This is a genomic window from Vibrio sp. 1151_11, from assembly GCF_029478525.1.
Lineage (GTDB): Bacteria > Pseudomonadota > Gammaproteobacteria > Enterobacterales > Vibrionaceae > Vibrio > Vibrio anguillarum.
On record NZ_SHMN01000002.1, the window covers coordinates 1 to 57671 of the forward strand.

Below are 57671 nucleotides of genomic sequence, written 5' to 3' on the forward strand. Positions count from 1 at the left end.
AGCAATACATTTCGCCAATACTGTCGGAATTTAGTCAGCTCTATCCCGATGTGATCCCTTATCTATATTTGAACGATAACTTATCCAACTTGGCCGAGTCCGGCTTGGATATCGTTATCCGATACGGAGAGCTGGCCGACAGTAATCTTATCTCTCGTAAACTGGCGTCCAGTCGCCGAGTGCTTTGCGCTTCTCCTCAGTACTTGGCAAAGAAAGGCACGCCGATCACGCCACAAGATCTCGCTCAGCACGATTGTTTAGCCATGGTCCGCAGCAATGAAGAATTGAAAACCTGGCACTTTCAAGATGAAGATCAGCACAACGTCATTACTGTCGTGCCAAAGCGTTTTTCTGATGATGGCGAAGTGATTCGTCAATGGGCGTTAGATGGTGCTGGCATTGCGTTGAAATCGATTCTCGATGTGCAGGAAGACATCAAACAGCAGCGTTTAGTGACAGTGCTTAATGGTTACATGAAGAACTTCAATACATCGACCTCTTCAGCAGGTGCTGATTTGAATGTAATTTACCTAAGTAGAAAGTATCAACCGAGGCGAGTTCGTTTGTTTCTCGAGTTCTTGATTGAGCGCCTGTGTACCGTATTCGAAGATCAAATTCTGTAGGGGCTATACTCTAAAATGTTCGATTCAATCTAGATTTAGATACAAAAAAAGACGTCCTAGGACGTCTTTTTTCTTGAATTTGGCTCCCCCTGCAAGACTTGAACTTGCGACATACGGATTAACAGTCCGCCGTTCTACCGACTGAACTAAGGGGGAATTGCTTTGAGCGGTGCGAATGGTAGCGAGTGGGGTGTTCAGTGTCAACCTTTCCAGCCGAAGAAAAAGTAAAAATATTTCCCTGAAAATACTTTACTTTTCTGTACCCCTTATCGGCATTAGGCTAGGTTTAGTTATCCACCAAAATTGTGGATAAGTATGTTGATGAATCCTGAGCAATTCGTTTTATCAATGATTACTGAGTTATTGCTTTACTCACTCATTGAGTTTGTTTTATTCATAACACTATGTTTTGTATTTTATTTTTCGATTTATCAACTGAAATTATCAAACAACAATGAAAATGAATGAAGATAGGAAAAATGGAATGATTTTAAAAATTTGGGGAAAACAAGTGGATTATTTTTGAAAGTTAGGAGTGGTTTTTTACGAATCAGGCCGAAGATGGTAGCAAACGTATGGAGAAGAAACTAGCATTTTTTCAAAACAGGGGTGATTTACGACGCAACTATTTTGAACAATTACTTGCAACAAAACATGGCTAACAGCGAGAATGCCTATTCAGTTATAGAGGACAACGGCATTATGAGCAAAACGTTTGAATTGGTATCGGGCTATCAACCCTCAGGCGATCAACCTACGGCGATCAAGCAATTGTTTGATGGGCTAGATGCAGGTCTTGCTCATCAAACCTTATTGGGTGTGACGGGTTCAGGGAAAACATTCACCTTGGCTAATGTGATCGCCAAGGCGCAGCGTCCGGTTATCTTGTTGGCACCGAATAAAACGCTCGCAGCCCAGCTGTATGGTGAGATGAAGTCATTTTTCCCCAATAATGCGGTTGAGTATTTCGTCTCTTATTACGACTACTATCAGCCAGAGGCGTATGTACCGACCACGGACACATTTATAGAAAAAGATTCCTCGATTAACTCACACATAGAACAAATGCGACTCTCCGCGACTAAAGCGCTGCTTGAGCGTAAAGATGCGATTATTGTGGCTTCTGTATCGGCGATTTACGGTTTGGGTGATCCTGATTCTTATCTGAAAATGATGCTGCATGTTCGCCGTGGTGATGTGATGGATCAGCGCGACATTATCCGCCGTTTAGCCGAGCTCCAATACACACGTAACGATATGGCGTTTGAACGTGGTCAATTTAGAGTTCGTGGAGAGGTGATCGATATCTTTCCTGCGGAATCGGATTATGCGGCCGTGCGTGTTGAAATGTTCGATGATGAGGTGGATTGCATCAGTTTGTTTGACCCATTGACGGGCGCAATGATTCAGCGAGATCTTCCTCGCTATACCATCTATCCTAAAACGCACTATGTTACGCCAAGAGAGCGTATTGTCGATGCGATAGAGCACATCAAAGAGGAGCTACGAACTCGCCAAGCTTATCTGTTGGAAAACAATAAGCTACTCGAAGAGCAGCGCATATCGCAGCGTACTCAATTTGATATTGAAATGATGAATGAGCTCGGTTTTTGTTCAGGTATTGAAAACTATTCTCGTTATCTCAGTGGGCGAAAAGAGGGAGAGCCGCCTCCGACCCTGTTTGACTATCTACCGCATGACGGTTTATTGATTATCGACGAATCACACGTAACCGTGCCGCAAATTGGCGCGATGTTCAAAGGCGATCGTTCACGCAAAGAAACGTTAGTGGAGTTTGGTTTCCGGTTGCCTTCCGCTTTAGATAACCGTCCATTAAAGTTTGAAGAGTTCGAATCACTTGCGCCGCAGACGATTTTTGTTTCTGCTACCCCGGGCAACTATGAGCTAGAAAAATCAGCCGGACAAATTGTGGATCAAGTGGTGCGCCCAACCGGATTACTGGACCCCGTGCTGGAAGTACGACCAGTTGCAACACAAGTGGATGATGTGTTGTCAGAGATCCGCATTCGCTCAGCGAAAGATGAACGTGTGCTGATCACGACATTGACTAAACGCATGGCTGAAGACTTAACTGAGTATCTTCATGAACATGGGGTTAAGGTCAGATATCTGCACTCAGATATTGATACTGTTGAGCGGGTTGAGATTATTCGCGACCTTCGCCTAGGCGAGTTTGATGTGTTAGTGGGTATTAACTTACTGCGTGAAGGTTTGGATATGCCTGAAGTCTCTCTCGTCGCAATTCTTGATGCGGATAAAGAAGGCTTTCTACGTTCAGAACGTTCATTAATTCAGACCATTGGCCGTGCGGCACGTAACATTGAAGGCAAAGCGATTCTCTATGCTGACCGCATTACTAACTCAATGAAGAAAGCGATGGATGAGACCGATCGTCGCCGTGAAAAGCAGCAAGCACATAATGAAGAACAAGGGATAACACCTCAGGCGCTGAAACGTAATGTCAAAGATATTATGGAGTTAGGTGATATTACTAAGTCCAAGCAGCAGAGGATGAGCAAACAAGTACCTTTGTCTAAGGTGGCAGAAAGCTCGCAAACTTATGAAATATTCACGCCGCTACAACTGGAAAAAGAGATCGCCAAACTAGAAGGGTTAATGTACAAACACGCACAAAACCTAGAATTTGAATTGGCTGCCGAAAAGCGTGACCAAATTGAAAAACTGCGTCAGCAGTTCATTACCAACAGTTAAAAAAATAGCCAATAGAAAAAGGTCTATTGGCTGTTATTTGTGAACACTTTATTCACTAACAACGTCAGTTGGCTAGGTGACCCCTAAGGGTCATATTGAATAGAGCACATATCGTGCCAATTAATTTTATGCAAAAAGGGCTATTAACTAACGAATTAGTGCCTTTTTGTTATTTTATTTTGCAAAATGCGAACCTTAATGCAATAGTTAAGGCAAAGTGCAAAATAATAATGGCTAGAATATGCAACCTGACTTTTCTCTACAAAAGGCTAAATATCTTTTGATGGTGGAAGATACGGCTTCCGTTGCGGCGCTGTATCGTTCATACCTCACCCCCCTTGAAATCGATATCAATATTGTTGGTACAGGTCGTGATGCGATAGAGAGTTTAGCTCACCGAGAGCCGGACCTCATATTGCTGGATCTTCGATTACCCGATATGACGGGCATGGACGTTTTACATGCTGTGAGAAATCAATACCCCAATGTGCCTGTGATATTCATGACCGCTCATGGTTCCATTGATACCGCCGTGGAAGCGATGCGTCACGGTGCCCAAGATTTCTTGATCAAACCTTGTGAAGCAGACCGCTTGCGCGTCACGGTTAACAACGCCATACGTAAAGCTAGCAAACTAAAAAATGAGGCTGGTAACCCAGGTAATCAGAACTACCAAGGTTTTATCGGCAGCAGTCAAACCATGCAATCAGTCTATCGAACCATTGACTCAGCGGCCTCCAGTAAAGCCAGTATTTTTATTACTGGCGAAAGTGGCACGGGTAAAGAGGTGTGCGCAGAAGCGATTCATGCGGCCAGTAAGCGTGGCGATAAGCCCTTCATTGCGATTAACTGCGCTGCAATTCCTAAAGATTTAATAGAAAGCGAACTCTTTGGCCACGTGAAAGGCGCATTTACCGGCGCCGCGACCGATCGCCAAGGTGCTGCCGAGTTGGCTGATGGTGGCACACTGTTTTTGGATGAACTGTGTGAAATGGATTTGGATTTGCAGACCAAGCTGTTGCGCTTTATCCAAACGGGTACATTCCAGAAAGTGGGCTCATCGAAGATGAAAAGTGTCGATGTCCGTTTTGTCTGCGCTACCAACCGCGATCCTTGGAAAGAGGTGCAAGAGGGGCGTTTTCGTGAAGATTTGTACTATCGTCTTTATGTGATCCCATTGCATTTACCACCGCTACGCGAGCGAGGCGATGACGTTATTGAAATTGCTTACTCTTTGCTCGGCTTTATGTCTAAAGAAGAAGGCAAAGGTTTTGTCCGCTTAGCGCCAGAGGTTGTGGAGCGTTTTACGCGCTATGAATGGCCGGGTAATGTGCGTCAACTGCAAAACGTGTTGCGGAATGTGGTGGTATTGAACCACGGTAACGAGATCGAACTGAGCATGCTACCCCCACCGCTAAATCAAGTCGTGGATAACAAAATTCGATTAGCAAACTTAACGACGGAAACACGCAAGGAAAATATAACCGTGCACGATATTTTTCCTTTGTGGATGACGGAAAAACAAGCTATCGAACAAGCGATAGAAGCGTGTGATGGCAATATTCCTAAAGCAGCCAGTTATTTGGACGTTAGCCCTTCAACGATCTACCGCAAGCTGCAAGCGTGGAACAGTAGAGAGAACTCATAGAGATGGAACTGATCAATAAAAACAAAATTGCGCATTTGGCTCAAGAAATTGGAGAAGAGAATGTGCCAATATTGCTCGATATTTTTCTCAGCGAGCTGAGCGCCTATACACAGAAGCTAGCTGATCAAAATCTGCCGGATAAAATCGAATATTTAAAAGACATCAGCCATGCTCTAAAAAGCAGTGCCGCCAGCTTTGGTGCGGATAAACTGTGCGCTAAAGCGGTGGATATCGATAGCAAAGGAAAGGCAAACTGCATTTTTGATGAGGCTGAAGAAGTGGCGGCGATGCGCGCTCTTATCGAAGAGACGCATCGTTGCTATTGCCACTTGATGGATTAACTGCCACTTGATGGATTAGCTTGTGAGTTGATTCTCAATGGCTTTTTGAAGTTTAACTCGGTCGTGCCGCCAGTCACGATTGGATGATGCTAGCTCTGTAGTGACACAATGCCAGTGTTCAGCCAGCTCCGGATGTGGTGTATCGCCGATCACCACATCGATTTTTCGCGCGTGGCAGGCGCGCTCACACCATTCCAATTTCTGCCGTAGCGACATGCGACCAGCAGGTCCTTGCTCGGGAGACAAGTTCTCAACAAAAATCAGCTTTGCTTTTACGTTTTGCTCAATGGCATTGCCAATTTCGGGCAGCAGTAGTGGTGGCATCACACTGGTGAGAAAGCTTCCCGGGCCAAGGATGATGCAGTCTGCTGCACTGATGGCGAGTATGGCTTCTTTGGTTGCTGGCACTTCAGGTGATAAATCTAAGCGCCTTAAATCTTCCGTCATCTCGTCCACGTTCGTTTCACCCGTGACCCAGTGACCATCCATAGAAAGTGCACTAAGATCAGAAGGATGCTCTGACATAGGTAAAATATTAACATCGACTTTGAGCATGTTGCGGATCAAGTTGATCGCGTCTAAAGGGCGCACAGATAGGTTATCTAATGCAGTCAGCATCAAATTACCGAGATTATGGCCATTGAGTTCTCCCGCACCTTTAAAGCGATATTCAAACATCATCGAACTGATGGAAGGCTCAGTGATCAACTGGTTGATACAGTTACGTGTATCGCCCCATGCAATGCCACCTTGGCAGTGGCGAATGCGCCCAGTGGAACCGCCGTTATCTGTGGTGGTTACAATCCCTGTCGCATTGGAGCCAAAATCTTTTAACGCCGCTAGCATGCGTCCAAGCCCATGTCCTCCGCCAATGGCGACGACTTTCTTTGAAGTGTATAGAGTCATCTGTTCTTCTTATTTTTTAATAATTAACTACAATTTAAATCAGCTTGTTCACAACCCATACTCATTAGGAGGTAAATTGGGTAATGGACTCTTTTTTTTTACGATAAGGGTAGAATCACTTACTAATATTAAGTATTTTACTTATCAGCTGCTGTAGAGATAGTTAATTATACTACCTCAACGGCTGCCATAGCTCCGAGCTTAACTGGCTAAGTCTCATTTTTGTGAGATAGGGTGGTTAAGCCAGTGGTCTAATACCACAAGGGCATAATTGGAAATGATTATGCCTCCCGTATTTGGAAAGGTGTTCCGTGGCGCAACAGTTCGAAGATAGATTCCAACGTAAATTTTATTATTTACGTTTATCTGTTACAGATGTCTGTAACTTTAAATGCACATATTGCCTGCCTGATGGTTATCAACCTTCGGGGCAGAAAAACTCGTCTTTTTTAACCCTTCCTGAAATACAACGCGTCGTGCGAGCGTTTGCCGACTGTGGTACGTCGAAAGTACGCATCACAGGGGGGGAGCCGACTTTGCGTAAAGACTTTAACGACATTATTGCTTGTGTGGCGAATACCGCTGGTATAGAGAAAGTGGCGACCACCACCAACGGTTACCGTATGGCCAAACAAGTACAAGGTTGGCAATCGGCTGGGTTAACGCATATCAATGTCAGTGTCGATAGTCTTGATCCAAGAATGTTCCACCAAATCACGGGTGAAAACAAATTTACGCAAGTGATGGCGGGGATTGATCGCGCTTTTGAAGTCGGTTACCAGCAAGTTAAAGTCAACGTTGTGCTGTTAAAAGACCTTAATCATCAGCAGTTACCTGCTTTTTTAGATTGGATTAAACATCGCCCTATTCAACTTCGTTTTATTGAACTAATGCAAACTGGTGAAATGGACTCGCTGTTTGAGCGTCACCATATTTCAGGTGTTGCCATTCGTAATCAACTGATTGCCAATGGTTGGGTGCTGAAAACCCGAGCTCACAATGATGGGCCAGCGCAAGTATTTGTTCATGCCGATTACCAAGGTGAAATCGGCCTTATCATGCCGTATGAGAAAAACTTTTGTCATAGCTGCAACCGCTTACGTGTTTCGGCAAAGGGGAAGTTACACCTGTGCCTTTTCGGTGATCAAGGCGTTGAATTGCGCGATCTGCTCGCTCAAGATAATCAACAGCAAGCCTTAATTGAGCGCATTCAAGCGCAATTACAGACCAAGTCGGTCAGCCATTTTTTACAAGATGGCAATACGGGTATGACACCTAATCTCGCCTCCATTGGCGGCTAATGGCGGCTAAATTCTTTTTGTCACTGGCTATTGTTTAGCGGGTGATGTGGGTACACATTTGAACAGTAGGTGAACACATGGGTCACGCAGAAAGCGCATTTCAACCAGCACATATTGCCGTACTGACGGTTTCAGATACTCGTACTGAAGAAAACGATACTTCAGGCGGTTACTTAGCTGAGCAACTTCAACAAGCGGGACACATTCTGGCCGATAAGCAGATTGTTATTGATGATCAGTATAAAATTCGCGCGATTGTTTCTCAGTGGATCGCGGATGAAAACGTGCAAGCCGTGCTGATCACGGGTGGAACGGGTTTTACCTCACGCGACAGCACACCAGAGGCATTAAAGCCCTTGTTTGATAAAGAAGTGGAAGGTTTTGGCGAGCTGTTCCGATTGGTCTCTTACGATGAAATTGGCACTTCAACCATTCAGTCTCGCGCCATTGCAGGTTTTGCCAACCATACGGTTATTTTTGCCATGCCAGGTTCAACAGGAGCGTGCAAAACCGGTTGGACAAAAATCATCAAACAGCAGTTAGATGCCAGCCATCGCCCATGCAACTTTATGCCACATCTTTCGGTTTAACGGGGTTTCAATGAGCGAATTTACTCATATTAATGCCTCAGGCGAAGCCAATATGGTCGATGTCTCTGCCAAGGCTGAAACCGTACGTGAAGCACGTGCGGAAGCCTTTGTGAAGATGTCACCACAAACGCTGCAACTGATCCTTTCTGGGCAACACCACAAAGGTGATGTGTTTGCCACCGCGAGAATTGCGGGCATTCAAGCGGCGAAGAAAACATCGGATTTAATCCCACTGTGCCACCCATTGCTGCTTACTAAAGTAGAAGTGCAGCTTGAAGCCATCGAAGCACAAAGCAAAGTTCGAATTGAATCATTGTGTAAATTAACCGGTAAAACAGGGGTTGAAATGGAAGCCTTAACCGCGGCATCGGTGGCGGCGTTAACCATTTACGACATGTGTAAAGCAGTACAAAAAGATATCGTGATTGAACAAGTGCGCTTACTTGAAAAAAGCGGCGGGAAATCGGGTTACTTTAGCGCTCAGCCACAACAAAAGGTCACGCATGATTAATGTCCTCTTTTTTGCTCAAACTCGTGAGTTGATCGGCCAAGACAGCATTCAACTCAAGGCACAGTTTGCTACGGTTGAAGCACTGCGTAGCCACTTAGCCTCGCAGCCTGGGAAATGGGATTTAGCCTTGCAACCGGGAAAACTGCTGGTGGCAGTCAATCAAACCATCGTTGCCTTTGATTACCCGTTAAGTGATGGTGATGAAGTGGCTTTTTTTCCTCCAGTAACCGGAGGCTAGTGATGGATAGTCGTATTTCCGTTCAAATATCAGATTTCTCGGTAGACGCAGAATACCGTGATTTGTCGCAAGGTACTTCCGCTGGCGCTGTGGTTACCTTTATTGGCAAAGTTCGTGATATGAATTTAGGTGATAATGTTATTGGCTTAACGCTTGAGCACTATCCGGGAATGACAGAAAAAGCTTTGAGTGATATTTGTGATCAGGCTCAGGCACGTTGGCCGGTGCAAAAAATCCGTGTGATCCACCGAATCGGTGATTTAGATATTGGCGATCAAATCGTGTTTGTAGGCGTGTCGAGCTCACATCGTGGTGCGGCTTTTGAGGCGTGCGAATTCGTTATGGATTACCTTAAAGCCAAAGCACCGTTTTGGAAGAAAGAGCGCACCACCGAACAAACACGCTGGGTGGAGTCTCGAGATTCAGATGCACAAGCCGCGCAGCGTTGGGCTAATCATCACACCATCGACTAAGCCTTGTGTAGTATATGAATAGTTCCGCGCTGTTGATTCTTCGCGTGAAACAGCGCCTTATCGGCCGTTGATACAAACTGTTCTGGCGTCATGCCAGTCGGTATGTGTTCGCAATATTGGATGCCGATAGTAATCGATACATACAATGAGACATGAGAATAGCGGTGAGGGATTTGCAGCTCTCTCACTTCATTAAGTAGTTGCAATGCTTTTTGCTCGCACTGTTTAATATCAATATCCGCAATAAACAGTAGAAATTCATCTCCTCCATAGCGAAAGCAGAGGTCATCTTTACGTTTCCAATGCTGCAGAGTGCTCGCTATCTTGCGCAACACAGTATCGCCATTCACATGGCCATAATGGTCGTTATATTCTTTGAAGCAATCTAAGTCGATCATGAAAATTGCAGCACTACTTTGCTCACGCTTGATCTTATCTAACGCTTTGGGCAGCAATGAGTCCATCGCATAACGGTTATAGACCTGAGTTAAATGATCCACATTGGTCAGTTTTTCTAACTCAAGTTGGTGTATAGAAAGCCGCTCTAACGTGCGCTTATAAGCGGTAATATTTCTCACAATCCATAGCACGTACTCAGTATTTTTCAGCGGGATGACCAATGCGTTAAAAAACTGAATATCGATAGGGCCAGAGCTGCCTTTAAATTGAGCTATCACCCTTAGGTCGAGATCGTATTCAAACTCTCGCATTTGTCCGTTATCAATGACTTCTTGGATAATTTGATGAAACCAAGCGGCTTTTTTTTCGGGTAATACCTGGTATAGATTGAGGCCAATGAGAACCCTTGGGTCGTGGTGTCGGCTGCGATCCGTTCCTCCTAAGGCCTCCACATATACGCCATCGCGGTTAATCAGAAAAGTGGGTTCGGGTAATGACTCCAACAAGCTGCGCATCAGTGCTGGGTTTTCTATAATCTCGGAAAACAGTGGCGAATTCACCATGCCCAGTCCTTATTAATACAACGGTCAATGTTTAAGATATAAATGATATTAACTGTAAAATCTTGCGAGACATCGTGTTCTTAACGTGTTGTTTGATTCAAAAATGAGACGTTTTGATAAAAGATTTTGCCATTTACCCTTGATGAAAATTAACTATTTGTAATATCGATAGTTTGTGCCGATGAGCAAAATCGATTTTTTCCATTTAGCAAAACGGTGAAATTAGTCAACACTTAACTTAAGGCAGCATACCGTTGCAACCAAGGAGACAGATATGCAATCGCTAATAGTTAAAGACTATATGACATTACAAGCCATCACCTTCAAACCGGACATGCCAATGACTGCGGCTTTAGAAAAAGTGATGCGTTCGGAGCATCTTGGTGGTCCTGTTATTAACGACCAAGAACAAGTGATTGGCTTTCTATCAGAGCAGGATTTGCTCGATAAATTGGTGAAGGTGAGTTATTTCTGTGAAGACACCCATTTAGTCCGTGACTGCATGCACCCTGAAGTGCTGTCCGTTTCATCAGATACTTCGATTATTGAGCTTGCTGACATGATGAAAGTAGGAAAACCGAAAGTTTATCCTGTGATCGATCAAGGTAAATTGGTTGGCATTATTACGCGCAGAGATGTACTGAGAGCATTAGGGAAAAACTTAACGCATTGTTTTAAAAAACCAACATAGCAAACTATACCCTTCCTACTTGAAGCTGCAGCGGTGTTGGCTACGTTCGTTCACCCCAATCACATAGTTTGCCTATGCTCATGGGGACTCACTCACTTGCCCCTACCTGCAACTCCAAGTTGTTTGGGTATATCAGCAGTAATAAATAAAATTCTAGAGGTGCAGTGCACCTCTTTTTCATCGAATCAAGGTGAATGTGCGTTAAGTTCAGGTTTAATAAAAAGGCGCTTGACATTAGAGTTGACTCCAAGGTTTAAGCTTTGTGCATCAGAGAAGGAGAATCCTATGTGTACAAAACATCAAGCTTGCTGCTCTACAAAAAACGGCATGGCAAACCCGCAGCCGGTGTCATGCGCTAGCCTCAAAATTAACGCGATTAAAGCAGCAGGCGTTAATTCAGATGAAGAGGCGTGCTGCGGGTCACAAGACTGCGCCAGCAATGATCCTGATGATGAACCCGCGCAGCTCACGCCAGTTGAAACACAGTTTAACCAAAGCTGGAAAATTGAAGGGATGGATTGCCCATCTTGCGCACGTAAGGTTGAAACGGCGCTTAAAAAAGTGGGTAATGTGATCGACGCCAAAGTGCTGTTTGCCACTGAAAAATTGGTGGTTAAGTTTAATACCGAAGAGGTAGCGCTTGAAATAGAGCAAGCGGTTCGTAACGCAGGTTTTACGGCTCACCGCATTGATGCGGCTAATCCAGTTTCTGCCCCCATTCATAGTGACTGGAAGTCGGTCATAAAACAGAACGTGCAGATCCTCTCCATTGCTGGCGCTATGATACTCGCCGCTATTGTGCAGCCTTATTTCCCTCAAATCAGCGATGGGATGTTCATTTTGACCTGCCTTGCAGGTTTGTATCCTATCGGCAAAAAAGCGATTCAACTGGCACGCTCAGGCACACCCTTTGCGATTGAAACCTTAATGAGCGTTGCGGCGCTCGGAGCGCTCTATCTTGGTGAAACGGTTGAAGCGGCGATGGTGCTATTACTCTTCCTCATCGGAGAGCGGCTAGAAGCTTTTGCCGCTTCTAAAGCGCGTAGCGGTGTACAAGCTTTAATGGCACTGGTGCCTGAAACGGCAACAAAAATTGTGGCAGGAGAACGCATCACGGTGGCAGCACATGAGCTAAAACCGGGGGATGTAGTGGAAGTTTCTCCCGGCTCTCGGCTACCTGCGGATGGTCAATTGCACGAAGCGTCGGCCAGCTTTGATGAGAGTGCGTTAACGGGCGAATCACTGCCTGTCGAACGTTATCAAGGTGATAATGTCATGGCGGGTGCTGTGGTTGCGGATCAGGTGGTGCGTTTCACCATCACGTCCAAACAGGGTGAAAACGCGATTGACCGCATTTTGCATCTGATTGAAGAAGCGGAATCTCGCAAAGCGCCGTTAGAACGTTTTCTTGATAAATTTAGTCGCTGGTATACCCCATTAATGATGTTGGTTTCATTAGCCGTGGTTGTGATACCGCCGACACTGTTTGCGCAGCCATGGGAAACATGGGTTTACCGTGGCTTAGCCTTACTGCTGATTGCTTGTCCATGTGCGTTGGTTATCTCAACTCCGGCGGCCATTACTTCTGGCCTTGCCGCAGCGGCGCGTCGTGGTGCACTGATCAAAGGGGGCGCGGCGCTCGAACAGCTTGGAAAAATAGAGAGTATTGCTTTTGATAAAACAGGCACTTTGACTAAAGGTAAACCGGAAGTCACGGATGTGGTTGCGCTCAATGGCTGGAATGAGGAGCAATTATTGCGCTATGTCGCAGCGGTTGAAATGGGCTCGAGCCATCCTCTGGCAACCTCTTTAGTGAAAAAAGTGCAAGCAATGGCTTTGCCCATTCCAGAAGCGATAGACAAGCGAGCATTAGTTGGCAGTGGGGTTTCAGGGGTTGTGGAAGGGAAATCACTGCGCGTATTAGCGCCAAGCAAAGCGAATGTTGCGTTTTCTGATGCATTTAGCGCGCAAGTGGAAGCGCTAGAGATGCAAGGCAAAACAGTGGTGGTGGTTTTTGAGCAAGAGAGCATTGTTGGTTTAATTGCATGGCAAGATACCTTGCGTGAAGATGCCAAAGCCGCCATTGAAGCACTGCATCGTTTGGGGATCGACACTATCATGCTCACTGGCGATAACCCTAGAAGCGCTGCGACGATGAGCGCTCAATTAGGGATAGATTTCAAAGCCAGTTTATTACCGCAAGATAAAGTGGAATACATTCAACAGTTGGCGCAGAGAAAACAGGTGGCGATGGTCGGGGATGGCATTAATGATGCGCCTGCAATGAAAGCGGCCAGCATTGGTATTGCGATGGGGGGTGGTACCGATGTTGCGTTGGAAACGGCCGATGCGGCAATTACTCACAATCGATTGGCCGAGCTCGCCACCATGATCGAGCTATCACAAGCTACACTCGCCAATATTCGCCAGAATGTCACGCTAGCGCTAGGCTTAAAAAGTATCTTTTTAGTCACGAGTTTACTCGGTATTACGGGCTTATGGGTGGCGGTGCTGGCCGATAGTGGAGCTACCGCGTTAGTAACGCTCAATGCGTTGCGTCTATTGAAATTTAAAAAATAGTCCGAGGCTAAAAACCAAAAAGCTCAGTAAGGCATGGCGAGTCGTTATCTCTCATGCCTGTTGGGTTTGCACCCTATTGTGGTAATAGTGTGAAATGCGTCGATATTGCGCTTGTATTTTGTTACGCAGTATTGGAAATCATCTTTTAGGGTTGGGTGTTATTTCATCAATCTTGCTGTTTTTTGTGATGCAAACCGTTTTTATGAGAATGTGTTCGTTACATTGCGTCATTCATTGTGAATTTGATCACTCTTTGTTGGTGCGTGGTCCGCTAGAGTAGCTGCATACCCGATGTATATCTATGAGCTGAACAAGCCGCAATAAGGAGTCACTTATGTCTCAAGCCGTTTTCCATCTAGGTGTTACCGAAGCCGATCTGAATGGTGCTACTTTGGCCATTATCCCTGGGGATCCAGCCCGCGTACAAAAAATCGCTGAAGAGATGGAAAATCCAGTCTTTCTTGCTAGCCACCGTGAATACACTGTGTACCGCGCAGAGTTAGACGGTAAGCCAGTCGTTGTTTGTTCTACTGGTATCGGTGGTCCTTCTACGTCTATTGCGGTTGAAGAGCTTGCTCAACTTGGCGTGCGTACTTTCCTACGCGTAGGTACTACTGGTGCAATCCAACCTCATGTCAATGTGGGTGATATGATTGTCAGCACAGGTTCGGTGCGCCTTGACGGTGCAAGTTTGCACTTTGCGCCAATGGAATTCCCTGCTGTGGCTGATTTCGATGTCGCCACTGCAATGAAAGCGGCTGTAGTGGAAAGTGGTGCAACCGTGCACATGGGCGTTACCGCATCAAGTGATACTTTCTACCCAGGCCAAGAGCGTTATGACACCTTCACTGGTCGTGTTGTGCGCCGTTTCCAAGGCTCAATGAAAGAGTGGCAAGACATGGGCGTATTGAACTTTGAGATGGAATCCGCCACTTTGCTAACCATGTGTGCGAGCTCAGGTTTGAAAGCAGGTTGTGTGGCTGGTGTGATCATCAACCGTACTCAAAAAGAGATCCCAGATCACGCGACACTCAAAGAGACCGAGGCTCGTTCAATCAAAGTGGTTGTCGAAGCTGCGCGTAAAATGCTGTAATTGAGTTCTGAATTTACACTGATGTATCTATGTACACGGTGAGTGATTAGGCCACTTTTGAATAAAGTGGCCTTTTTACTTTCTAAATAATCACCAGTCAAACAGTCACCAGCTAAACAATTACTCACTAAGCAATCGCCAATTTAGGCAACGGAATGTACAAGCTCTCGGTTAAGTCGCTGAGCATCTGGTCGTAAACGTGAGAGATGCTGAGTGAAATATCCGAAGTGATTTGGTACATCGCTCCAGCTTCTATTTGAAAGGCAGGATGATCATGCAGTTCGCTCAGGCTATGCAGCGCGGCTGAGCAGCTTGGCGAAGCTACCGTTAAAGGGCTGATTAAGGCGAGTTGATTCATCCTACGCCTGGCAACCTCACTATAATGCTGCAAGCGTATGCGGCCATCTTGAGTATCCATTTCATCAATGCTGATGCGTAACTGAGTTAGCGCGTCCATCGCATCAATGACCTGTTGCCAATTAACATGGTATTCATCGCTGAGATCTTCGCGGTTGGATTCCACCAACCAAGCCAGTATCACCTCATCCATTAAGAACATACAGTGACGAATTATTTTACCATGCATCATTTGGTTACGAGCCACAGAGCGCTCTGGCCACTCCTTCATGAGTGCTTTAAGCTTAATTTGCAGCACACGGTACATTGGTTTGTTGTCAAAGTGTGCGATAGCAATTAAGTGATTACTTTTTTCGTATAGCGTATCTTGCAATTCATTCAACTCAGTGTCGCGTCTTTGACCAGAGGCTAGTGTTTGATGGGTAATGTTACGGTGCTGACGGCATAAAAACAGTAGCTGGCGAAGGTCGATCAGCAGTTGATATTTACGTTGTAATGTGGATTCACGCTGTTTTGCCAGATAAAACATCAGCCACAATATACCGATAGAGATAAGCATTGAGATAAAAACAAACATAACCAACTCCTTGTTAATGTTATACCAATCTAGAGTTAGCAGGGTTAATGCCAGTTTTTTATTTGTTTAAATTCAATTGCTTATGTATTTTCGCGTTGAAGTGATGCATCTTATTGGTGCGTTTTGAACTAAAAGTGTGAGCTGGATCGATTTTGAGCAGTATGGTGATAAAAAATCCCCAACACAGAGCGTGTTGGGGATGCTATCGTGAAGATTGATGTATTACAGGATGCGCATGCCAGCTTGAGCACCTTCATGTGGCTCAAGAATCCATAGCTCGCTGCCACCAGGGCCTGCGGCTAAGATCATGCCTTCTGACATACCAAACTTCATTTTACGCGGTTTGAGGTTCGCTACCATGACGGTGTACTTGCCTACTAACTCTTCGGGTGAATAAGCGGCTTTAATACCGGAAAACACTTGGCGAGTTTCGCCACCAATATCTAATTGGAATTTGAGCAATTTGTCCGCTTTTGGCACCGCTTCGCAAGCGATGATCTTAGCAACGCGTAAGTCCACTTTAGCAAAATCATCAAATTCGATTTCAGCTGCAATAGGGTCTTTACTTAGCTCAGTTTCAACTGTGGTTGGTTGCGCGCTCTCAATCGCGGCTTTTTCTGCTGCCGCTTCTTCTTTAGACGCTTCAATCATCGCTTCAACGTGTTTCGGATCAATGCGATTAAACAGCGCTTTGAATGGCGTGAGCGTATGGCTTGTTAATGGTGTTTGTACGCCTTCCCAAGTGAGTTCTTGGTTTAAGAATGCTTCGGTACGCGCCGCTAGTGCTGGCATTACAGGTTTTAAGTAAGTCATTAATACGCGGAATAGGTTGATACCCACTGAGCAAATGTCTTGTAGCTCTTGCTCTTGACCTTCTTGTTTAGCCACAACCCAAGGCGCTTTTTCATCCACGTATTGGTTCGCTTTGTCCGCCAATGCGGTGATTTCACGAATGGCACGGTTAAATTCACGGCTTTCGTAAAGATCAGCAATGCGATCCGCTGCTGCGGCAAATTCTGCGTACAGCTCTGGTTCGGCAAAGGTTGCAGACAACTGATTTTCAAAACGTTTGGTGATGAAGCCTGCATTACGCGATGCAAGGTTGACGATTTTATTGACCACATCGGCGTTCACACGTTGGGTGAAATCCTCAAGGTTCAAATCAAGATCGTCGATACGGCTATTGAGTTTTGCAGCGTAGTAGTAGCGTAAGCATTCTGGGTCTAGGTGGTTTAAGTAAGTGCTTGCTTTGACAAACGTTCCTTTAGACTTCGACATCTTCGCGCCATTGACAGTGACATAACCGTGAACGAAAACGTTATTAGGCTTACGGAAACCACTGCCATCAAGCATCGCTGGCCAGAATAGGCTGTGGAAGTAAACAATATCTTTACCGATGAAATGGTACAGTTCGGTTTTACTGTCTTTATTCCAGTATTCGTCAAAGTCTAAGTCATCGCGTTTGTTACATAGGTTTTTAAATGAACCCATGTAGCCGATAGGCGCGTCTAACCACACGTAGAAGAATTTGTTCTTTTCGCCGGGGATTTCAAAGCCAAAGTATGGCGCATCACGTGAAATATCCCACTGTTGCAGGCCGCCTTCGAACCACTCTTGCATTTTATTGGCGGTTTCTGTTTGTAGCGAGCCAGAGCGAGTCCACTCTTTGAGCATGCTTTCAAATTGAGGAAGGTCAAAGAAGAAATGCTCGGAATCCTTCATTACTGGTGTCGCGCCAGAAACGGCCGATTTCGGGTTGATAAGCTCTGTTGGGCTATAGGTTTCGCCACACGCATCGCAGTTATCACCGTATTGATCTTCTGACTTACATTTTGGGCAAGTGCCTTTCACGAAGCGATCAGGCAAGAACATCTCTTTTTCTGGGTCAAACAGCTGAGAAATGGTGCGGCTTGAAATGAAGCCATTTTTTTTCAGCTCAAGATAAATGTGAGAAGCCAGCTCGCGGTTCTCTTCGCTGTGAGTGCTGTGATAATTGTCAAAGCTGATATCAAAACCTGCAAAATCTTTTTGGTGCTCTTCACTTACTGCGGCGATCATCTCTTCAGGTGTAATACCCATCTGTTGTGCTTTAAGCATAATTGGCGTGCCGTGAGCATCGTCTGCACAGATGAAGTTTACAGTGTTGCCGCGTAGGCGTTGGTAACGAACCCAAATGTCAGCTTGGATATGCTCAAGCATATGACCAAGGTGGATCGAACCGTTAGCGTACGGAAGGGCACAAGTTACCAGCAGTTTCCTTGAAGAAACGTTTCTTGGGTCAGTCGCCATACTTAATATTCGCTTTTTTGATAGGTATGAAAAATAGAGACCAATACTACCTTATGCAGCGAGCGACTCCAAGGCGTGAGCCTAAGGAATCCCGCAACTTTTTTGGGGTTCAGTCTGACAATAGAGAGTGATAGCATGAGCAAAAAGGAGAAGCTATGCAGCCGTTCACATCTAAACAAGATTTTTGCGATTGGTTAAACCAATTTGAACACCCTCATCTTATTGCGGGGTGGGCAAACCAACCGCATTGGGTTTCGGTTACAACAGCGGGGCGTTTGACGGTTCATATTCCATTTGCCGCTAAAAATTTGCTGAATGAGCTTTCCGAATGGGTCCTCTCCAAGCAGCAAACCGATGCGCTTGCTCCATTCAGTGTTGAGATAATCATTGCGCCGAAAGCGCTAGCGACGACGGTAGCTCATAGTGTTAATGGTGTTAAAAATATTATTGCGGTGACTTCAGCTAAAGGGGGCGTCGGCAAATCAACCACCGCCGTCAATCTTGCTCTAGCCATTGCTCAATCTGGGGCGAAAGTTGGCTTGTTGGATGCGGATATTTATGGCCCTTCAGTGCCAATGATGCTTGGCAAGCAAGAAGCAAAGCCAGATGTGCGTGATAATAAGTGGATGCAGCCAGTTGAGGCATTTGGCATTTTCAGCCATTCGATTGGCTATTTGGTTGATAAATCTGAAGCGGCGATTTGGCGCGGGCCGATGGCATCGAAAGCACTGGCGCAACTGCTCAATGAAACCGAGTGGCCAGATGTGGATTATCTGGTCATCGACATGCCACCGGGGACAGGTGATATTCAACTCACCTTGTCACAACAAATTCCGGTAACGGGCGCGGTGATCGTCACCACTCCGCAAGATCTGGCATTAGCGGATGCGCGCAAAGGGGCGGCCATGTTCGAAAAAGTCGACGTTCCGGTTATCGGGCTTATTGAAAATATGAGCTATCACATCTGCAGTCATTGTGGAGAGAAAGAGCATATCTTTGGTGTCGGTGGCGCGCAGAAACTGGCCAGTGAATATGGGTTGGCGCTGCTTGCACAAATTCCTCTGCACATTGCCCTGCGTGAAGACATCGACCAAGGTCGTCCTACCGTGGTTGCTCAACCAGAAAGTGAGCATACACAGCGTTATCTTCAACTGGCGGAACGAGTCTGTTCAAGCCTATATTGGCAAGGAAAGCCTAAGCCAGATGCAATCAGTTTTACATTGGTAGACTAGTGTTGGTCCACAGTGCTGTGAAAGTAGCACTGTGGTGATCTCTTCTGAAATGCGACGAAAACGTTTGCTTGGTAGTTTGTTATTCAAACCTCTTCCAAAGTCCAAATCGAGACTGGTATCAGGGGGTTGAAGTCCCTATAATCGGCCAGTTTATCTATTTTCATCACCAAACCATCACCGGGTGCAAAAATAATGTCTGAGAATAATCAATGCGTCATCGTAGGTATTGCTGGCGCTTCAGCTTCTGGAAAAAGCCTGATTGCAAGCACGATTTATAACGAACTTCGTGCCAAAGTAGGCGACCACCAAATTGGTGTGATTACGGAAGATTGCTATTACAACGACCAAAGCCATCTCAGTATGGAAGAGCGCGTTAAGACAAACTACGACCACCCGAATGCACTTGACCATGATCTACTTTGCCAACATTTAGAACAATTAACCCGTGGCGAAGCGGTTGAAGTGCCAGAGTACAGCTACACTGAGCATACTCGCACCGCGAATACAACGCTATTAACACCCAAGAAAGTGATTATTTTAGAAGGTATTTTACTGCTGACAGACCCACGTTTACGTGACTTAATGCATGCGACCGTATTTATGGACACTCCGCTGGATATCTGTTTATTACGCCGAGTGAAGCGTGATGTAGAAGAGCGCGGCCGCACCATGGATTCGGTATTGAAGCAATACCAAAAAACGGTTCGCCCTATGTTTATGCAGTTTATCGAACCGTCAAAACAGTACGCGGACATTATCGTTCCTCGTGGCGGTAAAAACCGTATCGCCATTGATGTATTAAAAGCCCACATCGCGAAATTGTTGAAATCTTAACTTTTGTGGTCTTTATTTTTAAGCAGACAAGTGGCACTTTAGGTGCCACTTTCTTTTTCTAATTAAGCAAGGAAAAAGCTGATGAAAAAACTGTTTCTTTTCATTGCCATTATTATCGGTGCGTTAATCGCTGCCGCGCTCGCACTTGTCCTGTTGGTCAATCCTAACCAATTTAAGCCCTTGATTGTAGAACAAGCCAAACAGAAAACGGGGTTGGACTTAGTCATTGAAGGAGATATCAGTTGGAGTTTCTTCCCTTCGCTTGGCTTTGAGTTGGGCAAAACTGAACTCAGAAATCCACAAGGTTTCAGCGCTCCAAACCTGTTTAAAGTCGATCAAGTTGGTATTGAAATTTCGGTGATGCCATTGCTGGATAAGCAACTGGAAATTGGCAACATCCGCCTAAATGGTGCTGAGTTCCATCTTGAAACTCTTAAAGATGGCCGTTCAAACTTAGATAGCTTAACTCAAGCCGCGCCTCAACCAGCCGCCTCTTCCGCCGTAAACGAAACAAAACCAGCACAAGAAGAGACAAGCAGCGTCAATGCGAGCAACCCTGTTCAAGAGTGGACGATTAACTTAGCGGGCGTTAGCGTCGAAAACGCATTACTGGAAATACAAGACCGCAAAGCCGGTACACATACCAAGCTGTATGACGTGGCGGTCAATCTTTCAGAGTTTGCGGTGGATAAATGGACGTCAGCAACTTTTGCCGCCAAAGGTAAAAATAACCAACAAAACTTTGCCGCAGAAGGGCGAGCTAAATTCAAATTAACCGCTGGTTTCAAGGATTATGCGCTGAAGAACGTTGTGCTTGATGCGAGCTTTAGTGACCCATCAAACCAGATTGATTCTGCGAAGATTGAATTAGCCACGTTCGAGTTTGATAAGAAGAATGCGCTGTCATTCAGCGTGAAAGGAAAGGTAGCGGATTTAAAACTTGATGCGAAGGGGAGTGCGCAACTGACTCTCGATAAAGCCATGAGCTTGGTGAAGATTGATACGCTGGTGCTGGATACCAATCTAGAAGGAACCAGTTTGCCACAAAGCCCAATGCAGATCGGTTTAACTTCGAACATTCGTTTTGATCTCTCTAAAAACCAACTGGATGTCTTACTCAGTAAATTAACCGCAAATGCATTAGAATTTGATGGTGATGTCAAAGTGACGTTGGCTGAGTTCCCTAAAATCCGCTTCAATATGCATAGCCCAAATATCGATTTGGATGAATTTTTAGGGCTTGCGAATCCAGCAACGGCAAGCAGTGCCGTGAGTGAAAGTAAGGCATCGTCAGGCTCAACGTCAGCAGCGCCTGCTACGGTGAGCGCTGAAGTGGAACCGGATCTCAGTGCATTAAAAACGTTGGATGTGCAAGGCAAGGTCACCATAGACAAGTTCAAAGCTAATAATGCTCGATTACAGAATGTGCAAACCAGCTTTAGCGTCGATCGTGGCATCGTGAATTTAACCTCATTCAGTGCCAACCTTTACCAAGGTACTATTCAGGCGACCGCTCAACTGGATGCAACCAAAGTACCTGCCACTTATAGCGCTAAAAAAAGCGTTAAGGGAGTACAGGTGCTGCCGCTATTAAAAGATGTACTCAATAATGAGATGTTACAAGGCACGGGTAACATCGATGTGGATGTAAAAGGTCGCAGTTTGACGCCAACGGGCATTCAACAAAACCTTGTCGGAACCGTGAACATCAACTTTGCCGATGGTGCAGTCAACGGTATTAATGTCGCTCACCTTATCCGTAGCAATTACGCCAAAATTAAAGGTAACAAAGTTGATGACGACCCAGTGAAGAAAACCGATTTTAGCGCCATGACCGCTACGCTGAAATTGAACAAAGGGGAAGTCACCACCAATAACCTCGCCATGCAATCACCACTGTTGCGTATTCGTGGTGAGGGTAAAGCGAATTATCTGCAACAAACGGTTGATTTCTTGGTGAGCACTTCTGTGGTGGGAACGCTAGAGGGGCAAGGTGGCAAAGACATCGATGAGCTGCGAGACGTCACGATTCCTATCAACATCTCAGGTCAATGGAGCGATCCTCAATTCAAATTGGTTTTTGATGATGTGCTAAGACAAAAAGCGGAAAAAGAGATTGACCGTGGCTTGGAAAAGCTCGGCGTTGAGATAAAAGACGAGAAAACCAAGAAAGCGGTTGATGGCTTATTAAAAAGTCTTTTTAAGTAATTTACTGGGTTGATTTCATTATGATTGATCAAGCCTCCTCAATTTAGAGGAGGCTTTTTTATCACCAGTCGATGCCTTTTCGTGCTTTGATGCCCGACTCAAAGGCGTGTTTCACATTTTTGACTTCCGACACCGTATCGGCGATTTCAATCAAGCTGCGGTGTGCTCCTCGACCCGTGATCACCACCGACTGCATTGTTGGCCGTGTTGTTAAGGCTTCAATCACTTCGTCTAATTCGATATAGCCATAGCTCACCATGTAGGTCAGCTCATCAAACAACACCACATCAATCGACTCATCTTTAAGCATGCGTTTGCACTCTTGCCAAACCCCTTGCGCCGCTGCGGTATCGGCTTCTTTGTTTTGTGTTTCCCAAGTAAAGCCCGTCGCCATGACTTGAAATTCGACGCCCAGTTTTTCAAGCAGATTACGTTCACCGTTTTCCCAGGTTCCTTTAATGAACTGGGCTACCGAACATTTCAAACCGTGGCCAACAGCGCGCGCAATGGTGCCAAAACCTGAAGTAGATTTCCCTTTGCCATTTCCAGTAATGATCAATAACAACCCTTTCTCTTGCTGGGCCGCGGCAATTCGTGCATCGACTTGCTCTTTTACTTTCTGTTGTCTCGCTTTATGGCGTTCATTTTTAATTTCTTCAGTCGACATGCTCAATCCTGTTCATTAATAGCGTTGTCGCTATCATAGCTCAACTACTCGGCAGCAAAAACCATCGAAATTACAAGGAATAAAAAAGCCAGAGCAGTGCTCTGGCCTTCTGGAGTGTTTCTAATGAGTTTAGAAGCGGTAATTGGCTTGTGCGCCGATAAGCCAAACATTACCCGTCGTTGTACCAGAAAATTGGCCTCCAACGGCTTGCGCTGCATCATCTGAAGCATAACCACGAGATTCCACAATGTTGGCATCTTTGGCAAAAATGTAAGTAAAGCCAGTGTCTACGGTGAATTGTTCCGTGAAGGCATACTCCGCACCAACGCTTAACCAAGTTCGATCAGTTTCAGGGATGGTAATGGTACGGTTTTTATCGTTAACTGCCGCCATATCGTAAGCAATGCCTGTACGCAGTGCTAATTTTGCATCGACTTGGTAAGTAGCACCCAGAGCAAAACGGTAATTGTCTTCCCAGTTTTCTTCTTTAACCATCACCGAGCCAAGAGTGTTTAAATCCGCTTCAAGCTTTTCGAAACTGCTCCAATCGGTCCAGTTAATACTGGCATGTAGTGCCAGCTGTTCACTTAGTTGGTGGTAGCTAGCCAGTTCAGCGGTGGCAGGCATAGTGAGCATCATTGAACCTGTATCATTCACTACCTTGCCCGATTCTTTCGAAAATATATTCGCTGTGCCAGTAAGCTTTAGGTCAACTTCGGATTTATAAGTAAAGCCAATGCGATTGCTATCATTGATCTGCCATGCCGTACCCACTTGCCAACCCCAAGCTTTATCTTCACCTTCCATGTACTTTAGTGTTGTACCTTGTGGAAGAGGCTTAGTTTGAGCCGGAGAGGTCGCACCGAAATGGCCTTCTCCAATCACATAACGAATGCCACCGCCAACGGTAACCGCATCAGTGAGTTGGTAGCCGATGTTGGCATTGACTTCCATTGTTTTAACCATCGCTTGATTACCAAAATGGCTCGCGCTGAAATTACGGTCAAGCTCGGTCTCCATGCCATAGTTAGTACCGAGTGCTAAACCTAGTACCATTTTATCGTTCACTTGATGTGAGAGGTAAAAATTGGGGATGACGGCATCATTTGCGAAGTCATTTGAGCTTGCTTCTAATGCGCCGTTGATTTTTCCATTCACATCAACATTCGGATTAACGTAAATTGCACCAACAGAAATTTGCGTACCTTTCAAATAAGTCAGCATGGCAGGGTTACGCCATTGTGCACTGGCGTTATCAGCCATAGCCGCTTCACCGGCGTAAGCACGCCCGAGGCCCGTTGCAGAGTATTCTGCCAATTGGAAACCGGCGGCTTGAGATGCGTTTGATACGCTGAATAGTCCACATGCCACTGCAAGTGAAAGAAGAGTTTTATTTGATTTCATTATAATGTTCGCTGAAATATTTGAATTCGGTGTGGGGATTTTAAGGTTAGAGCTAATGCTTTAAAAATATAAAGCAGTGAATTTGTTGTTTTTGAAATTAAAATCCATTAAAGGCTTAATTATAAGCGTAATACTCTGCTTGTTATGAAAGTGTTTCTGATTTTTGGCGAACACTTGTAGTGTGGTTTAAGACCCAAAAGGTACAGTTGTTAGCTGAATTAGGCGAGGAGATGATATTACAAGCATTAAAAAGGGCTGGAAAACCAGCCCTTTATTGACGCTATGCTAATAAACGTTGCGCTTAGAAGCTGCGGCTATATTGTAAGCCGACTAGGATTGCATCTGCGTGAGTCGTTGCCGTCAAAACAGTACCAGCCGAATTCTCAGTCACTTGCACATCCTTACCAAGTAGGTAAGTGAAACCAAAGTCTACATTAGATCGCTCATCAACTTCGTAAGTAAAACCAGCAGAGAGCCATTGGCGATCTGAGTCTGGCACTGAGACTGAAGTTAAAGAATCTTGTGCGCTGGTGTCATACATATAACCAGCACGTAAAGTCCAATCGCTGTTTAGGTAGTAAGTTCCACCTATCGCATAGTGCCAACCGTCTTGCCATTTATACTCTTTATCATAGCTACCATTAGTTAGAGCACCTACTGTTGAACGAGAAGAATCTAAATTTCTAAAATCAATTTTGTCGAATGAACTCCAACCAATCCATTGGACACTATAATGCACTGCAAACTGTGTCTCTTTGATTTTATGAAAACCAGAGAATTCAGCAATATCAGGCAATGGTAGGGTAATTTCTTGTCCATAATCGTCCTTAGCTGTGAATTCAGGACTGTAGTGGTATCCGAAGCCAAATCGATTATTTTCATCTAATTCATACACCGTACCCAAATTAAATCCGACCGCCCAGCCATCAGCTTTGTCGACATTTATTAATGAGGTTCCCTTAGCTGGAATAACCTTACTTCCAATTATCATTGTATTGGCAGGAAATCCCTCGCCTGTTGTACGCTTCATGGTGCCTTGACCATAAATTAAATCTAACCCGGCCCCTATACTCCATGATGAGTTTATACGGTATGAACCAGCCAAACCGAAATTAAAACTTTTAACATCGGTTAAGCCTCCATACTCTGCCGCAGGGTAGTTATCAGAAAATTCTGTTTTGGTACCAAAGTTAGTATAAGCGTTTACACCCCAAGCAAATTTATCGTCCACAGGAACAACTAGATGGATGTTTGGTGCAATGGATGTTCCGCCAACGTCATCAGTGTCTTCGATATCGATAGCGTTTTTGAAAACGCCTGTATATTGAGTGTTTTTTACATCAATCATCGTTGTGATGGATTCAAAGCCCAAAGAGAGTGAGGTTTCATCAAACAACGCCATTGCGGCAGGGTTACGAGCCATCACCGATGCGTTATCGGCAATAACAGCATCACCAGCAAATGCACGACCTAGGCCAGTCGCAGATTGTGCATTGAGCTGAAAGCCCGCTGCCAGTGCTTGTTGTGAAGCGAGAGCTACCGTTACGGCAAGTAACGATTTTTTAAACAGACGCGTCTTGTTCATGGTGCTTTTCCTTTTTGATTTCATCGCCTCTAATGGACGTTGTTTTTGAGCAAATGCTCAATTGGTGGCTGATACTAGAGGCAAGTATAGAAGATAGAAATCCGACCATTGTCTAATTGAATGATAAAATTGCAGAAATGATGTCTATTTGGCAGGAAAAAGGCGGAAAATGCTTATTTATAGAGTTTAAGCTCTACTTTTGTCTAGGGAACCTGGCCTGCATTATATACAGGCCAGGAATGGTTTTAATGGGAAGGTTTTAGCATAGGCATTAGTTTTTTAGCGATGTTCGTGACATCTTCGCCATTTTCACCGACAAGGATCAGGCTAGCATCACCGACGGGTTCGATGATTCCTGCCATGCCTTGCTCATTAAAGTTCACGGCTTGTTCACTGGCAATGCCTGTGAAAAAGAGCGTCACTTTCCCGCTTTCACCTTGAAAAACCATGTGCAGAGCGTTTGCCTTACCAAAACCACAGTGGTTTAGGTAATAAACGTGGTAAGGGAAGTTACTGCTTAACTGATAAGCGAATGGCAGCATTTTGGCGTTGATCTGCGTTGAATTCACTTGTTCATCCAGTTGGTTGACAAAGCCTTCTTCATCAATGACGTGTTTGATGGCGGTGTCCATTAGGCTTGCCTGCGCTGGTGGAATGAGCACATTTCGCCAATTGATTTGGCCAACCAATAAACCAAACACAAAAGCAATCGATGCAGCCAATGTCATCGCTTGCTTGGCAAAAGTAGGTCGGATGACATTGCTTGCCATTGTGGTTTGACTAAATAGAATACGGTCTGCGAGATCGTCAGGCACGTCTACATTCATTGCAGTAGCAATCGTTGCATCTAAGCTCAATATGTCCTCTAGGAACTGACGATTAGTATCACTAGTGGATGCCGCTTGGATAATCTCTTGGTCATGCTGTTTTGGATCGGACATAACTCGGCGGCGAAATTCTAATTCATCCATTTTGCTGCCCCTTATACGCTTCTGATGAATCCAATTGTTCTTTTAATTGATTACGAGCTCGAAACAGACGAGTCATGACCGTGTTCTTATTGAGTTCGAGGATCTCGCCAATTTCATCACCACTAAAACCACCAATGACTTGTAGGAAAAGAGGTTCGCGGTATTCAATATCCAGCTTCATTATCTGTGCCTGCAACCACTCTTGTTGATGATGAGGATCATCGTTGACTTTTACGTCACCGCTGTAGTCATCAATATCGACCAACTCAAACTGCTTGCGCTCAAAGCGGCGCGCGTTCTCGCGACGAAGAATAGTTATAAGCCACGATTTGGCCGCTTTCTCGTCGAGTAAGCTATCGAGAGATTTCCAAGCCCTCAAGCAGGTTTCTTGGACTAAATCTTCAGCAATGCTTTTATCTTTACATAGCCAATAGGCATAACGAAAAAGATCTCGATGATAAGCACGCACAAGCGTTTCATATTTTCTCTGTCTGTCAATATTACTATTGACCGGGCTGCTGGACTTTTTCTTTCCAAACATGGTTATTATCGACACATGAGTCTCCGTTTGCTCTGTGATTTCTTCTTTGTTTAGGCCATTTTATGGTCGTCTTGCGATGAATGCTTCGCGTATCCGTTCGCTTTCGATCCGTTCAAGTTGTTCGGTAACATCAATTCAAGCGTCGACGGCTTTTTAATTTCATAGTATGGAATAAATCAATATAAAATTGATCTACTTCAAAATCTCATAGCACGAAGTGGCTATAGTACACCTTGTCATCTCGTTAGTCATTGCGACTAACATGTTGAGCAAGATGACACTTCCTTTTGAAGGCTGACTTTACTTTCTCCTAATCAGGAAACTGATTATTTCAATTGGCGTAAGTTAATTGCTTTATATATTCCGACCACACATTATTGTGTGGTTTTTTTTTTTGCTTATATACCCTTCCTACTTGAAGCTGCAGCGGTGTTGGCTACGTTCGTTCACCCCAATCACATAGTTTGCCTATGCTCATGGGGACTCACTCACTTGCCGCCTACCTGCAACTCTAAGTTGTTTGGGTATAACTCCATTATTCATTTAAAGATTAAGTGGTTATCCATCTCCTCTCCCTACATTACTTTCTTCGATTCGATGCGAATATCACGTTTATTTAAACACTTGTTTGATTGTTTTAACAACCTCGTTACAATGCGCCAGGTCAGACCTCTATTCTAAGGAGAAACAATGGGCAAACAGGAAGTCAAAACGCGCTCTGGTGAGCGTGTGGCTATCGTCGCGGGGTTGCGTACCCCTTTTGCGCGTCAAAGTACCGAATTTAGTCAAGTTCCTGCAGTCGATTTAGGCAAGATGGTGGTGAGTGAACTGCTTGCGCGAACGGAACTCGATCCTAAATTGATCGAACAACTCGTCTTTGGACAAGTCGTGCAAATGCCTGAGGCACCAAACATCGCGCGTGAGATCGTTTTAGGGACAGGAATGAGCATCCATACCGATGCCTACAGCGTCACACGAGCGTGCGCTACCAGTTTTCAGGCGGCGGTGAATGTGGCTGAAAGCATAATGGCTGGCACGATTGATATTGGTATGGCTGGTGGTGCCGATTCGTCTTCCGTTTTGCCGATTGGAGTGTCTAAAAAATTAGCCGCTAGCTTACTCGCTTTAAGTAAAACCAAAACCGTTGTTCAGAAACTCAACATCTTAAAATCATTATCTTTTAAAGATTTAATGCCAGTCCCCCCCGCGGTCGCTGAATATTCAACGGGCCTTTCGATGGGGCAAACGGCTGAGCAGATGGCAAAATCTCATCACATAAGCCGACTGGATCAAGATGCTTTGGCACATCGTTCTCACTCTCTAGCTTCACAAGCTTGGAAAGAGGGCAAAATCCAAGGCGAAGTCATGACGGCATTCCCAGAGCCCTATAAAAAGTGGATCGCTGAAGATAACAATATTCGTCATGACTCGACTCTGGAAGGTTATGCCAAGTTACGTCCAGCGTTTGATAGGCAATATGGTAGCGTGACGGCCGCCAACAGCACACCACTAACCGATGGCGCTGCCGCTATTCTATTAATGCGTGAAGGCCGTGCTAAAGAGCTTGGTTTGGAGATTATGGGTTATATCCGTTCTTACGCTTTTTCAGCGATTGGTGTTGAACACGATATGTTAATGGGGCCGTCTTATGCGACACCGTTAGCCTTACAACGTGCAGGTATTGAGCTTTCCGATCTCACATTGATTGACATGCATGAAGCGTTTGCCGCGCAAACCCTCTCTAATATGAAAATGTTCGCCAGTGATAAGTTTGCACAGGAACATCTTGGTCGAGCAAAAGCGATTGGCGAAATTGATATGGATAAATTTAATGTGCTAGGTGGTTCTATTGCGTATGGTCACCCCTTTGCGGCGACGGGTGCGCGCATGATCACACAAACACTGCGTGAACTAAAACGACGTGGTGGTGGTTTAGGGCTGAATACCGCTTGTGCAGCGGGTGGTTTGGGCGCGGCAATGATTTTGGAGGTTGAATAATGAGCACAGAGAGAGCTTTTCATTTAACAATTGATGAACAAAATATTGCGTGGCTGGCGATTGATGTTCCCGGCGAAAAAATGAATACGCTACAAGCGGCGTTTGCCCAAGAGATGCAAGAGGTTTTTGCGACCTTGGAGGCTCAAAAAACCAGCCTAAAGGGGATGGTGATTCACTCGCTTAAGCCAGATAATTTCATTGCTGGAGCGGATGTCCGTATGCTGAACGCTTGCCAATCGGCCAGCGAAGCACAAGCCTTGGCCAAGCAAGGTCAGGAGATGTTTCAAACCTTATCGGATTTGCCATTCCCAGTGGTTGCCGCGATTCATGGCCCATGCTTAGGTGGTGGTTTAGAGCTGGCGCTGGCTTGTCACTACCGGGTGTGCAGCGACGCGGATATCACGCGTTTGGGTTTGCCCGAAGTGCAATTAGGCTTGCTACCAGGCTCCGGTGGAACGCAGCGGTTGCCGCGTTTGATTGGTTTGTTACCTTCTCTTGATTTGATTTTGACGGGTAAACAGCTGCGCGCAAAAAAAGCAAAACAGCTGGGTGTTATTGATGCTTGCGTAGCAGAGACTATCTTGCTGGATGTGGCCAAGAAGTATGTGCTCGATAATTCTGGGAAAAAACGTCATCAGGCCAATACGTCAGCCAAAGAGAAATTAATTTCTCATACGCAGCTTGGTCGCAAATTAATTTTTGATCAGGCCGCTAAAAAGACTAAGCAAAAAACACGAGGTAATTACCCAGCTGCAGACGCGATTTTAGAGGTGATCCGCCACGGTTTAGATCGTGGTTTTAAAGCCGGGTTAGAGCTTGAAGCGAAGCGATTTGGTGATTTGGTGATGAGCTCGGAATCCAAAGCACTGCGCTCGATTTTCTTTGCCACCACAGAAATGAAAAAAGAGACGGGCAGCGACGCAAAACCTCAAACCGTGAAACGTATCGGCGTATTGGGCGGTGGTTTAATGGGGGCAGGGATCAGCCATGTTAGCGTTGCAAAAGCCAAGGTTCCCGTACGAATCAAAGATGTTTCGAATGATGGGGTATTAAACGCGCTCAATTACAACTACAAATTATTCGATAAACAGCGCAAGCGTCGCATTTTATCCAAAGCGCAGATGCAAACAAAAATGGCGCAATTGTCTGGCGGGATTGATTTTACCAGCTATCAGCATATCGATGTTGTCATTGAAGCGGTATTTGAAGATCTCACGCTTAAGCAGCAAATGGTGGCTGATGTTGAAGCGAATGCCAAAACCAGCACCATTTTTGCGACGAATACTTCTTCGCTTCCAATCCAGAAAATTGCAGCGAAGGCGGCGCGTCCAGAGAATGTGATTGGGTTGCACTATTTCAGTCCTGTTGAAAAAATGCCTCTGGTGGAAGTGATCCCTCATCAAACCACATCGCAAGAGACGATAGCCACAGTAGTGGCCTTGGCGAAAAAACAGGGCAAAACGCCGATTGTGGTCAAAGATTGCGCTGGTTTTTATGTTAACCGTATCCTTGCACCTTACATGAATGAAGCAGCGCAGATCCTGATGGCGGGTGAGTCGATTGAAAAGATAGATACGGCTTTACTCGATTTCGGTTTCCCAGTCGGCCCTATCACGTTATTGGACGAAGTGGGCATTGATGTTGGCTCGAAAATCATGCCAATTCTAGTGCAAGAACTCGGCCCACGTTTTCAAGGACCAGACGTATTTGATTTGCTGCTCAATGACAACCGCAAAGGGCGTAAAAGTGGTAAGGGATTCTATACCTATAAAGGTAAGAAAAAAGAAATCGACAAATCTATCTATAAATTGCTGAAAATCACGCCAGATGCTAAACAGAGTGATAAGGAGATCGCGCTGCGTTGCGTGCTACTTATGCTGAATGAAGCCGTACGTTGTTTGGATGAGGGCGTAATTCGTTGTGCGCGAGATGGCGATATTGGTGCGATTTTCGGTATCGGTTTCCCGCCGTTTTTGGGCGGCCCATTCCGTTACATAGACCAAATTGGTATCAAGAAATTAGTGGAAATGATGAATCAACATGCTGAGAAGTATGGCGATAAATTCGCTCCTTGTGATGGGCTACTGACTCGAGCTGGGGTTGAAGCACGTTTTTATCCGTAGTCATCTCGGCTGTTTTCATCCATATGTTTGCTTAAATTAGGCGAGGGAATATCCTCGCTTTTTTTCATTTATAGCCAATGAGGTCATCTCTTTATGCGAGTTATTCTCAGTTTGGTATAAGATTATGGAAAATCATCAATAAGGAATCGAAATGGATGCACTAGAGTTGCTGCTTAACCGTCGTTCAATCGCCAATCTCACATCGCCTGCACCTGAAGGTCTGGTCTTGGAAAATATTATTAGAGCAGGCTTGCGAGCGCCCGATCATGGCGGTTTAACCCCTTGGCGTTTCGTGATTGCTCAGGGAGCGGGTTTGCAAAAGTTGTCGGGTATTTTGGCGTCTGCTGTGCGAGCGGATAACGGCAGTGATGCAGAGATAGAAAAAGCGAAAAATGCACCGTTTCGAGCACCCATGGTAATCACAGTGATCGCGAAAGTTACGGAGCATGAAAAGGTGCCAGCGATTGAACAGCATCTCTCTGCGGGATGCGCAGTACAAGCGATGCAAATGGCTGCGGTAGCCCAAGGTTTTCAAGGTTTCTGGCGTTCGGGAAGCTGGATGTTCCACTCTCACGTTCGGCAAGCATTAGGTGCTAAGGGCGATGATCAAATCGTTGGTTTCTTATACCTAGGAACTGCAGGGTGCACGCCAATGAAAGTGCCTGAACGTGATTTGAGTAAATTTATTGAGTTTCTATAGCGAGTTTATTGACTATCTGCCGCTGCGATAACTCATGGCCCAGCAATGCTGGGCCTAAAATCTAGTGGATGTGATAGGCAATCACAAAATCAATAAATAGCCTGACTTTTTCAGGTAGATGATCCTTGTGGTTATACAGCATATAAATATCACGAGGGTTGGAAACCCAGTCTTCCAGTACTCTGACTAAGCTGCCTTCTTCGATAAATTCTTTAATCATTACATCTGGCATTAAGGTGATACCCAGCCCCTCAGAGCAAGCGCTGCGCACTACGTTTAAAGCGTTGGCCTGAAAACGACCAGTATCACAATTGACCACGCATTCCCCTTTATTGTTGGTCAACTGCCATTTTACTAGAGGATATCCCTTCAATAATGAATGATTACTGAGCTCTTCGGCATGAGTTGGTGCAGGGTGTTTCGCTAAATACCCTGGGCTTGCGACTAACACATCTTTCACTTCATTAATTTTTCGCGCAATCAAACTGGAGTCTCGTTGAGGTCCAACTCTAAAAATGACATCCCATTCGGTTGGGTCGAGTTGATCGGCCTGATTGCTGGTGGTCAATTCTATGTTGATATCTGGGTACTGCATCATGAAGGCATTGAAGATAGGCATCATCATGCGTTTCGTGACATTAGATGGTGACGATATTCTTAGTTTGCCTGAAGCGCCACGACATTCATCGGTGAGCTCTTCTGCTGTTGCAGCTAAGCGATGCAGCAACGGTGAGCACTCTTGAAAAAAACGTTCACCCGCTTCAGTCAGCGAAAGTTTTCGAGCATGGCGATTCAACAATCTAAGATTCAGAGAATCTTCCAATGCTTGAATGCGTCGGGTAATGGTCGCAACGGGGATCATTGTTTTACGAGAAGTTGCGGTATAGCTTCCATTTTCGACAACCAGTCGAAAGAGGTTTAGGTCATCTAATTTCATTGTTCCTGACACATTATTTTTCGAATTTGAGTAATTTATACGTATATCATTTGTCAAATCTTGAGTCATATCAACTTGTTTGACGAAAGTAACATTCCGTGCAATCCATACATAGCCCATATATATAGTATGCAACCGAGTTACAAAGTGGAACATTTGTATAAATCTTATTTTGCGACTACTTTATAAAGTAACCTATCAATTTATCCTATAACAATAAAATGACTGCTTTTTAAAAGCATTGTGAGGCAGGATTATGTATAAATCTCACATTCAGGCTAGTGAGTTCTTGGCGAAAAAACCTTCAGACAATCAGCACGTCGAGCAAAAACTGATCATGCTCGTTGATGATGACCCAATTTTTAGGCGAATAACCAGTGGTTATTTGTCGGCTCAAGGCTATAAAGTGCTTGAAGCTGAAAATGGCTTAGAGGGGTTGCGCAAGTTAAAAGATGCGGAGCCTGACCTTGTTGTGTGTGACTTAGCAATGCCAGTACTGAACGGCATTGAGTTTGTTGAAGAGGTGAGCCTTGAGTATCCCTCGCTGCCACTGATTGTGGTCTCTGCAACTGATGAAATGGCTGATGTTGCAAAAGTGCTGCGATTTGGTGTTAAGGATTTTCTTCCTAAACCGATTGGTAACCACCAGTATTTAAGCAGTGCAATAGAAAGTACGCTCGAAGATACGTTCAGTCGTTTATCTGATCAGCGCGATTTTTCGACGCAATGGTTCCGGGTCGATGATGGTGGTGATATTCCAGAAGAACAAGAGTTGCATTGGCATCTGGAGTATCTACGAGAAAACCCCAGTACCGCGAAAGATTTGCTGCACGCGTTATTACCAGAAAAGGATACTTCACAAGGCAGTTGGAAGTGTAGCTACCGTCTTTTACAATCGGCGGATGTGATGCCGCTGGTATTTGACTATGCGTGGTTGATGAACGGGCAGTTTGCCTTTTACTTGGTCGATTCAGATGCCCATTATGAAAATAGTGTGGCTTCAGCATTGCTCGTTCGTGCTCTGTTTCACGATTATCTTCGCAACTTAAAAAGCTTCAGTGCCGATCTGAAAGACCTTGCCGACATACTGGAAAAAGGTATTGAATGCTCAGAGTGTGCTAATCCAATCAACGCGGTATTCGGTATTGCGGATTTAAGCGAAGGTACACTCTCTATTCTGCCTGCTGGGCTCGACAGTCAGTGGTCAAATGGTTACTTAACTCAACATATTGCCGCGGGTGTTAGCCTTGGGCAGAACTGTTTAAAAAACTTTATCACTAAAGATTTACCGATCAATTCAACTTGTCAGCTATCAACTAATCGCTTAGGTTCGAGTAGTTTCAAACTCAATATTTACCAAGGTGGCAGCAGTTAATAACCTTACCTTTAGTCGGTGTTTGCGGTGATTTGTTTGAGGTATAGTTCGCGTCTAGAACAACAATCACCCAATTCGTTTACGTTGCATTAACTTTGTTTATGGTGCCAAAAACGAACGGAGTCATCCAACACTAGAGAAGTTATGATGGAAGAGCAGAATTTTAAAGAACCTTACAACATTTTTTATTTTTTAGGCTTTATTGCCGTACTTTCGATCCCTACATTGCCAGCAATACTGACTTGGATCCGTGTGTTTAATGGTTATTCAACTTTCTGAGTTGGATAGTACGTTGGGAGTTCACCATCAATATTCGTCATTTTCTTCTTACGGTGGCTGGTGGGCTCTGCCTTCTGTTAGGCGTGATAGGCATATTCTTACCGCTGCTCCCCACAACACCTTTCATACTCCTTGCTAGCGCTTGCTTCTTACGAAGTAGCCCTCGTTTTCATGCTTGGTTGCATCAACATCAGACGCTAGGCCCAATACTGGATAATTGGCAGCAACATGGTGCCGTTTCGCGGCAAGTGAAACAACGGGGATGTTTGTGGATTATTCTAAGCTTTATTTTTTCCATCTGGGTTGTCCCGCACTTTTGGCTCAAAATTATGTTGTTTACTATGCTTGTGGTCCTGATCACTTGGTTTATTCGACTTCCCACTCATGAGCAGGTTGCTAACCAACAAGAAAATCACTAGCATTATGGGGAAGTGTGCCCATTCTTCGAATGGGCGTTTGTTTTTTCAGCGGCTAAGATATTGTGGCTTATCTATGTTGCTGAGAGCTCACGCTCTATCATTCTGATACGTAAATGTATCGTGAGAAATGAAGAGCCAATCTAAGTAAATGTAAGTTATGACAACCGAAACTATCTCTTTGATCAAATCGAGCATTCAAAGCATCCCTAACTACCCAAAACCTGGCATTTTGTTTCGTGATGTAACTAGCCTGCTAGAGGATGCAAAAGCCTATCAAGCAACCATTGCTTTATTAGTCGAAAAATATAAAGACATGGGCTTTACCAAAGTTGTGGGTACTGAAGCGCGTGGTTTCCTATTTGGTGCGCCATTGGCTTTAGAGCTTGGTTTGGGGTTTGTACCTGTACGTAAGCCGGGTAAGTTACCACGCGAAACGTTAGCCCAATCTTACGAATTGGAATACGGTACTGACACATTAGAAATTCACGTTGATGCGATCAAACAAGGTGATAAAGTGCTGGTGGTGGATGATCTACTGGCAACGGGTGGTACGATTGAAGCGACGACTAAATTGATCCGCCAGCTTGGTGGTGAAGTTGAGCACGCGGCTTTTGTCATCAACCTGCCTGAAATTGGCGGAGACAAACGTTTACAAGGTTTGGGCCTGAACGTTTATAGTATTTGTGAATTTGAAGGTCACTAAGCTAATCAACTGGACGTACTCATGAGTTATCTTGCCTTAGCGCGAAAATGGCGACCAACAAAATTTAATGAGGTGGTGGGACAAGCACATGTCTTAACTGCACTAGAAAATGCGTTGGCCCAAAATAGATTGCACCATGCGTATTTATTCAGCGGTACACGTGGTGTAGGCAAGACGACGATTGGTCGCTTGTTTGCCAAGGGGTTAAACTGTGAAACAGGTATTACGGCCACACCTTGTGGCCAATGTGATACTTGCCGAGAGATTGACCAAGGCCGTTTTGTTGATCTTTTAGAAATAGATGCGGCATCACGAACCAAAGTCGAAGATACGCGCGAATTACTTGATAACGTGCAATACAAGCCTGCTCGCGGTCGCTTCAAGGTGTACTTAATCGATGAAGTACACATGCTGTCGCGCCACAGTTTTAACGCTTTGCTTAAAACGTTGGAAGAGCCGCCTGAGTATGTGAAATTCTTGCTCGCTACGACAGATCCGCAAAAGCTGCCGGTTACGATTTTATCGCGCTGCTTACAGTTTCATCTTAAGCCGATCAGTGTTGAAAATATCCACGATCAGCTTGAGCATGTTTTAGCGGCAGAGCAGATCCCTTGTGAAGCGAGAGCATTAAGAATGATCGCTCATGCTGCCGATGGCAGTATGCGTGATGCACTTAGCTTAACTGATCAAGCGATTGCACTAGGTAATAACCAGGTGATGGCCGATGTAGTCGCCCCAATGCTTGGCACGCTAGACACAGATCAAGCACTCCATTTACTGCAAGCCATTAGCAGTAAACAGCCTCAAACGGCGATGGATAGCGTTGCACATTTAGCACAAAATGGTGTGGATTGGGATGGATTACTACAACAACTCTCGGCGCAGTTACACCGTATTGCGATGTATCAAGCGTTGCCAGCAACACTGGACAAAACCCAACCTGACTCAGAGAAAGTGCAACTGCTTAGCAAAGCACTGAGCCCACAAGATGTGCAGCTCTATTATCAAATTGCTTTAAAAGGACGTGAAGATTTAGCACTCTCGCCAACCGCTCGAACGGGGCTGGAAATGATTGTGCTACGTATGATGGCGTTTCGTCCTGCTTCGGTATCGTTGGTGAATACGTTCAGCACTGAAGTGAGTTCAGATGTCGCAGTGCCAAGCCACGGCACTCCTTCACTACAACCCGCATCAGCGGCAACGCCTCTAACTGAACCTAAGCAAACGTCGGCGGCTCCCGTATCGGACAGTCAGGTTAATGAGCCACAAAGGCATGAGGATACTCAGCCTGATTATGGCATCGTTCAAGATTACGATAACCGTTATGCGGATATGAATGATGACATGTCCAGTGCAATGGAATATGCCCCAGAATCGTATGAGCCTGCACCAGTTCCTCAACCACCGGCACCTTCTTCAGCTCCACGTCCCTCACCGATTGCAGGGCTGCGACACCAGTTGCGTTCACAGCGCCAAGGGGTTGCTCAGCCAGCAAAAGGAGTGAATGAAACAAAGAGCAACGGGACAAAAAAGCCTAATGCGGCATCGACTAAATCTGAATCTGTGCTTGAGCGTGTTGCCTCGCATGGAAAATCAGCTCGAGTGTCGCCTTTGTCAACATCCGCTCCTGAAGCTGCCCCAACCTTGGACAACGAGCCTTATCAGTGGCGTCCAACGCTGCAACCTGTGGTGGTTGAGCAACAAAAAACAGAGCTGACACCGACACAAATTAAGCAAGCGCTAGAACATATTAAAACGCCAGAGATGGCAGAAAAGTTACTTGCAGAATCGATAGAACAAGATGAGTGGGCAGCTCTGATCCACCAGCTCGATATTGCCAAGTTAGTGGAACAATTAGCACTTAATTCTGTCTACCACAAATCGGGCTCATCAATCGAGCTAGTGCTGCGGCCAAGTCAGGCCCATCTTAATACCGATAAAGCACAAAGCGAGTTGTTAGAAGCGCTCAATGAGACATTAGCTGAAGAGTGCCACCTTAGCGTGACAATTGGTGAGCAAGGTGAGACTCCATTGGAGCTTAGAGAGCGTCTTTACCAACTCAAATTAGAGCAAGCATTGAACAGCTTGGAGGCCGACTCTCACGTAATGTTCTTCAAGCGACGTTTTGATGCGGAACTTGATCGTGACAGTGTGCGGCCGATTTAATCAATTAAGCGAGTGTGGGGTTGAATCTATATGTTATGACCCCACCTTATGTGAAACACTCAATTCAACCAGAGAGATAAACATGTTTGGTAAAGGCGGTATGGGCAACCTAATGAAGCAAGCCCAACAAATGCAAGAGCGCATGCAAAAGCTACAAGAAGAAATTGCGAATATGGAAGTGGTTGGTGAGTCTGGTGCTGGTCTGGTAAAAGTGACCATTACTGGTAGCCACAGCGTACGCCGTGTAGAGATTGATGAAAGCTTAATGGAAGACGACAAAGAGATGCTAGAAGATCTGATTGCCGCCGCTTTCAATGATGCTGCGCGCCGCGTGGAAGAGACTCAAAAAGAAAAAATGGCTTCTGTCACTGGCGGTATGCAATTACCACCAGGTATGAAGATGCCGTTTTAACGAACGACTTTTTTAACAAACAACCTTTTTAACAAACAAAATAGGTTACTAATGCGTACCAGTCATATGCTGGAGCATTTGATGGAGGCCTTACGTTGTCTGCCTGGGGTGGGTCCCAAGTCAGCACAGCGTATGGCCTTTCATTTGTTACAGCGCGATAGAAAAGGCGGCTTACAGCTCGCCGATGCTTTAAGCCAAGCCATGACAGAAATTGGACATTGCAGTGAATGTCGAACTTTCACTGAAGAAGAAACTTGTCATATTTGTAGCAACTCTAAGCGGCAGGATAACGGCCAACTCTGTGTAGTCGAAAGCCCTGCTGATATTGCGGCCATTGAAGCTACAGGCCAATATTCTGGACGTTATTTTGTCCTGATGGGGCACTTATCACCTTTAGATGGTATCGGCCCGAGTGATATTGGTTTAGATACGCTGGATTACCGTTTGCAACGTGGTGGCATTGCCGAAGTCATTCTTGCCACTAACCCAACCGTTGAAGGGGAAGCGACCGCGCACTACATTGCGGAATTATGTCGCGCCCATCAAGTCTCTGCGAGCCGTATTGCTCATGGTGTGCCTGTTGGCGGTGAGCTTGAGCTTGTTGATGGCACGACGCTATCACACTCTTTGCTTGGCAGACAAAAGCTGTAGTACCTTTCGAATCATTGCCCTAGCTGCTGGGGCAATTTTGAGTGACGCCATCAATTAAGGCAAACAAAGCAGTGCCATCAAGTGATTTTTTCGAGTTCGGTAATGTTGCTCAAAGCTTCTTGGTTCGTGTTGCCACAGACCATCGGGCAAGGCTTAAATTCGTGGCATACTTTTGGACGTTCAGGCTTACCAAATAACTTGCACAAATTAGCGTCATTAAGTTGAATGCAACGTACACCTGCTGGCTTTCCTTGCTCCATACCCGGGATGGAGGAAGAAATACTAGGGGCGATACAACACGCACCACAACCAAGTCTGCATTCCATAATTGAGTACCAATAAAAAGAAAAGGGTGACGATCCTAGCAGATGTGACCGAAGTGTACAGCAATAGCTTCCTAAATTAACAAGCCGTTTTTATCCTTGAACTTTGCTTGGTGTGGAGGTATAACACGCACCCCATTCGTTAAGTAAGATAGAGACTCATGAGCACACCATTCTGGCAAAATAAGAAATTAGAACAAATGACGGAATCGGAGTGGGAGTCGCTTTGTGATGGATGCGGTAAGTGCTGCTTACACAAGTTAATGGATGAAGATAGTGATGAGGTCTATTACACCAATGTCGCTTGCAGTTGGTTAAACAGCGATACCTGCTCATGCAAGGATTATCCAAACCGTTTCAATTCTGGTGAGGAGTGCTTAAAACTGACGCGTGATAAAATTGATGAATTTAACTGGTTGCCGGATACGTGCGCCTATCGTGTACTGTCAGAAGGCAAAACATTGCCGCAATGGCATCCTTTGATTACCGGCTCCAAAGAGGCGATGCACGCCGCGCAAGAAAGTGTTCGCAACAAAGTCGTTTATGAGATTGATGTTATCGACTGGGAGGATCACATCATCAATCATCCAAACCGCAATTAATATCCAATAGAAATCTAAAAGACTAGAGAAGCAGTAACAAACCTCCTACTGTTGCCGCGGCGGAAAAATATTTCCCTGCGGAATAGGAGCTATCATCTTCTTCTGGTTTTTTATCTGGATGATCTAATCCCAAAGCACCATGAGCAAATGATTCCACTTTGCCAGTCACGGTTTTCTCTTTGTTTTCTAACTTACTCTCTTTGTCGAGTTGTTGCAGCGCTGCGAGCAAGGCTTTGCCTTCATCAGACAAAGTGACGGTATTCTGCTCCACTTTGAGCGGGGCAGAGGGGGGGGATGCCGCTGTAGAATTTGCTTGAGCCTTAACTTGCTGGAGTGAATGCAGTTGCGCTGAGCTTGTCCCTACCGGTGTCATACTTCTCTCCTATAAATGCCATCAGTTAATGTATCGACAGATTTATGAAAAACTTGTGCAAAAAATTCGCAATTTGTATGAAGTATGTACAAGCAAAAAACGCGCCTACTTTATATGAAAAGAATAAGCAGGCCCGTTATTCGCCGCTAATTAGTCGCAAGTGAGATCTGTGTTGCGATTCTTTATCTGTTGATAGGCTTGCATGCGATGCTCTGCTTGAACATAGGCGGTAGGAATTGGCAGTACAGTGAGTTGGAAATCAGGATACGACGTCTGGGTATCCTCTACGGGCGTGATGATGGCAATCTTTAAATCAGGATTTCGACGAAGGATAGAATGCGCCGTGCCTAAACCCTGCTCGGTGTGGAACTTGCCTGCGATGTGCATCACCTGAGCTGTCGGGTGGTTTTGTAAATAATCCACCATGCTTTCTGCCATCGTTTCATCCCAAGTGAGCTGAGCTGCGTACTGTTTTTCAGTTTGCTCTTTTGAACCGTGGTGCATTGATTCCATGAACTTCGCTTTGTAGGGAGAGGCTGAGGTGTCAATTTGGTGTGCAACCTGAGCCCGCTCTACTGGCGTTAATTTATCAAGGTATTTGATTCCCACTTTGCCGATACAACGTACGAAAGGTTTAGGCGCATTAGCGGCAATGACATTCAACTGCTGTGATTTTGCAAATTCAACCAGTGGGCGGTAGTCACTTTGGTAGTTTGGCCACGCTCTGGTCTGAGAAATAAGGTATTGTTCGCCGATTTCTCCTGCTAGATAGCGGTTCAGTATCTCTTGTTCATCGCGTGAAAATTGTTCCATAGACAAGGCTACATGGGTGTTTTCGCGGCTGAGTTGTGCCAATAGCTCGGTTTGGAAGCGATGAATGGCTGGGTGTGTATGCCACTCACCGACTAAAATGATATCGGCATTTTTTATCTCATTCGGCAGCGAATTGAGATTCAATGGTTTGCCGCTAGGGGTAGATAATTGGTAGTCATAAAAGTGAGCAATGGGCTTCGGCTGGTGCGAAGCACAGCCAAAAAGTGGTAATAGTAGAGCCAGAGAAGTAACTAAGCGCATGAGTGTCTCCATTTTGAATTTGGCATAATAATGGAGACACTGTGGATTTGCAATATAATGAGAATTATTATCAACTAACTTTGCGGTAAACGCTGATCATAAAATCGGCCTCACAATTAAATTGCTCAGCTTGCTTTAATTGCGCTCTTAGCTCATCACTGGCCCGCCATGCAAACGGCGTCATCTGTAATAAATCAAAAGCATCGTTACCGCTTAATGCCATGGTGTAGTGCAGTTTTTGTTGCTCTACTAATGTAAACCCAGCTATCTCTTCTGCGGTTTCATCATGCAGTTGAACATTAGGATAGATCCCTTCTTTTAACTGATAGAGGTGCCTTGCCGCGGGTGTAACGGTAATCACCACTCCTTGGTTTTGAATACAGCGGTAAAGCTCTTGCGCTTTACAGGGCGCATAAATTCGTAATATACCGGCTAGGGAAGCATCGTCAAAGGGCAAGCGGTGGCTGGAGGCAACGACAAAGTTGACTATAGGGTAGCGCTTTGCTGCATAACGTACGGCGATTTTAGAGATATCTAACCCATAGGTGACCGATTGTATCGAGTGTTGTGCAAGCGTTTGAGCGACAAATTGGGTGTAGTAACCTTCGCCGCAGCCAATGTCTAAAAACTGATAAGAAGAATCTTGCAGATATTTACTGCACAACTGAGCAACCGTCTGACGCATCAGATCGTAATGTCCACCTTCAAGAAAACGGCGACGAGCTTGCATCATCTCTTTATTATCACCCGGATCTTTTGAGCGTTTATGATGTGCAGGCATCAAATTGACGTAGCCCTCTTTGGCTATATCAAATTGATGATTATTTTCACATTTCAATATTTGCTGCTGTTGCAACAGAGGTTGCTGGCAAAGGGGGCACAGATACGCCATGAAGATCTCGCTTGAAAAACAAAGGTGCCAGTTTAGCGTCTGCGGCTAGAAATAAAAAGGACAGCGTGATTTCACTGCCCTCAGCATGAGTATGATGACGGAAAATTCGCCAAAAAAGCTTAGTTGGAAAAAACCGTCGTGACGAGCTGATGGCTTTCACCTGGTTGCAAGGTTTTTCCAGCGGACAAGCAAGGGGCATGCAGTGTAGATTCAACACACAGCATCGTTTGATAACCATCGTCAGGCATATCGGCCATTGATTGAGCGCCTTGAGCCCATGGGTTCCACAAGACGGCAGAGTTGTGTCCAGAGTTTTCAACCACTAACGTGCGATTCAAAACAGGATCTTGGACCTGAATTTGTGCTTCAGGCGCGGTATAGACGCGATCAATCGTATCGGTGAGGATGAGTGTTGAACCACCTTGACACATTTTTGCATCTTGTAAGCTGTCTATATATTCAACGCCCATACCTGTAGTAGTGGTCTGGGTAATATTACCAACCTTGAGGTAGCTGTGCAGCGCTGCAGAAAACGTCCATGCTTTCTCATCCGTATTGGTCGTTTCTAAAGTGACTTTTAACTTGTCACCGATTTCAACATAAAGACGGGTTTTGAATTGAAATGGCCAAATAGCCAGTGTTTGGGGCGAATGGTCGAGCCCTAACACGATAATGACGCCCTGCTCGTTTTCTCTATGTTCAATCAATGCCCATTCATTGGTGCGTGCGAAACCATGGGCTGGTGCAGCAATACGGCCAAACCATGGCCAACAAACAGGGATCCCGCCTCTTAGAGCGGCTTTACCGTCAAAAATGGCCGTGTCACTCATCCAAATGAGCTCATCTTGTCCTTTAGGAGTGAATGAGATGACATGGCCGCCATGCAGTGTAATTCCGGCGGTTGCTTTGTCATGAATAACGCGAACAATTTTAACGCCCTCTTTCTCAACGATAGTGACGTTGTCAGAAAGATAAGTCAGGGTAGGGAGAGATTGCAGATCCATAAATTCGATACCTCATGCCATTCCTACCGGATAATTGAGTAAGGAATGGCTCGGATTGTCTAACGCAGCCCCAAAAATGAAAGGGACAGATACTAAAAAGGCGACACAATGGCCGCCTTTTTGTTCTCAACGAATTTCTTCGCTAAACACTACGATTATTTAGAAACGTGAGCGATTAGGTCTAGAACTTTGTTTGAGTAACCGATTTCGTTGTCGTACCAAGATACAACTTTAACGAATTTGTCAGTCAGTGCGATACCAGCTTTAGCATCGAATACAGATGTGTTGATTTCACCGATGAAGTCTTGAGAAACAACTGCATCTTCAGTGTAGCCTAGAACGCCAGCGAATTCGTTTTCAGAAGCGCGCTTCATTTCAGCACAGATTTCTGCGTAAGATGCTGGGTTTTGTAGGTTAACAGTTAGGTCAACTACAGAAACGTTCGCTGTAGGTACGCGGAAAGCCATACCAGTCAGTTTGCCGTTTAGTTCTGGGATTACAACGCCAACCGCTTTAGCTGCGCCAGTTGAAGATGGGATGATGTTTTGAGAAGCACCACGACCACCACGCCAGTCTTTCGCAGAAGGACCATCTACAGTTTTTTGAGTCGCTGTAGTTGCGTGAACAGTAGTCATAAGACCAGACTCGATGCCCCACTTGTCGTTAAGAACTTTAGCGATAGGTGCTAGACAGTTTGTAGTACAAGAAGCGTTAGAAACGATGTCTTGACCAGCGTAAGAAGCGTGGTTAACACCCATTACGAACATTGGAGTCGCGTCTTTTGAAGGACCAGTTAGAACAACTTTTTTCGCGCCAGCAGTGATGTGCTTACGAGCGGTTGCATCGTCTAGGAATAGACCTGTTGCTTCAGCAACCACGTCAACACCGATTGCATCCCATTTTAGATCTTCTGGGTTACGCTCAGCTGTTACACGTACAGTTTTGCCGTTTACAACTAGGTTGCCAGCTTCAACTTCAACGGTACCGTTGAAACGGCCATGAGTTGAGTCATACTTTAACATGTATGCCATATAATCTACGTCGATAAGGTCGTTAATACCTACAACTTCGATGTCGTTGCGCTCTTGCGCTGCACGGAATACGAAACGACCGATACGGCCAAAACCGTTAATACCTACTTTGATAGTCATTATAGTTGCTCCACAACTTAATTTCTGATTAAAGATAACTGGTAGTAAAATTACAGAATCCAGTAAATGTCTGCAACAGATAATCGGACTTAACTTGTTTAAAGTCAAAAAAAAGCGTCGCTTTTTTTCACAATTAATCGTAAGTGATTAAATTTTAAACTTTATACCGCTTCTGTTTACTTTCAGTTGGCGTAAAATACTTTAGCCTTCTAAGGCAGTTAGAAATTACATACCTACCATTTCATGGTGAGAAAGTATGTGCTACAAAGAGTGGAGTATGCAAGTTTTTGGCATAAAAAGTACCAGTTCAATATTGAGAAGAAGGGAAGTTTTGTAAGTGAAATCGAAGATTGAGAATAATGTTAAGCCTGATGAATACTGGCGTGAAAGACTAACGGATGATGAGTTTTATGTTTGCCGTCAACGCGGTACAGAAGCCCCGTTTAGTGGCAAGTTATTACATAATCGTGACACAGGTGTGTACGCGTGTACCTGTTGCAGCAGCCCGTTATTTGTCTCCAACAATAAGTATGATTCGGGGTGTGGTTGGCCAAGTTTTGATGCACCGATCAATGATACTGCAATCCGCTATCTTGAAGATTTAACGCATGGAATGATTCGAACTGAGATCCGTTGTGCGGTGTGTGATAGCCATCTAGGGCATGTTTTTCCCGATGGACCTCAAACAACAGGTGAACGATTTTGTGTCAATTCAGTGTCGTTAATTTTCAACAAAAAGTGAAAAAGCGGTGAACTTATCACCGCTCTTTGTTTTATGATTACATTTTGTTAGTTGGCAAAGTCGAGAGGAATGAGCTCTGGTTTAAACTGTCCATTTTTGATAGCGTCAACGATTTTTTCGGCGATATCGTCGAGTGCATCAAATTTTTCTTGATCAAACCCGTACAGCAATTTGAGTTCTGTCTCTGAAGCAACCGGCACATTGAATGTTTTTCCTACCATCGCCCAAATGTAAGCTTTTTCTTTCTGTTTGAGAATTTGGTTGGTACTGGCAAGAGATTTGATAGCATCAAGGTTGATACTGCCTTTTGGGCTGAGTTCTAAGGTTCGATGGAGCAAATAGATTGCTTTTTCTCGATCCCGTTGAACATAAAAAGTAGCGAGAGCGTATTGCATTTCTGCTGTATCTAGCTCGGGTTTACCTTCACGTTGTAAGAATTTTCTTTGTGCACTTTTATCACCAATCTGACTCCAGAGAAAGTATAAGGTTTCCGCGGAGCTGGATGACTGAAGCTCTTTTTCAATCTGCTCTAAATCTTTCCCTGTATTGACGAGTGCTGAAAATCGACGTTGTTTGAGTTCCGTTTGATCAATCGCTTGAATTTGTGAAGCGAGCTCGAGACATTTTCGATAAGCTTGAACTAATCCGTATTCTTTAATCTTGTTGCTATCGCTTGGATTTTTAAGTACTTCAAATCGATGCCAGATGAGGTCCGTACGTGGAACTCTACATTGCCCATCATTTATATTGAGCCTTTCACAGCGCAAATTAGGATTATCAGCACATAGCTTATCGGTATCTCTGTTATTCTCAAAGCAGCCACTTATAAGAAGTGATAGGCTGAGAATCATGGGCACTTTTATCAAATTCATAATATTAGCTTGTGATCAAATACACTTATTTATTGGGCTTGCCTTGACTCAATATCATGGCAAGTTATGTTTGTGACGAATTCGTTAATTAAGGATAGACCATGGATGCCGATCAACTCATTAACGCCATCACCCCCGAAGCTTACAAGCGATTAATGCACGCTGTTGAAACGGGTAAGTGGCCTGAAGGTACACCACTTTCACAAACACAGCGAGATTCATGCATGCAAGCTGTGATGTTGTATCAATCTAAGCATAATGTAGAAGCGGACCATATGACAGTTGCCGCTGGTGGAGAAATCAGTTTTAAGTCAAAAAATGAGCTTAAAAAGCGCTTTCAAAACGGACAAGACGATATTGTTCGAGTCAATCCAAACCACGAATGAGTCTATTTGACTTGTACAGAATACAAAAATCCCCAATTCATTGAGTTGGGGATTTTGTTAATGAGGGGAAAATATATTGTGGGTGCTTAAAGCTATAAGCTCATTTCACCACGTAATACTTCCTGCATTTTCTGCTTCACTTCTTCATAAGAAAGATTCTGGCTCAGTAAATAGTGAAGCTTGGCTAAAGCGGCTTCGGGTGTCATGTCGTAGCCGCTGATCACGCCTGCTTCTGCAAGAGCACAGCCTGTCGCGTAACCGCCCATGTTGACTTTACCTGCTAAGCACTGAGTTAAATTCATGACGATCACGCCACGTTCTGAGGCTTCTTTTAAATGCGCTAATAGTTGCGCATTTTGAGGTGCATTGCCCACACCAAAAGTCAGCAAAATCATCGCGTTGACTGGCTGTAATAAGGTGTTGCGGATCACTTCGTGAGAGATGCCAGGGTACATGGTAATCACACCGATCGGTTGTGGTGTAATGTTATGGACTCGGAAGGCTCCTTGCGGCTGTTCGCCAACTTTAACGTTACTGCTGATTTGAATATTGATCCCAGCTTCTAACAGCGGAGGAAGGTTCGGCGAGGTAAACGCATTAAAACCATCGGCGTGTGATTTGACACTGCGGTTACCCCGCATCAACTGATTATTGAAGAATAACGTCACTTCATTGATGGGGTAATTAGCGGCGATGTGCAACGCATTAAGTAAATTCGCTTGTCCGTCAGAGCGCAATTCGGCCAACGGAATTTGTGAGCCTGTCACAATGACGGGTTTACCCAAGTTTTCCAGCATGAAAGAGAGTGCCGATGCCGTGTAAGCCATGGTATCCGTACCATGTAAAATCACAAAGCCATCGTATTTGTCATAATTATCTCGAATATCGTTGGCGATTTGTTGCCAATCTTCAGGTGTCATGTCCGAGGAGTCAATCAGAGGGTCATATTCATGAATGGTGAACTCAGGCATTTCAGGGCGCTGAAATTCAGGCATACTTGCGAGTTGTTTTTCCATGAAGCCCGCAATAGGGACATAACCATGGTCGGATTTTAGCATGCCGATAGTACCGCCAGTGTAGGCGATGTAGATATGTTTTCTTGCCATAGCTAGAAATCACTCGTGTAGGGGAACAGAGCGGGGGATTATAGCGTATTCACTTAATATAAAAAGGGGCGCTCAACACAAAGCGCCCCAATGGTTTTTAGTCATTATAGATTGATATTGCTACTGAACTTGGCAGTTTAGGCAGAACGCATATTGCCCTTTCGGATCATTAAAATGGTTGAGTAAGCTGGCATCTTGCACCCATTGTTTTGCTACAGGTTGCAGCGACGCAGGCACTAGCGTTGATACATCAAAACCGAAGCGAACTTGCACTTGATTCATGATGTCTTGCAAGAATTGCTCAGCGGGTGAAAGGGGTTCTTCTACCCAATAAATATTGTAGGTCTCTAATTTTGCCAGTTGTGCTGCGAGCTTAATGGCATCATCAAAGTCACCCATTTGGTCGACTAAGCCATGAACCATGGCATCTTGTCCTGTCCATACGCGGCCTTGCGCGACCTGATCGACTTGTGCCAATGAAAGGCCACGGTTCTCTCCCACCAAACTGATGAAACGCTGGTAACCATGGTTAATGCCCAGTTGCAGTGCGTCGGCCACGCCTTTTGTTAGCCCTGTGGTGACACCGACACCAGAAAAAGGTGAGGTTCCTACGCCATCGGTATAAACCCCCAATTTATTGAGTCCTTTTTCGAATGTGGTGATGACACTAAAAATACCAATTGAACCGGTTAACGTGGTTGGCTGCGCGACAATTTTATCTGCACTCATTGAAATCCAATAACCGCCAGATGCTGCAAGGCTCGACATTGAGACGACAACCGGTTTGCCTGCGTCTTTTAACGCTTGAATTTCATTACGAATAACTTCGGAGGCAAAGGCGCTGCCTCCTGGGCTGTCCACACGCAATACGACGGCTTTGACTTTATCATCGTTACGCGCTTGGCGAAGTAATGCGGCGGTGGTATCACCACCGACTGTGCCTCGTGGGTGATCTCCATCCATGATGGTACCACTAGCCACGATCACGGCTACATCGTCCATATCAGCGTTAAACTGTGGCCTAATGGTGGCTTGATATTCGTAGTAACCTACGGCGTTGTAGCTATCTTCTCCATTGCTGCCAAATGTTTCGGCGAGCGATAGGCGCATTTGTTGGCGAGTGGCCAATTCATCCACTAACCCTAATTTTAATGATAAAGCAGCGAGATCACCCTCACTCGCTTTTAATTGCGTCAGAAATTCATCCATTGATGGGTTTAACGTTTTCCCGTCAATCTTACGGTTGGTCGCTACGTCATCAACGTACGCTCCCCACAACTGCGTTAACCAGCGAGAGGCGGACTCTTTTGCCGCGTCGGACATATCGTCACGAATAAATGGCTCAATGGCTGATTTATAAGTCCCGACACGGAAAACGTGCGTATTAACGTCCAGCTTTTCCAGCAAAGTTTTGTAGTACATTGAATAGGCACTGTAGCCTTTCAGCATCACTGCGCCATCCGGTGCCAAATAGACTTTATCGGCGTAGCTTGCCAAATAATATTGGCTTTGATTATAGAAATCTCCCACCGCGTAGATGGGTTTGCCCGTGGCTTTAAATTCGTTCAACGCTTTAGCAATGTAACGTAGCTTAGTGAGGTTGGTTTCAGGCATTTCTCCGAGAGCGAGCACAATGCCTGTGATTTTCGCATCGTCTTTCGCATGGCGAATGGTCTCTACTACATCAAATAATACATTTTCTTTGGGTAAGTCTTTGCCAAAAAATGAACCAGTCATTGAATCCATCGGATTGATGTAAGAACTCTGTTCAACAATCGGTCCCGATAAGTTCATTACTAATGCGGACTCTTTTTCTATGGTGGGCAGGGGAGAATCGGCATGCACATACAAGAAATAAATCAGTGCAATACTGAGCAAAAAGAACAGGTTGGTTAAGGCTAAACGAATAAAAGTAATGATTTTCCAAAAACCTTTAAATATCAAGCCGATAAATCGAAATAGTGATCTCATTGTTTCTCCACTGCGGCTATTCGCAAGCGTGTTAAATGAATAAAGGGGATTACCCTTGAGATATTAATGGCTTACATCCTACGTGATCTAGTATACCCAAACAACCGCAAGATTGATCGGTGTTACAAAAATGTAAACACTTGTTTGATTTTTTTTGTGGGCAATAATATTCTGGTCAGACCATAACGCATAATTATAAAAGTGAAGTCGCCATGTACCAACATCTGTTAGAGCCTTTGGATTTAGGATTTACTCAGTTACGCAACCGTGTATTGATGGGATCAATGCACACGGGATTAGAAGAGCACAAGGAAGGGCTCCATAAGCTGGCCGCTTTTTATGAAGAGCGTGCAAAAGGTGGGGTTGGGCTGATTGTGACGGGCGGGTTTTCACCTAATTTGCGCGGTCGACTTCACCCTTTCAGTGCCGAATTTAGCAAAGCAAAACATGCGCGTGCACACCAAGTCGTGACTGAAGCTGTGCATCGCCAAGGTGGAAAGATTGCCTTGCAACTGCTGCATGCAGGCCGATACGCAATGCACCCTTTTGCCCAAAGTGCTTCGGCGATTAAAGCACCTATTGCGCGTTTTGCGCCGAGTGAAATGAGTGCCCGTCAGATAAAAAAAACTATTGATGCCTTTGCCAGCAGCGCTGAATTAGCTCACCTTGCAGGATACGATGGTGTCGAAGTGATGGGCTCGGAAGGGTATTTGATCAACCAATTTATCTGTAAACGCACCAACATGCGCTACGACGATTGGGGCGGTAGTTACGAAAATCGTATCCGTTTACCCATTGAGATAGTGAAAGCGATTCGCGCAGTGGTTGGTAAAGAGTTCATCATCATTTTCCGCCTTTCAATGCTGGATTTAGTCGAAGAGGGCAGCACTTTTGAAGAGGTTTTAATACTCGCGAAGGCACTTGAACAAGCTGGCGTGACCATTATCAATACGGGCATCGGTTGGCATGAAGCGCGCGTTCCAACGATAGCGACTCAAGTACCACGTGCTGCTTTTACTTGGGTAACGGAAAAAATCCGCCCGCATCTCTCTGTACCCGTTGTGACCTGTAATCGTATCAACACTCCAGAAGAAGCAGAAAGAATATTAGCAACGGGTCAAGCGGATATGGTGTCGATGGCGCGTCCGTTTCTTGCCGATCCAGAATTTGTTGCCAAAGCGGAGCAAGGAAAAGCCGCGCTGATCAATACATGTATCGGCTGTAACCAAGCTTGTTTAGATAACGTATTTAAAGGCAAACGAGCCAGTTGTCTCGTCAATCCGCGGGCCTGTTATGAAACGGAAATGGTTATTCGTCCAGCGGCTCAGCCGAAAAAAATGGCGGTGATTGGCGCAGGTCCGGCGGGGCTTGCTTGTGCGACTACATTGGCTGAGCGTGGGCATCATGTTGATCTGTTTGAAAAAAATGATCGCATTGGTGGTCAGTTCCGTTTGGCGATGCAAATTCCCGGCAAAGAAGAGTTTCGAGAAACCATTCGCTACTTTGCAAATCGTATTGATCAAACCGGTGTACATCTGCATTTAGATACTGACGTCAATTTTGATATGCTCGAACCGTACGATGAAGTGGTGATGGCGTCGGGTGTCGAGCCGAGAAAAGTCAAAATTGAGGGTATTGATAACCTAGAAAAGGTGCTGGATTACCAAACGCTGATCCGTGAAAAAACGCCCGTTGGCGAAAAAGTTGCGATTGTTGGTGCTGGTGGCATTGGTGTTGACGTCGCCACTATGCTGACTGAGCCGACAGAGCATACACTTGATGATTGGCTGCATGATTGGGGCATTGATAAAGAGATTACTTATCCCGGTGGTTTATACCCATTCCCTGATGGTATGAGTGAGAAAACGGTGTGGCTATTACAGCGTAGAAAAGGGCGTGTAGGTAAAGGCCCTGGTAAGACCACAGGTTGGATCCATAAACGCACCTTAGAAAAGCGTGGAGTGAATCTACTGGGTGGTGTCGGTTATGAAAAAATTGCCGCTGACGGTTTACATATCACGCTTGACGGTAATCCTTTGCTGTTAGACGCCGACAAAATTGTGATTTGTGCTGGGCAAGAATCGGTACGTCCTTTTGAAGATAAATGGGCATCATTGGGTGAGAAGATGCATGTGATTGGTGGTGCCGATTATGCTGGTGAGCTTGATGCTGTGCGTGCGATTCGTCAGGGGGTCGAGCTGGCGATCAAGTTATAATCTGTGGTCCAAGCTAGGTGGTGGTGTTATCAATTGGAGTGATCAGCCAGCAATCGTAAAACAACAAAAGGCGCAAATCGCGCCTTTTGTCTTTGCTACGTCCGTGAAGAACAGTCTTTGCTATAAAATGACCGTTTTGTTGCCATAAACAAAAACGTGATCGTTGATGACTTTGTTCAAGGCCTTACTCAGCACATTTTTCTCAACGTCCCGTCCAGCTTGCGCCATGTTTTGCGCGCTGAATGTGTGATCAACTGGGATCACGTCTTGCTTAATAATCGGGCCTTCATCTAAATCATTAGTGACAAAATGCGCCGTCGCACCAATGATTTTCACACCGCGCTCGTACGCTTGCTGGTAAGGTTTTGCACCAATGAATGCCGGTAAAAAGCTGTGGTGAATATTAATAATTTTGTGATGGTACTTATCGACAAAACCAGGAGTGAGTACCCGCATGTATTTGGCGAGGACCAAATAGTCGGCTTGGTATTGGTCTAGTACTGCCAACAATTTCTGCTCATGTTCCTCGCGGTTTAGTCCTTCGTGAGAAACATGGTGATAGGGGATATCAAACTTTTCGGTCAGATTTTGCAGCGTATCGTAATTGCCAATCACTGCAGCAATATCGACATCCAAGCTGCCATCATAATTCTTAATCAAAATATCGCCCAAGCAATGTGCTTCTTTAGTCACCAAAATAACGATGCGTTTGCGCGAAGAATCAATCAGTTTACGCTTTGCGTGTGCAGGCAAGGCTTGGTCAAGGTCGGCTAGAAGGGTGGTGTCGTTAAAGTAGCCTTCCAATTCAGTACGCATAAAAAAGTGACCACTGATGTTATCAACATACTCATTGTTATGAATAATATTGAGTTGATGTTTATAACAGATGTTCGTGATTTTCGAGATAAGTCCGGGCGCATCACTACAATGAGTGAGCAGTGTTTTTCTTTCCATTATTAATTACTTCCGTGCATGATTTTTTTCGTTCTAAAAACTAATTCGTGAGCGAGTAAACGGTGAGGCACCCCGCAATATAGGGGCTATAATTAATCTATTATTAAGTTGGTTTCAATATATAAACGGGTTCACCGTTAGGCTTTTGCTAATTTTCTTCCTCACAGAGTGTCTTAAGGCGGTATTTATGGATAGAGAACTCCTCGCACGAAAGCTGTATATGGAAAGAGTGAGTGCATTGATGGGAGACCATCAAATTGACGAAATCATTTTGGAAGACATGTGGGAGAGCCGAGCATCACCCGCCGAGGCGGCAAAAGCAATGACCCAAACGGAGAGTGGGTACGAAGGGCCAGCTTGGTTATCTCGTTACCTCAATCGCAAATAGAACACACCTAACTGGCGCGGGTTGCACTTGGATTCGCGCCAGCTCATCAAACCTGACATAATGCCCCGCAACGAATACTGATACCCACTTTTTGATGATTGCAAAAACCTTCTCTTCACAAGGCGCATTAGGCAAAGCCATTGCTGGTTTTCAAGCGCGGCAGGCGCAAATTGACATGGCTGAAGCGGTCGCTAAAGCGATTGCCCAGCAATCGCAATTAGTGGTTGAGGCAGGGACTGGTACAGGCAAAACCTTTGCGTATCTGGTACCGGCGCTGCTCAGTGGTAAAAAAGTCATTATCAGCACGGGTTCTAAAAACCTGCAAGAGCAGCTTTTTCATCGTGATTTACCCTTGATGATTGATGCGCTCGGTTTCTATGGCAATGTCGCGCTATTAAAAGGTCGAGCAAACTATCTGTGCCTTGATAGGCTGAGCCGCCAGATGGTAGAAAGCCACACCAACCAATCTGATCCACAGCTGCTGACTCAATTAGTGAAAGTGCGTCGTTGGTCATCGGAAACCAAAAGCGGTGATTTAGGCGAATGTGAAGAACTGCCTGAAGACAGTGCCATTATTCCAACGATTACCTCGACCAACGACAATTGCCTTGGCAAAGAGTGCCCAAGTTACGTCGATTGTTTTGTCTCGAAAGCGCGCAAAAAGGCGATGGACGCTGATGTGGTGGTGGTCAACCATCACCTTTTTCTAGCCGATCTAGCGATCAAAGAAACCGGGTTTGGTGAGTTGATCCCCGAAGCCGAGGTCTTTATCTTCGACGAAGCGCATCAGTTACCGGATATCGCCAGCCAATATTTTGGTCAATCAGTCTCCAGTCGCCAAGTTCAAGAGCTGGCGAAAGATATTGAAATCGGCTATCGCACTGAAGCAAAAGACATGCGCCAATTGCAGAAAGTGGGCGATAAACTGGTGCAGTCAGCGATGGATTTACGCATTGTGTTGGGTGAACCCAGTTTTCGAGGCAACTGGCGTGAGGCGTTAGCTTCACCATCGATTTCGCGAGAATTAGCGCGTTTGCGAGACAGCTTAGATTTTGCTATCGATGTGTTAAAACTCGCGTTAGGTCGCAGTCAGTTATTGGATACCGCATTTGAGCGCGCCAACTTAATCAAAGGACGAATTGATCGAGTGTGTGATGTCTCTATTACTGGTTATTCCTATTGGTATGACACCACGCCGCGTCATTTTAGTTTACACATCACCCCACTTTCGGTGGCCGATAAATTTCACGAACAGGTGCAACAAAAGCAGGGCGCATGGATTTTCACCTCCGCTACTTTGGCCGTAAACGACGATTTTAGCCATTTCACTCAGCGTTTAGGACTAAAGCCCCAAGCTCAGTTTTCATTGCCAAGCCCGTTTGACTATCAGCAGCAGGCGCGGCTGTGTGTACCACGCTATTTACCTGAACCCAATAGCCCAGGCCTTGCCGATAAATTGGTGCGTATTTTGTCGCCAGTGATTGAGCAAAACCAAGGCCGCTGCTTCTTTTTGTGTACTTCCCACAGCATGATGCGCGAGTTAGGTGAACGTTTTCGAGAAGTGTTAACCGTGCCAGTGCTGATGCAAGGGGAGACGAGTAAACAAAAAACGTTGGCCGAATTTATGGAATTAGGTAATGCCTTATTGGTCGCGACAGGGGCGTTTTGGGAAGGGATAGATGTTAGAGGTGACGCATTAAGCTGTGTTATTATCGACAAACTTCCATTTACCGCACCGGATGATCCGCTGTTGAAAGCGCGAATTGAAGATTGCCGAATGCGCGGTGGGGATCCATTTGCGCAAGTACAACTACCCGATGCCGTCATCACCTTGAAACAAGGGGTCGGGCGTTTGATCCGCGATAAACATGACAAAGGTGTACTGATCATTTGTGATAACCGTTTAGTCACCCGTGACTACGGTGGGTTATTTCTTGCCAGTTTACCGCCCATTCCACGTACGCGGGATTTGGACAAAGTAAAAGATTTCTTAAGTCAAATTTCAGTCACGACACCCGTAACTATTAACAACAATTAGAGACAGTAATGAGCGCAAAGATCCTTGCCTTAGACACAGCAACAGAGAACTGTTCTGTTGCTTTAATGATGAACGGCAAACTGTACGTTCGCAGTGAAGTTGCCCCTCGCGATCACACAAAGAAGATTCTACCCATGGTGGATTCCGTCCTCAAAGAAGCGGGCATCACCTTACAGGAACTCGACGCGCTAGCCTTTGGCCGTGGTCCGGGCAGTTTTACCGGAGTACGGATTGGCATTGGAATTGCACAAGGTTTAGCATTCGGTGCTGATTTACCTATGATAGGTATTTCGACCCTGGCAGCGATGGCACAAGGCAGCTATCGTTTACAGGGTTACCAGCAAGTGGCGTGTGCAATTGACGCTAGAATGAGTGAGATTTACTGGGGTCGTTATACACGTCAAGAAGATGGCTCTTGGCAAGATATAGATGCAGAGTGCGTCATTGCTCCTAATACTCTTGCTGAGCAAATCAAAGCTGACAGCATCACTTGGGGCTGCGCTGGAACGGGTTGGGCGGCTTATAAAGAAGAGTTAGATACGTTGCCTATCTCGTGTCAAATGGGGGAAGTATTGTACCCAGATGCACAGGATATGGTGTTTCTTGCTCAGTACGAGTTTGCCAAAGGAAACACGCTAACGGTGGAAGAGTCGAGCCCTGTTTACCTGCGTGATAACGTGGCTTGGAAGAAGTTACCGGGCCGAGAATAATCAGTGAAAAGCAAGGCGTTGCATTCGTCTTGCTCTAATTGAATAGGAACAGTATGGTTTCAATTAACGGTTTACCTCCTGCGATAGTGCCCGGTAGCAATAGGGCTAATCGCGCAAATAAGAACAATGGGGTAAAGAAAAGCGATGCCAAAACCGGAGTAGGCCAACCTACTAAGGTGGCGAATGCTGTTTCTCATTCAATTCGTCATGTCGATCCATCAGAGATTCATCGGGCTAATCTGGAATACGATCTTCCAGAAGGCCGAGCAAGAAAGGCGATGGAAGGGTACATGGACGTGATGAACCAAGCAAAAAAAGAGGAACTTGCTCAACTGCTTGGGGTCGATATCTACATCTAATCCAACAAGGTCATTATGATGCGATCTTTTTCCACTTCTAAAACGTTACTATTGTTATCGTCCACATTGCTGCTTGGTGCATGCTCAAGCTTACCGGATGATCTTCGTGCCAGTAGTGAGGCCGTGATCACCGATTACGCCACTTGGGTCAATACGCCAACCAATGAGCAAGATGAAGTCCGGCTGGGCGGCGTCATCGCCAGTGTGACTAATTTGGCGGATAAAACACGGATTGAAATAGTCAATTTGCCGATTAGCTCATCAGGCCGACCGGATATCGACCGCGAACCGCAAGGGCGTTTTGTTGGCTATGTTGACGGGTTTGTTGACCCAGTGGCTTATGCGAAAGATCGTTTGGTGACGCTAGTGGGAACCAGCCTTACTCCAGAAAAAGCCAAAGTAGGTGAGTTTGAATACACTTTCCCAACCATGGCCGTAAAAGGGCTACATTTGTGGCGAGTTGAAGAAAGAGTGGTCGTGAATGATCTCGGTACTTATATGTACCCTTGCCACAGCTTATATTGTCGTCAAATGTACATTGGTGCTCGTGAAGGGCGCGTGGTACAAGAAGTGAAATAGCGATGCAACAAAAACAGTACTCTCTTGCGCAAGGAATGATTGCGACTCAAGAGGTGGGAAACGCACAAACGGCCGACTTATCGGTCGTTTTTTTGCATGGTTGGTTAGATAATTCATCCAGTTTTCTTACCGTTATCAAAGCGTTAAGTCACCTTAATCCACAGTTACACCTTTGCGCAATCGATTTACCGGGACATGGCCTTTCAAGCCATAAAGCCGACGGTCATTTTTACCCATTTCATGACTATATTGATGATATTTACTCATTTTTGCTCAACTTATCGCCAAACAGGTTAGTGATCGTAGGGCATTCCCTTGGTGCTTTAATCGCAAGTTGCTATAGTGCCGCCTTTCCTGAGCAAGTCGCAGGATTAGTTCAAATCGAAGGAATGGCTCCATTGGCTGAATCGCCACTAGAGGGTGTGGCCAGGCTGCGCAATGGCGTACTCAGCCGCCAGCGGATTCGGCGTAAGCCTCGTCGTAGGTTACCTAACTTAGAATACGCTGTTGCTCGCCGAGCCGAAGTCAACCAGTTAGAAGCAGCCTTGATCCAACCCATCGTTATTCGAGGGGTTGAGCGGCGCAATGACGAGTGGTATTGGCGTCATGACCCACAGTTAAACAGCGATTCCTTGTATCGCATGTCGTATGAGCATGCTCAGCACATAATGGCGCACATCCAATGCCCACAACGTGTGATTCTCGGTACACACGGTTTTTCTGAGTTACGAGCCGCTCGAGGCTATTTCGCCGATGATCGGCAAGAGATGTTCACTATTTCTGGTGGTCATCATTGCCATCTTGAGCAACCTT

General features: G+C 45.3%; 54 protein-coding genes, 1 tRNA gene and 1 riboswitch (1 of these 56 running past the window's edge). Of the genes, 34 read left to right on the top strand and 21 right to left on the bottom strand.

The genetic code is table 11. The features are described from left to right. Window positions 1-623, top strand: a 623-nt coding sequence (locus EXZ60_RS01875; protein ID WP_277435201.1) for a substrate binding domain-containing protein, incomplete at its 5' end; no start/stop codon positions are given. A gap of 80 nt (window positions 624-703) precedes the next feature. Here the strand turns inward: EXZ60_RS01875 and EXZ60_RS01880 are convergent. Beyond that, window positions 704-779, bottom strand: a tRNA-Asn gene (locus tag EXZ60_RS01880). Between the two features lie 546 nt (window positions 780-1325). Between EXZ60_RS01880 and uvrB the strand changes: the two genes are divergently transcribed. The 3 genes from uvrB to luxU all read left to right on the top strand — a co-directional run bounded on the left by uvrB (window position 1326) and on the right by luxU (window position 5345). Then, on the top strand, window positions 1326-3356 hold the full coding sequence (uvrB, locus tag EXZ60_RS01885) for an excinuclease ABC subunit UvrB (RefSeq protein ID WP_029189720.1): 2031 nt from the start codon (window positions 1326-1328) through the stop codon (window positions 3354-3356). A gap of 241 nt (window positions 3357-3597) precedes the next feature. Continuing rightward, window positions 3598-5004 carry a quorum-sensing sigma-54 dependent transcriptional regulator LuxO gene (gene luxO / locus EXZ60_RS01890; RefSeq protein ID WP_026027308.1) on the top strand — a complete coding sequence of 469 codons (1407 nt, stop codon included), beginning with the start codon at window positions 3598-3600 and terminating at the stop codon, window positions 5002-5004. 2 nt (window positions 5005-5006) lie between these two features. Further along, window positions 5007-5345 (top strand): quorum-sensing phosphorelay protein LuxU, encoded by a 339-nt coding sequence (gene luxU, locus EXZ60_RS01895; protein WP_013857261.1) that lies wholly within the window; start codon window positions 5007-5009, stop codon window positions 5343-5345. Window positions 5346-5360: 15 nt separating this feature from the next. On the opposite strand, the gene EXZ60_RS01900 is transcribed toward luxU, so the two are convergent. Then, the gene (locus tag EXZ60_RS01900) at window positions 5361-6251 is read right to left on the bottom strand and encodes a YvcK family protein (RefSeq protein WP_013857260.1); all 891 of its coding nucleotides are present in this window, start codon (window positions 6249-6251) and stop codon (window positions 5361-5363) included. 179 nt (window positions 6252-6430) lie between these two features. After that, window positions 6431-6574, top strand: a riboswitch (molybdenum cofactor riboswitch). Here EXZ60_RS01900 and moaA point away from each other — a divergent pair. From moaA to moaE, 5 genes are all read left to right on the top strand, one after another. Beyond that, window positions 6563-7552 carry a GTP 3',8-cyclase MoaA gene (gene moaA / locus EXZ60_RS01905; protein WP_010320683.1) on the top strand — a complete coding sequence of 330 codons (990 nt, stop codon included), beginning with the start codon at window positions 6563-6565 and terminating at the stop codon, window positions 7550-7552. Its footprint overlaps the riboswitch before it by 12 nt. 77 nt (window positions 7553-7629) lie before the next feature. Then, window positions 7630-8142 (top strand): molybdenum cofactor biosynthesis protein B, encoded by a 513-nt coding sequence (gene moaB / locus EXZ60_RS01910; protein ID WP_010320682.1) that lies wholly within the window; start codon window positions 7630-7632, stop codon window positions 8140-8142. A gap of 10 nt (window positions 8143-8152) precedes the next feature. Further along, complete coding sequence (gene moaC / locus EXZ60_RS01915) at window positions 8153-8653, top strand: cyclic pyranopterin monophosphate synthase MoaC (RefSeq protein WP_258428469.1); 501 nt, start codon at window positions 8153-8155, stop codon at window positions 8651-8653. Then, window positions 8646-8891, top strand: coding sequence for a molybdopterin synthase sulfur carrier subunit (gene moaD, locus EXZ60_RS01920; RefSeq protein ID WP_010320680.1), 246 nt, complete (start codon window positions 8646-8648; stop codon window positions 8889-8891). Before moaC ends, moaD begins: the two co-directional genes overlap by 8 nt. 2 nt (window positions 8892-8893) lie before the next feature. After that, window positions 8894-9364 carry a molybdopterin synthase catalytic subunit MoaE gene (moaE, locus tag EXZ60_RS01925; protein WP_038148363.1) on the top strand — a complete coding sequence of 157 codons (471 nt, stop codon included), beginning with the start codon at window positions 8894-8896 and terminating at the stop codon, window positions 9362-9364. Here moaE and EXZ60_RS01930 read toward each other — a convergent pair. Further along, complete coding sequence (locus tag EXZ60_RS01930) at window positions 9361-10326, bottom strand: sensor domain-containing diguanylate cyclase (RefSeq protein WP_277435202.1); 966 nt, start codon at window positions 10324-10326, stop codon at window positions 9361-9363. The genes moaE and EXZ60_RS01930 overlap by 4 nt on opposite strands. A gap of 274 nt (window positions 10327-10600) precedes the next feature. On the opposite strand from EXZ60_RS01930, the gene EXZ60_RS01935 reads away from it, so the two are divergent. The 3 genes from EXZ60_RS01935 to udp all read left to right on the top strand — a co-directional run bounded on the left by EXZ60_RS01935 (window position 10601) and on the right by udp (window position 14690). Further along, window positions 10601-11017, top strand: a complete 417-nt coding sequence (locus EXZ60_RS01935; protein WP_013857256.1) for a CBS domain-containing protein — start codon at window positions 10601-10603, stop codon at window positions 11015-11017. 285 nt (window positions 11018-11302) lie between these two features. After that, window positions 11303-13597 carry a zinc/cadmium/mercury/lead-transporting ATPase gene (locus tag EXZ60_RS01940; protein WP_277435203.1) on the top strand — a complete coding sequence of 765 codons (2295 nt, stop codon included), beginning with the start codon at window positions 11303-11305 and terminating at the stop codon, window positions 13595-13597. Between the two features lie 334 nt (window positions 13598-13931). Beyond that, window positions 13932-14690 (top strand): uridine phosphorylase, encoded by a 759-nt coding sequence (gene udp / locus EXZ60_RS01945; protein WP_010320675.1) that lies wholly within the window; start codon window positions 13932-13934, stop codon window positions 14688-14690. A 127-nt stretch (window positions 14691-14817) separates the two neighbouring features. Here udp and EXZ60_RS01950 read toward each other — a convergent pair whose 3' ends face one another. Further along, the gene (locus tag EXZ60_RS01950; RefSeq protein ID WP_194575215.1) at window positions 14818-15630 is read right to left on the bottom strand and encodes a hypothetical protein; all 813 of its coding nucleotides are present in this window, start codon (window positions 15628-15630) and stop codon (window positions 14818-14820) included. A 216-nt stretch (window positions 15631-15846) separates the two neighbouring features. Next, window positions 15847-17913, bottom strand: a complete 2067-nt coding sequence (gene metG / locus EXZ60_RS01955; RefSeq protein WP_013857253.1) for a methionine--tRNA ligase — start codon at window positions 17911-17913, stop codon at window positions 15847-15849. Between the two features lie 155 nt (window positions 17914-18068). Between metG and apbC the strand changes: the two genes are divergently transcribed. From apbC to EXZ60_RS01970, 3 genes are all read left to right on the top strand, one after another. Then, entirely contained in the window at window positions 18069-19145 is a 1077-nt protein-coding gene (apbC, locus tag EXZ60_RS01960; protein WP_277435204.1) for an iron-sulfur cluster carrier protein ApbC, read from the top strand. 192 nt (window positions 19146-19337) lie between these two features. Further along, the gene (gene udk, locus EXZ60_RS01965) at window positions 19338-19979 is read left to right on the top strand and encodes a uridine kinase (protein ID WP_010320672.1); all 642 of its coding nucleotides are present in this window, start codon (window positions 19338-19340) and stop codon (window positions 19977-19979) included. An 81-nt stretch (window positions 19980-20060) separates the two neighbouring features. Continuing rightward, window positions 20061-22187: an AsmA family protein gene (locus EXZ60_RS01970; protein WP_277435205.1), complete on the top strand. Its 2127-nt coding sequence runs from the start codon at window positions 20061-20063 to the stop codon at window positions 22185-22187. Between the two features lie 61 nt (window positions 22188-22248). Here EXZ60_RS01970 and cobO read toward each other — a convergent pair whose 3' ends face one another. The 5 genes from cobO to EXZ60_RS01995 form a co-directional block, all read right to left on the bottom strand. Beyond that, the gene (gene cobO / locus EXZ60_RS01975) at window positions 22249-22854 is read right to left on the bottom strand and encodes a cob(I)yrinic acid a,c-diamide adenosyltransferase (RefSeq protein WP_026028813.1); all 606 of its coding nucleotides are present in this window, start codon (window positions 22852-22854) and stop codon (window positions 22249-22251) included. A 129-nt stretch (window positions 22855-22983) separates the two neighbouring features. Beyond that, complete coding sequence (locus EXZ60_RS01980) at window positions 22984-24258, bottom strand: outer membrane protein transport protein (protein WP_026028225.1); 1275 nt, start codon at window positions 24256-24258, stop codon at window positions 22984-22986. A 301-nt stretch (window positions 24259-24559) separates the two neighbouring features. After that, complete coding sequence (locus EXZ60_RS01985; RefSeq protein WP_026027727.1) at window positions 24560-25843, bottom strand: outer membrane protein transport protein; 1284 nt, start codon at window positions 25841-25843, stop codon at window positions 24560-24562. A gap of 245 nt (window positions 25844-26088) precedes the next feature. Next, the gene (locus tag EXZ60_RS01990) at window positions 26089-26814 is read right to left on the bottom strand and encodes a DUF3379 domain-containing protein (RefSeq protein WP_017044335.1); all 726 of its coding nucleotides are present in this window, start codon (window positions 26812-26814) and stop codon (window positions 26089-26091) included. Beyond that, complete coding sequence (locus EXZ60_RS01995; RefSeq protein WP_088717986.1) at window positions 26807-27355, bottom strand: sigma-70 family RNA polymerase sigma factor; 549 nt, start codon at window positions 27353-27355, stop codon at window positions 26807-26809. Before EXZ60_RS01995 ends, EXZ60_RS01990 begins: the two co-directional genes overlap by 8 nt. Window positions 27356-28045: 690 nt before the next feature. Between EXZ60_RS01995 and fadI the strand changes: the two genes are divergently transcribed. The 3 genes from fadI to EXZ60_RS02010 all read left to right on the top strand — a co-directional run bounded on the left by fadI (window position 28046) and on the right by EXZ60_RS02010 (window position 32176). Further along, window positions 28046-29353 carry an acetyl-CoA C-acyltransferase FadI gene (fadI, locus tag EXZ60_RS02000; protein ID WP_017044104.1) on the top strand — a complete coding sequence of 436 codons (1308 nt, stop codon included), beginning with the start codon at window positions 28046-28048 and terminating at the stop codon, window positions 29351-29353. Next, the gene (fadJ, locus tag EXZ60_RS02005; RefSeq protein WP_017044103.1) at window positions 29353-31476 is read left to right on the top strand and encodes a fatty acid oxidation complex subunit alpha FadJ; all 2124 of its coding nucleotides are present in this window, start codon (window positions 29353-29355) and stop codon (window positions 31474-31476) included. The genes fadI and fadJ overlap by 1 nt, the downstream gene beginning before the upstream one ends. Window positions 31477-31627: 151 nt before the next feature. After that, window positions 31628-32176, top strand: a complete 549-nt coding sequence (locus EXZ60_RS02010; RefSeq protein ID WP_013857243.1) for an NAD(P)H nitroreductase — start codon at window positions 31628-31630, stop codon at window positions 32174-32176. 61 nt (window positions 32177-32237) lie between these two features. Here the strand turns inward: EXZ60_RS02010 and EXZ60_RS02015 are convergent, their stop codons facing one another. Next, window positions 32238-33113, bottom strand: a complete 876-nt coding sequence (locus EXZ60_RS02015) for a LysR family transcriptional regulator (RefSeq protein ID WP_026027659.1) — start codon at window positions 33111-33113, stop codon at window positions 32238-32240. Window positions 33114-33369: 256 nt separating this feature from the next. On the opposite strand from EXZ60_RS02015, the gene EXZ60_RS02020 reads away from it, so the two are divergent. From EXZ60_RS02020 to recR, 6 genes are all read left to right on the top strand, one after another. Then, window positions 33370-34488 (top strand): response regulator, encoded by a 1119-nt coding sequence (locus tag EXZ60_RS02020; protein ID WP_019283100.1) that lies wholly within the window; start codon window positions 33370-33372, stop codon window positions 34486-34488. Between the two features lie 332 nt (window positions 34489-34820). After that, entirely contained in the window at window positions 34821-35186 is a 366-nt protein-coding gene (locus tag EXZ60_RS02025; RefSeq protein ID WP_017044101.1) for a YbaN family protein, read from the top strand. 157 nt (window positions 35187-35343) lie between these two features. Continuing rightward, window positions 35344-35889: an adenine phosphoribosyltransferase gene (apt, locus tag EXZ60_RS02030; protein WP_013857239.1), complete on the top strand. Its 546-nt coding sequence runs from the start codon at window positions 35344-35346 to the stop codon at window positions 35887-35889. A 21-nt stretch (window positions 35890-35910) separates the two neighbouring features. Continuing rightward, the gene (gene dnaX, locus EXZ60_RS02035; RefSeq protein ID WP_277435206.1) at window positions 35911-38055 is read left to right on the top strand and encodes a DNA polymerase III subunit gamma/tau; all 2145 of its coding nucleotides are present in this window, start codon (window positions 35911-35913) and stop codon (window positions 38053-38055) included. Window positions 38056-38137: 82 nt separating this feature from the next. Beyond that, entirely contained in the window at window positions 38138-38467 is a 330-nt protein-coding gene (locus EXZ60_RS02040) for a YbaB/EbfC family nucleoid-associated protein (protein WP_013857237.1), read from the top strand. Between the two features lie 51 nt (window positions 38468-38518). Beyond that, a complete protein-coding gene (gene recR, locus EXZ60_RS02045) occupies window positions 38519-39118 on the top strand; it encodes a recombination mediator RecR (RefSeq protein WP_194662918.1) in 600 nt (199 codons plus the stop codon). A gap of 77 nt (window positions 39119-39195) precedes the next feature. On the opposite strand, the gene EXZ60_RS02050 is transcribed toward recR, so the two are convergent. Further along, window positions 39196-39444, bottom strand: a complete 249-nt coding sequence (locus EXZ60_RS02050) for a YkgJ family cysteine cluster protein (RefSeq protein WP_013857235.1) — start codon at window positions 39442-39444, stop codon at window positions 39196-39198. A 158-nt stretch (window positions 39445-39602) separates the two neighbouring features. Here EXZ60_RS02050 and EXZ60_RS02055 point away from each other — a divergent pair, with 158 nt between their 5' ends. After that, window positions 39603-40043, top strand: coding sequence for a YcgN family cysteine cluster protein (locus EXZ60_RS02055; protein WP_010317229.1), 441 nt, complete (start codon window positions 39603-39605; stop codon window positions 40041-40043). A gap of 22 nt (window positions 40044-40065) precedes the next feature. Here the strand turns inward: EXZ60_RS02055 and EXZ60_RS02060 are convergent, their stop codons facing one another. The 5 genes from EXZ60_RS02060 to gap all read right to left on the bottom strand — a co-directional run bounded on the left by EXZ60_RS02060 (window position 40066) and on the right by gap (window position 44537). Further along, window positions 40066-40416: a hypothetical protein gene (locus EXZ60_RS02060; protein ID WP_017044563.1), complete on the bottom strand. Its 351-nt coding sequence runs from the start codon at window positions 40414-40416 to the stop codon at window positions 40066-40068. Window positions 40417-40566: 150 nt separating this feature from the next. After that, complete coding sequence (locus tag EXZ60_RS02065; RefSeq protein WP_170888644.1) at window positions 40567-41502, bottom strand: ChaN family lipoprotein; 936 nt, start codon at window positions 41500-41502, stop codon at window positions 40567-40569. Window positions 41503-41560: 58 nt separating this feature from the next. Beyond that, entirely contained in the window at window positions 41561-42382 is an 822-nt protein-coding gene (gene rlmA / locus EXZ60_RS02070) for a 23S rRNA (guanine(745)-N(1))-methyltransferase (RefSeq protein WP_277435207.1), read from the bottom strand. A gap of 119 nt (window positions 42383-42501) precedes the next feature. Further along, entirely contained in the window at window positions 42502-43386 is an 885-nt protein-coding gene (locus EXZ60_RS02075) for a D-hexose-6-phosphate mutarotase (protein ID WP_170888646.1), read from the bottom strand. A 155-nt stretch (window positions 43387-43541) separates the two neighbouring features. Next, on the bottom strand, window positions 43542-44537 hold the full coding sequence (gap, locus tag EXZ60_RS02080) for a type I glyceraldehyde-3-phosphate dehydrogenase (protein ID WP_010317219.1): 996 nt from the start codon (window positions 44535-44537) through the stop codon (window positions 43542-43544). A gap of 337 nt (window positions 44538-44874) precedes the next feature. On the opposite strand from gap, the gene msrB reads away from it, so the two are divergent. Next, window positions 44875-45279 (top strand): peptide-methionine (R)-S-oxide reductase MsrB, encoded by a 405-nt coding sequence (gene msrB / locus EXZ60_RS02085; protein WP_013857228.1) that lies wholly within the window; start codon window positions 44875-44877, stop codon window positions 45277-45279. A 47-nt stretch (window positions 45280-45326) separates the two neighbouring features. On the opposite strand, the gene EXZ60_RS02090 is transcribed toward msrB, so the two are convergent. Further along, the gene (locus EXZ60_RS02090; RefSeq protein ID WP_013857227.1) at window positions 45327-46151 is read right to left on the bottom strand and encodes a DUF2989 domain-containing protein; all 825 of its coding nucleotides are present in this window, start codon (window positions 46149-46151) and stop codon (window positions 45327-45329) included. A gap of 101 nt (window positions 46152-46252) precedes the next feature. On the opposite strand from EXZ60_RS02090, the gene EXZ60_RS02095 reads away from it, so the two are divergent. Further along, window positions 46253-46537 carry a DUF1315 family protein gene (locus tag EXZ60_RS02095; RefSeq protein ID WP_013857226.1) on the top strand — a complete coding sequence of 95 codons (285 nt, stop codon included), beginning with the start codon at window positions 46253-46255 and terminating at the stop codon, window positions 46535-46537. A gap of 92 nt (window positions 46538-46629) precedes the next feature. Here EXZ60_RS02095 and ansA read toward each other — a convergent pair whose 3' ends face one another. Continuing rightward, on the bottom strand, window positions 46630-47643 hold the full coding sequence (ansA, locus tag EXZ60_RS02100; RefSeq protein ID WP_017044568.1) for an asparaginase: 1014 nt from the start codon (window positions 47641-47643) through the stop codon (window positions 46630-46632). 120 nt (window positions 47644-47763) lie between these two features. Continuing rightward, window positions 47764-49614 carry a signal peptide peptidase SppA gene (gene sppA, locus EXZ60_RS02105; RefSeq protein WP_277435208.1) on the bottom strand — a complete coding sequence of 617 codons (1851 nt, stop codon included), beginning with the start codon at window positions 49612-49614 and terminating at the stop codon, window positions 47764-47766. Window positions 49615-49826: 212 nt separating this feature from the next. Here sppA and EXZ60_RS02110 point away from each other — a divergent pair, with 212 nt between their 5' ends. Continuing rightward, window positions 49827-51830: an NADPH-dependent 2,4-dienoyl-CoA reductase gene (locus EXZ60_RS02110; protein ID WP_277435209.1), complete on the top strand. Its 2004-nt coding sequence runs from the start codon at window positions 49827-49829 to the stop codon at window positions 51828-51830. A 120-nt stretch (window positions 51831-51950) separates the two neighbouring features. On the opposite strand, the gene purU is transcribed toward EXZ60_RS02110, so the two are convergent. Next, on the bottom strand, window positions 51951-52784 hold the full coding sequence (purU, locus tag EXZ60_RS02115; protein WP_194566073.1) for a formyltetrahydrofolate deformylase: 834 nt from the start codon (window positions 52782-52784) through the stop codon (window positions 51951-51953). 187 nt (window positions 52785-52971) lie between these two features. Between purU and EXZ60_RS02120 the strand changes: the two genes are divergently transcribed. The 6 genes from EXZ60_RS02120 to EXZ60_RS02145 all read left to right on the top strand — a co-directional run. After that, entirely contained in the window at window positions 52972-53172 is a 201-nt protein-coding gene (locus EXZ60_RS02120) for a hypothetical protein (protein ID WP_010317192.1), read from the top strand. 94 nt (window positions 53173-53266) lie between these two features. Then, window positions 53267-55210 carry an ATP-dependent DNA helicase gene (locus EXZ60_RS02125; RefSeq protein WP_010317190.1) on the top strand — a complete coding sequence of 648 codons (1944 nt, stop codon included), beginning with the start codon at window positions 53267-53269 and terminating at the stop codon, window positions 55208-55210. Between the two features lie 8 nt (window positions 55211-55218). Continuing rightward, window positions 55219-55920: a tRNA (adenosine(37)-N6)-threonylcarbamoyltransferase complex dimerization subunit type 1 TsaB gene (tsaB, locus tag EXZ60_RS02130; RefSeq protein ID WP_277435210.1), complete on the top strand. Its 702-nt coding sequence runs from the start codon at window positions 55219-55221 to the stop codon at window positions 55918-55920. A gap of 53 nt (window positions 55921-55973) precedes the next feature. Further along, window positions 55974-56279: a chromosome partitioning protein ParA gene (locus EXZ60_RS02135; protein ID WP_277435211.1), complete on the top strand. Its 306-nt coding sequence runs from the start codon at window positions 55974-55976 to the stop codon at window positions 56277-56279. 15 nt (window positions 56280-56294) lie between these two features. Then, window positions 56295-56858: a Slp family lipoprotein gene (locus tag EXZ60_RS02140; protein WP_277435212.1), complete on the top strand. Its 564-nt coding sequence runs from the start codon at window positions 56295-56297 to the stop codon at window positions 56856-56858. A 2-nt stretch (window positions 56859-56860) separates the two neighbouring features. Further along, window positions 56861-57671, top strand: partial view of an alpha/beta hydrolase gene (locus EXZ60_RS02145; RefSeq protein WP_277435213.1) — the 5' portion only. The gene runs 44 nt beyond the window's last position; 811 of the gene's 855 nt are visible here — the first part of the coding sequence; its start codon is at window positions 56861-56863; the stop codon falls past the right edge of the window.

Coding starts and splice junctions, on each gene's coding strand:
- EXZ60_RS02040 (WP_013857237.1), top strand. CDS start 38,138: ATGTTTGGTAAAGGCGGTATGGGCAACCTAATGAAGCAAGCCCAACAA.
- tsaB (WP_277435210.1), top strand. CDS start 55,219: ATGAGCGCAAAGATCCTTGCCTTAGACACAGCAACAGAGAACTGTTCT.
- moaE (WP_038148363.1), top strand. CDS start 8,894: ATGGATAGTCGTATTTCCGTTCAAATATCAGATTTCTCGGTAGACGCA.
- EXZ60_RS02010 (WP_013857243.1), top strand. CDS start 31,628: ATGGATGCACTAGAGTTGCTGCTTAACCGTCGTTCAATCGCCAATCTC.
- luxU (WP_013857261.1), top strand. CDS start 5,007: ATGGAACTGATCAATAAAAACAAAATTGCGCATTTGGCTCAAGAAATT.
- purU (WP_194566073.1), bottom strand. CDS start 52,784: ATGGAAAGAAAAACACTGCTCACTCATTGTAGTGATGCGCCCGGACTT.
- moaD (WP_010320680.1), top strand. CDS start 8,646: ATGATTAATGTCCTCTTTTTTGCTCAAACTCGTGAGTTGATCGGCCAA.
- cobO (WP_026028813.1), bottom strand. CDS start 22,854: ATGTCGACTGAAGAAATTAAAAATGAACGCCATAAAGCGAGACAACAG.
- EXZ60_RS02055 (WP_010317229.1), top strand. CDS start 39,603: ATGAGCACACCATTCTGGCAAAATAAGAAATTAGAACAAATGACGGAA.
- EXZ60_RS02120 (WP_010317192.1), top strand. CDS start 52,972: ATGGATAGAGAACTCCTCGCACGAAAGCTGTATATGGAAAGAGTGAGT.
- udp (WP_010320675.1), top strand. CDS start 13,932: ATGTCTCAAGCCGTTTTCCATCTAGGTGTTACCGAAGCCGATCTGAAT.
- EXZ60_RS01990 (WP_017044335.1), bottom strand. CDS start 26,814: ATGGATGAATTAGAATTTCGCCGCCGAGTTATGTCCGATCCAAAACAG.
- EXZ60_RS02095 (WP_013857226.1), top strand. CDS start 46,253: ATGGATGCCGATCAACTCATTAACGCCATCACCCCCGAAGCTTACAAG.
- sppA (WP_277435208.1), bottom strand. CDS start 49,614: ATGAGATCACTATTTCGATTTATCGGCTTGATATTTAAAGGTTTTTGG.
- EXZ60_RS02135 (WP_277435211.1), top strand. CDS start 55,974: ATGGTTTCAATTAACGGTTTACCTCCTGCGATAGTGCCCGGTAGCAAT.
- moaB (WP_010320682.1), top strand. CDS start 7,630: ATGGGTCACGCAGAAAGCGCATTTCAACCAGCACATATTGCCGTACTG.
- EXZ60_RS01995 (WP_088717986.1), bottom strand. CDS start 27,355: ATGTTTGGAAAGAAAAAGTCCAGCAGCCCGGTCAATAGTAATATTGAC.
- rlmA (WP_277435207.1), bottom strand. CDS start 42,382: ATGGCGTATCTGTGCCCCCTTTGCCAGCAACCTCTGTTGCAACAGCAG.
- EXZ60_RS01970 (WP_277435205.1), top strand. CDS start 20,061: ATGAAAAAACTGTTTCTTTTCATTGCCATTATTATCGGTGCGTTAATC.
- fadJ (WP_017044103.1), top strand. CDS start 29,353: ATGAGCACAGAGAGAGCTTTTCATTTAACAATTGATGAACAAAATATT.
- fadI (WP_017044104.1), top strand. CDS start 28,046: ATGGGCAAACAGGAAGTCAAAACGCGCTCTGGTGAGCGTGTGGCTATC.
- EXZ60_RS01935 (WP_013857256.1), top strand. CDS start 10,601: ATGCAATCGCTAATAGTTAAAGACTATATGACATTACAAGCCATCACC.
- EXZ60_RS02050 (WP_013857235.1), bottom strand. CDS start 39,444: ATGGAATGCAGACTTGGTTGTGGTGCGTGTTGTATCGCCCCTAGTATT.
- EXZ60_RS02020 (WP_019283100.1), top strand. CDS start 33,370: ATGTATAAATCTCACATTCAGGCTAGTGAGTTCTTGGCGAAAAAACCT.
- moaC (WP_258428469.1), top strand. CDS start 8,153: ATGAGCGAATTTACTCATATTAATGCCTCAGGCGAAGCCAATATGGTC.
- EXZ60_RS02125 (WP_010317190.1), top strand. CDS start 53,267: ATGATTGCAAAAACCTTCTCTTCACAAGGCGCATTAGGCAAAGCCATT.
- EXZ60_RS02015 (WP_026027659.1), bottom strand. CDS start 33,113: ATGAAATTAGATGACCTAAACCTCTTTCGACTGGTTGTCGAAAATGGA.
- ansA (WP_017044568.1), bottom strand. CDS start 47,643: ATGGCAAGAAAACATATCTACATCGCCTACACTGGCGGTACTATCGGC.
- recR (WP_194662918.1), top strand. CDS start 38,519: ATGCGTACCAGTCATATGCTGGAGCATTTGATGGAGGCCTTACGTTGT.
- EXZ60_RS02060 (WP_017044563.1), bottom strand. CDS start 40,416: ATGACACCGGTAGGGACAAGCTCAGCGCAACTGCATTCACTCCAGCAA.
- EXZ60_RS01900 (WP_013857260.1), bottom strand. CDS start 6,251: ATGACTCTATACACTTCAAAGAAAGTCGTCGCCATTGGCGGAGGACAT.
- EXZ60_RS02065 (WP_170888644.1), bottom strand. CDS start 41,502: ATGGAGACACTCATGCGCTTAGTTACTTCTCTGGCTCTACTATTACCA.
- gap (WP_010317219.1), bottom strand. CDS start 44,537: ATGACTATCAAAGTAGGTATTAACGGTTTTGGCCGTATCGGTCGTTTC.
- uvrB (WP_029189720.1), top strand. CDS start 1,326: ATGAGCAAAACGTTTGAATTGGTATCGGGCTATCAACCCTCAGGCGAT.
- apbC (WP_277435204.1), top strand. CDS start 18,069: ATGCAGCCGTTCACATCTAAACAAGATTTTTGCGATTGGTTAAACCAA.
- EXZ60_RS02110 (WP_277435209.1), top strand. CDS start 49,827: ATGTACCAACATCTGTTAGAGCCTTTGGATTTAGGATTTACTCAGTTA.
- EXZ60_RS01940 (WP_277435203.1), top strand. CDS start 11,303: ATGTGTACAAAACATCAAGCTTGCTGCTCTACAAAAAACGGCATGGCA.
- EXZ60_RS02140 (WP_277435212.1), top strand. CDS start 56,295: ATGATGCGATCTTTTTCCACTTCTAAAACGTTACTATTGTTATCGTCC.
- EXZ60_RS01980 (WP_026028225.1), bottom strand. CDS start 24,258: ATGAAATCAAATAAAACTCTTCTTTCACTTGCAGTGGCATGTGGACTA.
- metG (WP_013857253.1), bottom strand. CDS start 17,913: ATGGCGACTGACCCAAGAAACGTTTCTTCAAGGAAACTGCTGGTAACT.
- EXZ60_RS02075 (WP_170888646.1), bottom strand. CDS start 43,386: ATGGATCTGCAATCTCTCCCTACCCTGACTTATCTTTCTGACAACGTC.
- EXZ60_RS02090 (WP_013857227.1), bottom strand. CDS start 46,151: ATGAATTTGATAAAAGTGCCCATGATTCTCAGCCTATCACTTCTTATA.
- dnaX (WP_277435206.1), top strand. CDS start 35,911: ATGAGTTATCTTGCCTTAGCGCGAAAATGGCGACCAACAAAATTTAAT.
- luxO (WP_026027308.1), top strand. CDS start 3,598: ATGCAACCTGACTTTTCTCTACAAAAGGCTAAATATCTTTTGATGGTG.
- apt (WP_013857239.1), top strand. CDS start 35,344: ATGACAACCGAAACTATCTCTTTGATCAAATCGAGCATTCAAAGCATC.
- udk (WP_010320672.1), top strand. CDS start 19,338: ATGTCTGAGAATAATCAATGCGTCATCGTAGGTATTGCTGGCGCTTCA.
- EXZ60_RS01930 (WP_277435202.1), bottom strand. CDS start 10,326: ATGGTGAATTCGCCACTGTTTTCCGAGATTATAGAAAACCCAGCACTG.
- EXZ60_RS01985 (WP_026027727.1), bottom strand. CDS start 25,843: ATGAACAAGACGCGTCTGTTTAAAAAATCGTTACTTGCCGTAACGGTA.